At 60.7% G+C, this 56,404-nt stretch carries 54 protein-coding genes, 1 tRNA gene and 3 pseudogenes (1 of these 58 only partly in view); 23 read left to right on the plus strand and 35 right to left on the minus strand.

All coding sequences use genetic code 11. The annotated features are described in order from the left end of the window. The 11 genes and pseudogenes from IEX16_RS16755 to IEX16_RS16805 form a co-directional block, all read right to left on the minus strand. Positions 1 to 1,018 (minus strand): annotated as a pseudogene (locus IEX16_RS16755) (hypothetical protein); the annotation flags it as partial. A gap of 308 nt (positions 1,019 to 1,326) precedes the next feature. Continuing rightward, positions 1,327 to 4,449: a hypothetical protein gene (locus tag IEX16_RS16760; protein ID WP_188709634.1), complete on the minus strand. Its 3,123-nt coding sequence runs from the start codon at positions 4,447 to 4,449 to the stop codon at positions 1,327 to 1,329. After that, complete coding sequence (locus IEX16_RS16765) at positions 4,446 to 6,395, minus strand: glycosyltransferase (RefSeq protein WP_188709635.1); 1,950 nt, start codon at positions 6,393 to 6,395, stop codon at positions 4,446 to 4,448. Before IEX16_RS16765 ends, IEX16_RS16760 begins: the two co-directional genes overlap by 4 nt. Then, positions 6,392 to 7,486 (minus strand): sulfotransferase family 2 domain-containing protein, encoded by a 1,095-nt coding sequence (locus tag IEX16_RS16770; protein ID WP_188709636.1) that lies wholly within the window; start codon positions 7,484 to 7,486, stop codon positions 6,392 to 6,394. Before IEX16_RS16770 ends, IEX16_RS16765 begins: the two co-directional genes overlap by 4 nt. Next, a complete protein-coding gene (locus IEX16_RS16775; protein ID WP_188709637.1) occupies positions 7,473 to 8,405 on the minus strand; it encodes a hypothetical protein in 933 nt (310 codons plus the stop codon). The genes IEX16_RS16770 and IEX16_RS16775 overlap by 14 nt, the downstream gene beginning before the upstream one ends. Positions 8,406 to 8,412: 7 nt before the next feature. Next, positions 8,413 to 9,081, minus strand: coding sequence for a hypothetical protein (locus tag IEX16_RS16780; protein ID WP_188709638.1), 669 nt, complete (start codon positions 9,079 to 9,081; stop codon positions 8,413 to 8,415). An 8-nt stretch (positions 9,082 to 9,089) separates the two neighbouring features. After that, a complete protein-coding gene (locus IEX16_RS16785; RefSeq protein ID WP_188709639.1) occupies positions 9,090 to 10,700 on the minus strand; it encodes a tetratricopeptide repeat protein in 1,611 nt (536 codons plus the stop codon). A gap of 13 nt (positions 10,701 to 10,713) precedes the next feature. Further along, on the minus strand, positions 10,714 to 11,949 hold the full coding sequence (locus tag IEX16_RS16790; RefSeq protein ID WP_188709640.1) for a TolC family protein: 1,236 nt from the start codon (positions 11,947 to 11,949) through the stop codon (positions 10,714 to 10,716). A 3-nt stretch (positions 11,950 to 11,952) separates the two neighbouring features. After that, positions 11,953 to 13,341, minus strand: a complete 1,389-nt coding sequence (locus IEX16_RS16795; protein WP_188709641.1) for an HlyD family type I secretion periplasmic adaptor subunit — start codon at positions 13,339 to 13,341, stop codon at positions 11,953 to 11,955. 3 nt (positions 13,342 to 13,344) lie between these two features. After that, the gene (locus IEX16_RS16800; RefSeq protein WP_188709642.1) at positions 13,345 to 15,189 is read right to left on the minus strand and encodes a type I secretion system permease/ATPase; all 1,845 of its coding nucleotides are present in this window, start codon (positions 15,187 to 15,189) and stop codon (positions 13,345 to 13,347) included. 197 nt (positions 15,190 to 15,386) lie between these two features. Next, positions 15,387 to 17,399 carry a hypothetical protein gene (locus IEX16_RS16805; protein WP_188709643.1) on the minus strand — a complete coding sequence of 671 codons (2,013 nt, stop codon included), beginning with the start codon at positions 17,397 to 17,399 and terminating at the stop codon, positions 15,387 to 15,389. Between the two features lie 228 nt (positions 17,400 to 17,627). Between IEX16_RS16805 and IEX16_RS16810 the strand changes: the two are divergent. Then, positions 17,628 to 17,763 (plus strand): annotated as a pseudogene (locus IEX16_RS16810) (IS481 family transposase); the annotation flags it as partial. Positions 17,764 to 17,855: 92 nt separating this feature from the next. Here the strand turns inward: IEX16_RS16810 and IEX16_RS16815 are convergent. Next, a tRNA-Arg gene (locus IEX16_RS16815) sits at positions 17,856 to 17,931 on the minus strand. 203 nt (positions 17,932 to 18,134) lie between these two features. Between IEX16_RS16815 and IEX16_RS16820 the strand changes: the two genes are divergently transcribed. Beyond that, positions 18,135 to 18,998 (plus strand): c-type cytochrome, encoded by an 864-nt coding sequence (locus IEX16_RS16820; protein WP_188709644.1) that lies wholly within the window; start codon positions 18,135 to 18,137, stop codon positions 18,996 to 18,998. Between the two features lie 113 nt (positions 18,999 to 19,111). On the opposite strand, the gene IEX16_RS16825 is transcribed toward IEX16_RS16820, so the two are convergent. From IEX16_RS16825 to IEX16_RS16840, 4 genes are read right to left on the minus strand one after another with little or no spacing between them, the layout of a single operon-like run. Next, positions 19,112 to 19,663, minus strand: coding sequence for a DUF2946 family protein (locus IEX16_RS16825; protein ID WP_188709645.1), 552 nt, complete (start codon positions 19,661 to 19,663; stop codon positions 19,112 to 19,114). Positions 19,664 to 19,681: 18 nt separating this feature from the next. Then, positions 19,682 to 20,650, minus strand: a complete 969-nt coding sequence (locus IEX16_RS16830; protein ID WP_188709646.1) for a YheT family hydrolase — start codon at positions 20,648 to 20,650, stop codon at positions 19,682 to 19,684. A 17-nt stretch (positions 20,651 to 20,667) separates the two neighbouring features. Continuing rightward, positions 20,668 to 21,114, minus strand: a complete 447-nt coding sequence (locus IEX16_RS16835) for a YybH family protein (protein ID WP_188709647.1) — start codon at positions 21,112 to 21,114, stop codon at positions 20,668 to 20,670. 4 nt (positions 21,115 to 21,118) lie between these two features. Next, positions 21,119 to 21,943 carry a hypothetical protein gene (locus IEX16_RS16840; protein ID WP_229676402.1) on the minus strand — a complete coding sequence of 275 codons (825 nt, stop codon included), beginning with the start codon at positions 21,941 to 21,943 and terminating at the stop codon, positions 21,119 to 21,121. A gap of 42 nt (positions 21,944 to 21,985) precedes the next feature. On the opposite strand from IEX16_RS16840, the gene IEX16_RS16845 reads away from it, so the two are divergent. From IEX16_RS16845 to IEX16_RS16855, 3 genes are read left to right on the plus strand one after another with little or no spacing between them, the layout of a single operon-like run. After that, positions 21,986 to 22,585 (plus strand): LemA family protein, encoded by a 600-nt coding sequence (locus IEX16_RS16845; protein ID WP_188709648.1) that lies wholly within the window; start codon positions 21,986 to 21,988, stop codon positions 22,583 to 22,585. 16 nt (positions 22,586 to 22,601) lie between these two features. After that, a complete protein-coding gene (locus IEX16_RS16850; RefSeq protein WP_188709649.1) occupies positions 22,602 to 23,510 on the plus strand; it encodes a TPM domain-containing protein in 909 nt (302 codons plus the stop codon). A 4-nt stretch (positions 23,511 to 23,514) separates the two neighbouring features. Then, positions 23,515 to 24,033 (plus strand): TPM domain-containing protein, encoded by a 519-nt coding sequence (locus IEX16_RS16855; RefSeq protein WP_188709650.1) that lies wholly within the window; start codon positions 23,515 to 23,517, stop codon positions 24,031 to 24,033. Between the two features lie 80 nt (positions 24,034 to 24,113). Here IEX16_RS16855 and pdeM read toward each other — a convergent pair whose 3' ends face one another. From pdeM to IEX16_RS16910, 11 genes are all read right to left on the minus strand, one after another. After that, positions 24,114 to 24,782 carry a ligase-associated DNA damage response endonuclease PdeM gene (pdeM, locus tag IEX16_RS16860; RefSeq protein WP_188709651.1) on the minus strand — a complete coding sequence of 223 codons (669 nt, stop codon included), beginning with the start codon at positions 24,780 to 24,782 and terminating at the stop codon, positions 24,114 to 24,116. Positions 24,783 to 24,796: 14 nt separating this feature from the next. Next, entirely contained in the window at positions 24,797 to 27,670 is a 2,874-nt protein-coding gene (locus IEX16_RS16865) for a ligase-associated DNA damage response DEXH box helicase (protein WP_229676406.1), read from the minus strand. A gap of 261 nt (positions 27,671 to 27,931) precedes the next feature. After that, a complete protein-coding gene (locus IEX16_RS16870) occupies positions 27,932 to 28,357 on the minus strand; it encodes a F0F1 ATP synthase subunit epsilon (RefSeq protein ID WP_188709653.1) in 426 nt (141 codons plus the stop codon). A 3-nt stretch (positions 28,358 to 28,360) separates the two neighbouring features. Next, positions 28,361 to 29,764 carry a F0F1 ATP synthase subunit beta gene (gene atpD, locus IEX16_RS16875; protein WP_188709654.1) on the minus strand — a complete coding sequence of 468 codons (1,404 nt, stop codon included), beginning with the start codon at positions 29,762 to 29,764 and terminating at the stop codon, positions 28,361 to 28,363. 40 nt (positions 29,765 to 29,804) lie between these two features. Further along, on the minus strand, positions 29,805 to 30,671 hold the full coding sequence (gene atpG, locus IEX16_RS16880; RefSeq protein WP_188709655.1) for a F0F1 ATP synthase subunit gamma: 867 nt from the start codon (positions 30,669 to 30,671) through the stop codon (positions 29,805 to 29,807). Positions 30,672 to 30,724: 53 nt separating this feature from the next. After that, positions 30,725 to 32,278 (minus strand): F0F1 ATP synthase subunit alpha, encoded by a 1,554-nt coding sequence (gene atpA, locus IEX16_RS16885; protein WP_188709656.1) that lies wholly within the window; start codon positions 32,276 to 32,278, stop codon positions 30,725 to 30,727. Between the two features lie 60 nt (positions 32,279 to 32,338). Beyond that, a complete protein-coding gene (locus IEX16_RS16890) occupies positions 32,339 to 32,869 on the minus strand; it encodes a F0F1 ATP synthase subunit delta (RefSeq protein ID WP_188709657.1) in 531 nt (176 codons plus the stop codon). 12 nt (positions 32,870 to 32,881) lie between these two features. Next, positions 32,882 to 33,352 carry a F0F1 ATP synthase subunit B gene (locus tag IEX16_RS16895; protein WP_188709658.1) on the minus strand — a complete coding sequence of 157 codons (471 nt, stop codon included), beginning with the start codon at positions 33,350 to 33,352 and terminating at the stop codon, positions 32,882 to 32,884. Positions 33,353 to 33,388: 36 nt separating this feature from the next. Next, positions 33,389 to 33,652, minus strand: coding sequence for a F0F1 ATP synthase subunit C (gene atpE / locus IEX16_RS16900; protein ID WP_114972255.1), 264 nt, complete (start codon positions 33,650 to 33,652; stop codon positions 33,389 to 33,391). 46 nt (positions 33,653 to 33,698) lie between these two features. After that, on the minus strand, positions 33,699 to 34,586 hold the full coding sequence (gene atpB / locus IEX16_RS16905) for a F0F1 ATP synthase subunit A (protein ID WP_188709659.1): 888 nt from the start codon (positions 34,584 to 34,586) through the stop codon (positions 33,699 to 33,701). 10 nt (positions 34,587 to 34,596) lie between these two features. Then, the gene (locus IEX16_RS16910) at positions 34,597 to 35,097 is read right to left on the minus strand and encodes an ATP synthase subunit I (protein ID WP_229676403.1); all 501 of its coding nucleotides are present in this window, start codon (positions 35,095 to 35,097) and stop codon (positions 34,597 to 34,599) included. 180 nt (positions 35,098 to 35,277) lie between these two features. Between IEX16_RS16910 and IEX16_RS16915 the strand changes: the two genes are divergently transcribed. The 7 genes from IEX16_RS16915 (at position 35,278) to IEX16_RS16945 (ending at position 40,384) form a co-directional block, all read left to right on the plus strand. Further along, the gene (locus IEX16_RS16915; protein ID WP_188709660.1) at positions 35,278 to 35,748 is read left to right on the plus strand and encodes a hypothetical protein; all 471 of its coding nucleotides are present in this window, start codon (positions 35,278 to 35,280) and stop codon (positions 35,746 to 35,748) included. A gap of 111 nt (positions 35,749 to 35,859) precedes the next feature. After that, positions 35,860 to 36,450 carry a DUF2062 domain-containing protein gene (locus tag IEX16_RS16920; protein WP_188709661.1) on the plus strand — a complete coding sequence of 197 codons (591 nt, stop codon included), beginning with the start codon at positions 35,860 to 35,862 and terminating at the stop codon, positions 36,448 to 36,450. A gap of 39 nt (positions 36,451 to 36,489) precedes the next feature. After that, positions 36,490 to 37,404, plus strand: a complete 915-nt coding sequence (locus IEX16_RS16925) for a D-amino acid aminotransferase (protein WP_373288372.1) — start codon at positions 36,490 to 36,492, stop codon at positions 37,402 to 37,404. Next, positions 37,401 to 37,694: a YbeD family protein gene (locus tag IEX16_RS16930; protein ID WP_188709662.1), complete on the plus strand. Its 294-nt coding sequence runs from the start codon at positions 37,401 to 37,403 to the stop codon at positions 37,692 to 37,694. The genes IEX16_RS16925 and IEX16_RS16930 overlap by 4 nt, the downstream gene beginning before the upstream one ends. Before the next feature lie 17 nt (positions 37,695 to 37,711). Then, positions 37,712 to 38,434, plus strand: coding sequence for a lipoyl(octanoyl) transferase LipB (gene lipB, locus IEX16_RS16935; RefSeq protein WP_188709663.1), 723 nt, complete (start codon positions 37,712 to 37,714; stop codon positions 38,432 to 38,434). A gap of 26 nt (positions 38,435 to 38,460) precedes the next feature. Further along, entirely contained in the window at positions 38,461 to 39,489 is a 1,029-nt protein-coding gene (gene lipA / locus IEX16_RS16940) for a lipoyl synthase (RefSeq protein ID WP_188709664.1), read from the plus strand. A 52-nt stretch (positions 39,490 to 39,541) separates the two neighbouring features. Next, entirely contained in the window at positions 39,542 to 40,384 is an 843-nt protein-coding gene (locus tag IEX16_RS16945; protein ID WP_188709665.1) for a DMT family transporter, read from the plus strand. 600 nt (positions 40,385 to 40,984) lie between these two features. On the opposite strand, the gene ptsP is transcribed toward IEX16_RS16945, so the two are convergent. The 5 genes from ptsP to IEX16_RS16970 form a co-directional block, all read right to left on the minus strand. Beyond that, complete coding sequence (gene ptsP / locus IEX16_RS16950) at positions 40,985 to 42,748, minus strand: phosphoenolpyruvate--protein phosphotransferase (protein WP_188709666.1); 1,764 nt, start codon at positions 42,746 to 42,748, stop codon at positions 40,985 to 40,987. Between the two features lie 142 nt (positions 42,749 to 42,890). Then, positions 42,891 to 43,160 carry an HPr family phosphocarrier protein gene (locus tag IEX16_RS16955; RefSeq protein ID WP_188709667.1) on the minus strand — a complete coding sequence of 90 codons (270 nt, stop codon included), beginning with the start codon at positions 43,158 to 43,160 and terminating at the stop codon, positions 42,891 to 42,893. Further along, the gene (locus IEX16_RS16960) at positions 43,129 to 43,572 is read right to left on the minus strand and encodes a PTS sugar transporter subunit IIA (RefSeq protein ID WP_188709668.1); all 444 of its coding nucleotides are present in this window, start codon (positions 43,570 to 43,572) and stop codon (positions 43,129 to 43,131) included. Before IEX16_RS16960 ends, IEX16_RS16955 begins: the two co-directional genes overlap by 32 nt. Next, positions 43,569 to 44,819, minus strand: a complete 1,251-nt coding sequence (locus IEX16_RS16965) for an MFS transporter (RefSeq protein ID WP_188709669.1) — start codon at positions 44,817 to 44,819, stop codon at positions 43,569 to 43,571. The genes IEX16_RS16960 and IEX16_RS16965 overlap by 4 nt, the downstream gene beginning before the upstream one ends. Continuing rightward, positions 44,816 to 45,394 carry a hypothetical protein gene (locus tag IEX16_RS16970; protein WP_188709670.1) on the minus strand — a complete coding sequence of 193 codons (579 nt, stop codon included), beginning with the start codon at positions 45,392 to 45,394 and terminating at the stop codon, positions 44,816 to 44,818. The genes IEX16_RS16965 and IEX16_RS16970 overlap by 4 nt, the downstream gene beginning before the upstream one ends. A 141-nt stretch (positions 45,395 to 45,535) precedes the next feature. On the opposite strand from IEX16_RS16970, the gene IEX16_RS16975 reads away from it, so the two are divergent. The 8 genes from IEX16_RS16975 (at position 45,536) to cynS (ending at position 52,623) form a co-directional block, all read left to right on the plus strand. Continuing rightward, positions 45,536 to 46,786 (plus strand): PAS domain-containing sensor histidine kinase, encoded by a 1,251-nt coding sequence (locus IEX16_RS16975; RefSeq protein WP_188709671.1) that lies wholly within the window; start codon positions 45,536 to 45,538, stop codon positions 46,784 to 46,786. Between the two features lie 10 nt (positions 46,787 to 46,796). Beyond that, complete coding sequence (locus IEX16_RS16980; protein ID WP_188709672.1) at positions 46,797 to 47,456, plus strand: response regulator transcription factor; 660 nt, start codon at positions 46,797 to 46,799, stop codon at positions 47,454 to 47,456. A 129-nt stretch (positions 47,457 to 47,585) separates the two neighbouring features. Further along, entirely contained in the window at positions 47,586 to 48,005 is a 420-nt protein-coding gene (locus IEX16_RS16985) for a CBS domain-containing protein (RefSeq protein ID WP_188709673.1), read from the plus strand. A 393-nt stretch (positions 48,006 to 48,398) separates the two neighbouring features. Continuing rightward, on the plus strand, positions 48,399 to 49,802 hold the full coding sequence (locus tag IEX16_RS16990; protein ID WP_188709674.1) for a CmpA/NrtA family ABC transporter substrate-binding protein: 1,404 nt from the start codon (positions 48,399 to 48,401) through the stop codon (positions 49,800 to 49,802). Between the two features lie 5 nt (positions 49,803 to 49,807). After that, on the plus strand, positions 49,808 to 50,668 hold the full coding sequence (gene ntrB / locus IEX16_RS16995; RefSeq protein ID WP_188709675.1) for a nitrate ABC transporter permease: 861 nt from the start codon (positions 49,808 to 49,810) through the stop codon (positions 50,666 to 50,668). Further along, on the plus strand, positions 50,658 to 51,560 hold the full coding sequence (locus IEX16_RS17000; protein ID WP_188709676.1) for an ABC transporter ATP-binding protein: 903 nt from the start codon (positions 50,658 to 50,660) through the stop codon (positions 51,558 to 51,560). Before ntrB ends, IEX16_RS17000 begins: the two co-directional genes overlap by 11 nt. Continuing rightward, positions 51,557 to 52,000: a nuclear transport factor 2 family protein gene (locus tag IEX16_RS17005; RefSeq protein ID WP_188709677.1), complete on the plus strand. Its 444-nt coding sequence runs from the start codon at positions 51,557 to 51,559 to the stop codon at positions 51,998 to 52,000. Before IEX16_RS17000 ends, IEX16_RS17005 begins: the two co-directional genes overlap by 4 nt. A gap of 179 nt (positions 52,001 to 52,179) precedes the next feature. After that, positions 52,180 to 52,623 (plus strand): cyanase, encoded by a 444-nt coding sequence (gene cynS, locus IEX16_RS17010; RefSeq protein WP_188709678.1) that lies wholly within the window; start codon positions 52,180 to 52,182, stop codon positions 52,621 to 52,623. A 59-nt stretch (positions 52,624 to 52,682) separates the two neighbouring features. Here cynS and IEX16_RS17015 read toward each other — a convergent pair whose 3' ends face one another. Next, entirely contained in the window at positions 52,683 to 52,862 is a 180-nt protein-coding gene (locus IEX16_RS17015; RefSeq protein WP_188709679.1) for a hypothetical protein, read from the minus strand. Positions 52,863 to 53,027: 165 nt separating this feature from the next. Between IEX16_RS17015 and IEX16_RS20120 the strand changes: the two are divergent. After that, positions 53,028 to 53,228, plus strand: a pseudogene (locus IEX16_RS20120) (cyanase); the annotation flags it as partial. A 90-nt stretch (positions 53,229 to 53,318) separates the two neighbouring features. Here the strand turns inward: IEX16_RS20120 and IEX16_RS17025 are convergent. Further along, positions 53,319 to 54,119, minus strand: coding sequence for a hypothetical protein (locus IEX16_RS17025; RefSeq protein ID WP_188709680.1), 801 nt, complete (start codon positions 54,117 to 54,119; stop codon positions 53,319 to 53,321). 135 nt (positions 54,120 to 54,254) lie between these two features. Next, on the minus strand, positions 54,255 to 54,707 hold the full coding sequence (locus tag IEX16_RS17030; protein ID WP_188709681.1) for a hypothetical protein: 453 nt from the start codon (positions 54,705 to 54,707) through the stop codon (positions 54,255 to 54,257). Between the two features lie 274 nt (positions 54,708 to 54,981). Between IEX16_RS17030 and IEX16_RS17035 the strand changes: the two genes are divergently transcribed. Together IEX16_RS17035 and IEX16_RS17040 are read left to right on the plus strand one after the other, a co-directional pair. Beyond that, positions 54,982 to 56,217 (plus strand): CaiB/BaiF CoA transferase family protein, encoded by a 1,236-nt coding sequence (locus IEX16_RS17035; protein WP_188709682.1) that lies wholly within the window; start codon positions 54,982 to 54,984, stop codon positions 56,215 to 56,217. Beyond that, positions 56,217 to 56,404, plus strand: partial view of an alpha/beta fold hydrolase gene (locus IEX16_RS17040; RefSeq protein WP_188709683.1) — the 5' end (the start) only. Its footprint extends 544 nt past the window's final position; only the first 188 of its 732 coding nucleotides appear in the window; its start codon is at positions 56,217 to 56,219; its stop codon lies beyond the right edge, outside the window. Before IEX16_RS17035 ends, IEX16_RS17040 begins: the two co-directional genes overlap by 1 nt.

Consider the following 56,404-nt stretch of genomic DNA (forward strand, 5'->3'; position numbering starts at 1 on the left):
TCGCTTCGGCATCGCGGGCTGCAAGGGCTGCGGCTTTGGCTTTGGCTTCTGCGTCGCGGGCGGCGACTAGTTCGCCCTTTTCTTTGGCCAAGGCATCGCGCTGCGCTAAGGCTTCAGCTTTTGCTTTCGCTTCGGCATCACGACTGGCCAGGGCTGCGGCTTTGGCTTGCGCTTCAGCGTTGCGGGCTTCAGCTAGTTCAGCCTTTCCTTTGGCCAGTGCGTCGCGCTGCGCCAAAGCATCAGTTTTTGCTTTCACTTCGACATCGAGGGCAGCAAGGGCTGCGGCTTTGGCTTGAGCTTCGACGTTGCGGGCTTCAGCCAGTTCAGCCTTTTGTTCGGCTAGGGCGTCGCGCTGCGCCAAAGCATCAGTTTTTGCTTTCGCTTCGGTATCCAGAGCAGTAAGGGCTGCGGCTCTGGCCGCAGATTCCTCTTCGAGCGCTGCAGTCAGCTTGGCATTCTCTCGGGTTAGCACCTTGTGTTGCGCGAGTGCTTGGGCTTTGGCCTTGGCCTTGGCCTTGGCGTCACGATTAGCTGTGAGTTTGCCCTTTTCTTTGGAGAGTGCTTCAATCTCGGTCTTGCGTTGGACAGCAAGCTGGGCTTGCTGGTCTTGCGTTCGGCCCAAGGTGTCGATTTGGCTTTGCAGGGCGGTTTGCCAATCTTTGACAAACAGGGCGTGGCCGATAGCAGGATGGTTGCCTGCCTGCACATGGACGCAGCGAAACTCCAAGGACGTCAAAAATTGTTCAATGGCAGGCAACGCAGCGTCGGGGTTGTCATCGGCATTGGGGTCTAGCCAAACCCGCAGCCAGAGCACGCTCCAGCGCGCAAGCTCAACGCCGGCTCCGCGCAGAATGGGGAGCGCCGGCAGGCACTCAACGATGCCCCAGATGTTGTTGGCCGAAGCGGCGGTTTGACAATCCGCCTGGCTCAGCAGATTGTCAAGGCGAGTACCAGAGCGCTGCGTCTGCGCAACGGTGCGAAGGTTGGGCCAGACGCCGGTAAGGCTTTCAGGGGCCATGAGGCCGTCTTCTTCGGGGTTGCTGGCCTGGTGGTAGGTGACGTGACCGTCTGTATCCGTGAGCAAGGCGCTGCTTGATAGCCAACCGGGGTTGGCAGCGCCGTACTGTGCCACCCAGCTGAGCCGCTCTGCATCGGCGTCGATGATCAGCGCGTTTGGCACTTGCCATTGGCGCCATTGGTGCATGTCGCCCTGGCCACTGCCAGCACCGATGTGAATAATGGCGCCCGGTGGGTTGAGCCTGCGAATCGCTTCGACAGCGCCTTGCGACCCGCCCCGGGATGTGGGCTGTTTCGTGGGTAACAACATCATTTACTCTTTCTCACCGCGCTTACAGCGCGCTTGGTTGCTGGTCGCGCCGTCTTGGCGTGCGGCTTATTGACCGGCAGCTTATTGACAGGCGTTTTTTTAACAGGGGCTTCTATGGCGGCGGCTACGGCGGGCAAAGGTGCCGGCACTGGCGCCTGGTCGGGAGGTGGCGCGATCAGCTTACGGGGGGCAAGCCGCGATGCAACGATGCGTTGCATGTCCTTGAGCATTTTGGTCCAGTCGTCCCAGGGGCGCTGGAGTTGCACGCCCGTGGCTTTAAGCGCGGCCAGCATCGACGGAAGGCGGCTCAGCAGGGCCACAAGGAGCTTGCGATCGTTCTCAGAGACGCGCTGCCACACGCCAACGTCTATGGAGTTGGGCAAGGCAAATCGCAATTCGAGTTTGGGGCCGAAAGCATCATGGGCTTCAGCAAACCAGCCTTCTAATTGCGCGGGGCCTGTTTGCTCTGCAAATTCAAATTTGGGGTGCAGTCCAAATTGCCCGGGGCGCACATTGGCGCAAGAAAGCCGAAACTCGAAGGTGGGCCAGCGCTGATCGCGATAGGCGGCATTGCCCAGGCTCAGCCAAAGCGATTCGTAGTTGGGGTCGACATATTCGCGCTTAAGGCCAATATGGTCGTAGCGCAGGGACGCCTTGGCGTGTTTTTCAATGAGTTCGATGAATCTGCCCAGGCCGGTTTTGAGTTGATCGGCGTTGAACTCGGCAGGGGCTTTGAGGGCGGCCGGGTTTTCTAGAGTACTCAATAGCAGGCGCGCCAGGGTCTTGAGCAGGTCAAAGTCGCTGAGGGCCAGGTCGCGCAGGGCCTCGGCTCTCTCGCGTGCGAATTCGGGGGTGGCGACCGGGATAAAGGTGAGCTCGGTCTGGCTGGCAGGTGCGCCAGGCCAGCGCAACAGCGGGCCGCTTGAGCCGGCCGGCCGGGAGAAGACGAAGCCGACAACGCCCTGGTCAAGAATGGTCTCAAACTCAAACACCGGCAGACTGCGCCCGGTGGTTTCAAGGTTTTTCAGTTTCCACCGGGTCTGCGTGGCGCCCTCGCCTTGAACGCTGAGAAGTTCGAGACCTTCGTAGTCACAGTAGTTGGGGTTGCGCTTGAGCATGCGCTGCCAGCGGGCTTCGGCGGTTTCGAGTTGCTTTTGGCCTTCTTCGTGTTGAAGAACGTAGTTTTCAAGTTCTTGCTGCACCTTATAGAGTTGCAGCAGGAGCAGTTCGCCTTCTTGTGTGGCTTTCTCGAGCTTGGTTAAGCGGTCGGTGGCGAGTTTGGCTTGTTCGTCGCGGGCTTGGGTGAGCGCGGCGAGGTCTTTGCCCTTTGCGGCGAGGTCTGTGGTGCGCGCAGCCAGATCTTTCTCCAGCGCGTCGCGCCGGGCAGTCAGCGCTGATTTTTCTTTCGCTAGTGCGTCTCGCTGCGCCAAAGCTTCAGTTTTTGCTTTCGCTTCAGCATCACGACTGGCAAGGGCTGCGGCTTTGGCTTTCGCTTCAGCGTCACGGGCAGCTATGAGCTCGCCCTTTTCTCTGGCTAGGGCGTCTTTCGCCGCACTCAGGGCAGCGTTGGACTGGGTCAGGGTATCGAGCTGTTTTTGGGCGGCTTCATGCTTCAGAAAAATGGCCTCGAGTTCTTCCTGCACCTGATGGAGTTGCAGCAGGAGCAGTTCGCCTTCTTGCGTGGATTCCTTGAGCTTGGCTTGGCGCTCGCTGGCGAGTTTGGCTTGTTCGTCGCGGGCTTGGGTAAGCACGGCGACGTCTTTCTCCAGCGCGTCGCGTCGGGCAGTCAGCGCTGATTTTTCTTTCGCTAGTGCGTCTCGCTGCGCCAAAGCTTCAGTTTTTGCTTTCGCTTCAGCATCACGACTGGCAAGGGCTGCAGCTTTGGCTTGCGCTTCAGCGTCTCGGGCAGCAGCGAGCTCACCCTTTTCTTTGGCCAGTGCGTCGCGCTGCGCCAACGCTTCAGCTTTTGCTTGCGCTTCGGCATCACGACTGGCAAGGGCTGCGGCTTTGGCTTGCGCTTCAGCGTCTCGGGCGGCGGCGAGTTCGCCCTTTTCTTTGGCCAGTGCGTCTTTCGCTCCGCTCAGGGCGGTGTTAGATTGGGTCAGCATGTCGAGCCGCTTATTGGCGGCTTCATGCTTGAGAAAAACGCCCTCAAGTTCTTCCTGCACTTGATGGAGTTGCAGCAGGAGTAGCTGGCTTTCTTTCGTGGATTCTTGGAGCTTGATTTCGCTATTTTCTAGCTGCTGCAGATGGCTGGCGTGCAGGGCCGCATAACGCGTGTTGACGGTGTCGAGTTCTTCCCGGGCGGCCTGGGCTTGCTGCAATTCGACGGTGCGATCACGCAGGCTGCGGTAGCTGGCGATGATTTCCTCTGGTGGGAGCACCAGGGTGCCGACGTTTGGCGCTGCTTGTGTTTCTGCTTCTTCTTCGCCCAGGCGCGTGAGGGTGGCGGCAAGTTCGTGCTGCAGGCTTGTGGCCTGCGGGTAGTTTTGGCACAGCTGATGCGCCAGGTAGAGCGCGAGTGCGTCTTGTTCGGGGTAGCCTTGGCCAAGTGCAGCGTTTGCAGCGCTGAGCGGCAGCTTCCACTTGGCCGCGCAGTGCTCAATCAATGCCTGCGGGTGCTGGGCGCATTCGCGGGAATCAACCAGCATGCTGCGTTGCGGATGACGATGATGAAAGCGCAACAGTTCTTGATGATGCTGCTGCCAGGTGGTCATCACCGCGTCAACAGATACGGTTTCGGTGTCCGCGGCCATGGCGCTGGCCAGCATTTGCTGTGGAGTTACACAGACCAGTACAAACTTGAGTCGGAGCTCGAATTGGGACCAGAAGTCAAGCAGCCAGGTGCTGCGCGCATCCGCCCAACCCCAAACCTTTGACTTGATGTTGGCGATGAAGATTTCGTTTGCGAGTTGCTCCCAGAGCCGCCCGGGGCTACTGATGGGTTGGCAGCCGGGCGCGTCTTCGGCGGCCATGGACATGACCTGCTCGTGCCATAGGGCCATGTCGATGGGGTCGTCGCGTTTGACGGTTTGGGGGCAGGCTAAGCCGGCTTGCTGCAGGAGATGGGCAACGGGGTGCAGGTCAGTCTGACTGGCGCCGGTTATGCAAATGGTTTTCATGCGAGTCTTTCTGTGTTGTCCATATCGGCGGATTCGCGCCGTTTTCGGGCGCTATCGAGCGCTTTTGCTACTTCACCCGAGACGAAATCTAGCATGAGGCGTTCACAGCCTGATGCTTGTTGGGAGCTTACCGAACTGGCCTGCCGACTTGCGAGGCTGACCATGCGCTGTGCAACCTGTTCGACGTCGGCATCGAACCATCGCTCTTTGCCGCTGGCCCCGGGATGGTCCCCCACTTTGATTCGCACCAGCCGACCTTTGACTGGATAGACGCGGGGGCCATAGGCAAAGTCGCGGGTGCCTGAGTAGTCCGAGACGATGACAGATTTGCCCAGCAGCATGGCTTCAGCCACGCCGCGGCCAAAGCCTTCGGCCCGGTGCAGGGACACATAGCAGTCGCAGGCCGCATAGAGCGCCAGCAGTTCGTGGCGGCTCAGGGACTGGTCGATCAAAATAATGCGTTTGTCCGCGGCAATCTCAGCTTGGAGCTGGCGCCAGTTGGGATCGTCGGGGGAGGTATGCATGACCTTGATGACCAGGCCCACATCTTTACGGTTGCCAGGAAACGCGGCTCGGAATGCACGAAGGCTGGCCCAAGGGTTTTTGCGCTCGGTGGTGGAATCGAAGTCGAACGAAAAGTAGAACAGGTAGGTGTGCTCTGGAAGCGCGAAATGAGGGCGGCCAAAATCGCTTGAAGCGTCTACGTTCAGGGCGTCGAGCGTGACGGCCAGCGGGACTTGGCGCACCGGCACGGGCGCGCTCTTGCGGTAGGCGTCGCTGGTGTATTGGGAGGCAGCCCAGATCTCATCGACCAGGGCGTAGGCATCGGCCCGGGCCTTGGGCCACACAGGCAACTCCCAGGGCCACCAGCCGATGTTGTAGCGGCCGTCGAAAAGGGACCGGCCATGGAGCAAAAACACCCTGACGGTTTCCATGCCGGTGATGCAGAAGAGGTTAATGTCGTAGGGGAGTTCGTCTGACACCCGGCCCTGCGGGGTGGTGTCTTGTTGCGACACGTTGGCGCCCGGAGCGAAATTGAAAATGCTGAACGAAATGCCGGCGTTTTCGAGGCAGGCAGCGGCGTTGCGCAGGTCTTCGCCAAGGGCGTCGCCGATCAGGTTGACGCCGCAGCCCCGCGCAGGCGCAAAGCAATGACTGGGGGCGGCCTTGCGCTGGAGTGATTTTTTTCGGCTCTGAATGTTACGCAAGGTTGCGGTACCCTGCAATGCAAACCATTTGGCGTATTTGGCAACGCCCGCCGTCGAAGTCAATGGAAAAGCCGAGTTCAAGTTGGGCAGGTAGCGCCACAACAACCAGGCGTCGCGTCTGAGCCGGATGCCGGGCAGGTTTTTGAAAAGCCAGGCCAATTGCTGCGGGAGTAAAAAGCTCCCAAAATCTTGTTCATCGAACCAGACAAAATAGAACCAAGCAATGAAGCGCCCGCGCTGGACTCGATCATCGAGCGGAAATATTTTTTGAAGATCAGGCCGGCCAAACCACAGGTGCGCCATCAGTCGGGAGATGGGCAGGGCCGGGTTCTCGGGAAAACGGGGGTCCAGTTCGGCGAAGGTGTAGCGCTGCCACTCGGGGGCGTCCCAGCCTATCTGGAGTTCCTTTCGCCCGCTTTGCAGATACCAGCAGACGAGCTTTGAGCGGCCTTCGGCGGTAGAGATGTCAAAGGCGGCTTGCAGGTCGGGGCGATTTTCGCGGATGGCAAACAGGAGGCGAGAAAGGCCCTCACTTCCATGGTGCTTGTCAGGCACATCCAGGCTCGCATAAGACAGGCCGTTCCAGAGCAACAACATGGCTCGCGTGACCGGATGGGACACACCGGCGCGATGCTGCGGAAGGTCTTCAAAAAGGCTGCTGATGGAACCGGGTGTGCGCCAGCCCCCCTGCCCTGCCTGAGCGGTTGGCGTGACGGCAGATGCTTCGCGTTGGGTCATGGATGACTCGTTGCACTATCGGCATTGGCGATTGGCATGGGGCGCAGGGGAAAGCCATGGGCCAGAATTTCACTTTCAAGCAGTGCATTCAAGGCCGGCAGGGTTGCCTCCGAGATGAAGGCATCGCTAGCAAAGCCCATGCCTGATTTGATGATCTCCCCAAGCTCTCGAACCGGTCGGGCGTGCGCGTCACGCAGATCGACACAGTTTGGGAGTTGGGCCAGTACGGACTGGTTGGAACGGGCGGCGGGCGAATTAAAAAATGCCTTGGCGCGATCAAGCAGCGCGGGTTGGCGTCGCTGATAGACCTCACACAGTTGGGACTCAAGTTGCTCGACACGTACCAACTCGACATCTCCCGCGATCACGGGCTGGGTTTGAAAGTGAATGTCTGAAAAATCGCGATGCAGGGTAAGGTAATCAAGAAAGTCCTGGAACGTCAGCTCGCCCCAGACGTCGGTTTGGTGCCCGAACCGCCAGCGATAAACGTCATGCCCGGTGCATAGCGTCGGCTGATAGAAAAGCGAAGCAACCTTGTCAACGAAGGCGGACACCAGGCGCCGGTAGGGATCGCGCACGACATTGATCTTGAATTGCGGCGGGCGATCTATGGTCAGGGGAAAGACGGTGGGAGCTCTGTGGATTGTTTTGTCAGCGCGCTGTGGATTTATTTCATCCGCATGCAAGGCAAAGAACAGGTGGCGAAGCGATGTACAGGCGCTTTTGGGATTGTAGAAAACGGCGTAGTTGAACGCGGCGGAGTACATCGAATGCTGGGCGTCGCGACCATCGATCTGGGCCGCGGCAAGTCGCTGGCCGGTGCCAGAGCAACGAAGTTCAATGGGGGTGCCGATGGCGAGTGGCTGGAGCCATTGGCACCCGAGCTTCCAAGCCGGGGGCTGACTGCCAGCGGCGGGGTGGGGATACGTTTTTTGCAGTAATTGGCCACCCACCATCACGTCGACCAGCGGCGGATCACCGCTTGTGTTTTGTTGGGTGAACCAGCCCGACAGGCTGGTCTGCGTGCCCTCCAGACTGGTGTACATGACCTGCTGGGCGGGCACTGGCGCGGGAGAGCTAATGACCGACATGCTCTTCTACTTCACTTTGCGAATGAACCATGGGGGGCGCGCCGCACAGTTGCAGACGAGTCGGCATGGCGGTGGCATGCGTTTGCCGAGCCCAGGCCCTGCCGTGTACCAGCGCAACATAGGTGCGGCAGTAATTGAGCCAACACCCGGCAAGCCAGTTGTCCTGGGTGGCGATGGCCTTGTCTTTGATGGCGCTCAGGGTCTTGAGATGCTCATTGGGTGCCGGGGTGTCGGCTTCTCGGGCAAGGTACTTGAAGGCTTTGTATTTGTCGCCATGGAGGATCAGGAACAGGCCAAAGAGCCGCTCAATGATGAACGGCAGGTAGGACGCTTCAGCGTGCATGCTACGAGGATCAGCCAGTGAAGAGAACAGCACAATGCGCGCGGGTGGCAGCAAATTGGCTTGAGCTTGGGCCAATGCATCGCCAACGAAGCGCAAGTAGTTCTGCCAAAAATCAGGGGTGGCGACAAAATAATTGGCGGCAGCAAACAGCCACGATGGCGACAGCTCGTCGAGGCTTGCGGTGGGCAGGCCGGCAGCCTGCAGAAAATCAAAGGAGAGATTGAGAAAGTCAGGGTGTGCGGTTTCACCCTGGCACCAGAGATTGTGAAAGAGCGCCTCTGTTTCGGGAAACGGGTTACAGAAGTAAACGTCGTAGCCGGGGTTGACGCGGATGGTGTTGATGAGTTCCTGACCGCTGAGGCCGGTCTTTTGGCTGAATTTCCAGGACAAGGCGCCCCAGAGATCAACGCCCTCGGCCAGCCCGCTGGCAGCAATTTTGCGAAAGACATTGAACTCAAGCAAGGGGCTTGAGTCGCCCGTGTTGTCGTAGGCAACGAAGGCCGGGTCGAGCTGCGCTACCTGCTCCGGATGGTAATGAATCTGGAATATGCGGATGTGCGGGGCGACGGCGCTCATTAGGGGCTCACGAAAACAAGGCCAGTAGTTTGGGACTCTGTACGCGCCCGCCCAGCTGTGCGGCAGCGCGCTGCCGATAAAGCGCGCGGTCGCCGGGATCGACAGCGGCGTGTTCTTTGTCCCAGTCAACCTCCATCAGCACGGCGTTCGGGTCGTAACAATATTGGTCGTCGCCAAGGGCGAGCACGGTGAGCTCGACATCGGCATAGTGGCGCTGGTAGGCTGGGTGGAACAGGTCGCCGCCGTAGTTGGCGTCGGCCCAGTCTCTTGTGGCGAGCCCAAAACCGGCCAGGGCGCCCATCCACTTGCCGTCGTTGAATCCATGCAAACCTTTGCCGGACTTGCGCAGGGCGTCAAGGGCAAGCTTGAGCCAATGGCGGCCAGCGAATGCGTCTTGGGCAACATAGGCTACGGAGGCGCTTTGGGTGCGGCGATAAGTTTGATTGATGATCGAAATGAACCCTTGGCGATCACAGTCTTGAATGGCGAGCAACAAGCCGCCGACGCCGGCGCGCGCGGCAAGTTGCCGGGCGCTGCGCTCGGCTGCCGCTCGGTCGATGTAGGGCATGATCACCAGCGTTTCGACCGGTGGCAGGAGCAACTCGACGGCACCGGCGTCTTGAGCGCGTAGCTCCATAAACCGGGTGGTGAGTGTTTTTGGCTGGGGTGCAGGCACGGGGCTCATCAGTGGGTTGCAATCATGCGCAGTAGTTCATCGGCCAGTCGGTCATGGCGCAGACGGGGCGAATCGGCGGCGAGCAAGGGGGTGCGAACAAGAGATTGAGCTTTGATAGGACGCCACCCGTCAAGCAGGTAATGCTGCGGCGCCATACCGGCGTAGCGACAATGGGCCAATGTGTGGCGTTCGCAAAAAAGCGTTCCTGCGCGGGTGCGGCAGGGAACGCCCAGCATCAGTGCTTCGATAGTGGTAAGTCCGCCGGTGTAGGGAAAGGTGTCAATGACGGTGTGAAGTCGAGCCACCTCGTTCAGGTAGGCCACATGCCCCTCGGGCACGATGAACTCCAGCGGCGCCAGGTGGCCCAGCGCAGTTTGAATGCGTTTTTGAAGTTCAACATGGCGAAAGCGGTGTTCGATAAAACGCAGCTTGAAGTCGATGCCTTCGTCGCGCCAGGCGATGCACTGTTTTGCCAGATAATGCAAAAACGCGCGAGAAATCTTGGCCGGGTTGGCGATCACGCCCAGAGCCACGCCTGGATCGGCGGCTTTCGCACAAGGGAAATAAGGCGGGGGGGTGTAGGTGACATAGCCTGAAGCCAGCAAGTGCAAGGGTTCAGCATAGAGCGGCTGCAACTCCAGCGGGGTTTGCTCTATGTCGCTCAAAAATCCGTCAAAGGCGGCCAGCCCGGTTGACGCGGCCTGCCCGCCAACCCATTTGTACATTCGCTTGGCAGGCTTGGTGGCGAGAGCCTGCAGGGCTTGGGTGTCCATCCAGCCGCCCATGTCAATCAGGGTGTCGAGTTGGTGACGGCGAATTTCTTGCTCCAGCCCCGTAGGCTCGAGCGCCGCCACGTCAATCCAGTCGTGCGCAATGGAGCGGAACTGGGCTGTGGCCCAGTCTTCTTTGGTATTGCGGTGAAAGAACACTAGGTCGACGTGTGCGCTCAGCAGGCGCAAGGCTCCTATACCAAAAAAGTACACGGGGGTGGCGCGCAATTGAGGCGAGATGACGCCAACGCGCGGTCGCGTTGCGGAGGGCACCGATTTTTTGACAGGCTTGGGGTTGGAAAGCGCGCCCAGATGATCGTCTGAATAGCTTTGAAGACGGGCGGCGATCTGTTCAGGCGATATCGACCCCGGATCGTAGAGCGCGGCCAGACACGCCAGCAAGCGCGCCTCGGGCGGGGTGTTGGAATCGGACCCCGACGGAACAAGTTCGCCAGCGCGGGCGGCATCACCGAGTTCATGTAGCGCAAACGAGGCGCGTTCGGTCTGCAGGGAAGGAATATCCTGCCGGGGCTCACTGGCGAGCGCGGCCATGGCTTCGTCCAGGCGTTTTAGCTTGCGCAGCACTTTGACGCGAATAAGCCGGGCTTGCCACAGTTGCGGATCAAGTCGAAGCGCTTGGGTGGCATACGGCAAAGCCTCGTCGTAGCGGGCGAGCGCAAACAGACAAAGGCTGGCGTTGTGATGCAGCGAAGGCATTTGCGGCGCGTGAGTGATGGCATCCGAATAGCCATCGAGCGCAGCCGACCACTGTTGCCGGGCTCGCAAGACATCGGCGACGGCAAGCTGGCTGCGAAACTTGGCGATGCGAGGGTCGGGCGCGGATGCCAAAGACTGCTCCGGATTAAAAAAGCAGGTTTTCGAGCAACATCAGAATTTCAGTGGCCGGCGTGGCGCCGACCTGGGAATGAAGGCTAACGAGGTTGCTTGCCATGCTGAGCACGGAGGTTACATACTGGTCCTGAACTTCAAACAGGATCTGGATGCTGTTGAGCACGTCGAGCTGGCTGCGCACCCCGCCTTTGTAGCTTTGCTTGTTGCCCTCGACACTCAATTGGGCGGCCTCGATGGCGTCAAGCCGAATGTCGGACTCGACTTGGCCCGACTCCACAAGTGCATAAAGACGCTCAACTTCGAGCATTGCGTTTTGCTCAACGGCACGAGCGTCTGCGACCGATTTTCGGGCGGTGGCCTTGGAGGCATCGATGGCCAGGATGGAGCTGGACTGAAGCGGGAAGTCAACCGAGACACCGACATAGTTTGCGGAGCCCCCGCTGCTGATGGTGGTCTGCTTGGCGATAAAATTGACCTGCGGCAGGAATGCACCGCGCTTACGCCAGACGTCAAGGTCGGCCAGGCGCTCATCTTGCCGCGCTGCGATCAATGCCGGGTTGTGTTGAAGGAGGGAGCCCTTGAGTTGGCTGATGTTGGGCAACACCAATGAACGTCTCTTGTGCGCGAGGACGAATGCATCGGGCTGGGCCGGTTGGCCTGTCATCGCCAAAAACTGGCGCTCGGCCGCTGCCCGACGCGCCTTCAAGCCTTGCTCCTCGGCGCGGGCCTGCTGGAGCCGCACCAAGGTGTCACGCTGATCGGTGACGGTACCGGTGCCCAGTTCAAACGCGCGCTTCGCAGCAACGGTCTGCAGTTCGAGCGCTTCTTTCTTGCGCAGATTGAGGCCCAGGCTTTCGCGGGTGCGAATCAGTTCGGTGACGGTTGCAAAATAGCGCACGGCCAGTTGATCCATGCGTTGCTGCAGGGTGGCCTCTGCCTTGAGGTCGAGCGAACTCGCACCAAGCAAGGTAGTTAGTCGTTCGGCACTGACGAGCGGCTGGGCAATTTGGATTGTGCGCTGCGATCCGCCGGTTTCCGTGCGGTCGCCAAACTTCAGACCAAGTTCGGGCCAATAGGCTCGGCCCGCCTGCTTGGCGGTAATCTGGTTGGCTTCGAGTTCGGCGCGCGCACCTTGAAATGCGGGGTCAGTCTGCAGCGCATTCTGGAATCCGTCGGTTAGCTCACCCGCTGTGACAAGGGATGCCAACAACAGGCCAACAAGTGGCAGGCAACGTTGAAATCGCACCTCTTAATCCTTGAATGCGCGCGACAGTCGGTCGCTGATGGGTTTGACCAGGAGGCTGACGAAGTTGCGCTCCCCGGTCTTGAATACCACTTCAACCGGCATACCGGGCTGGATCACCTGGCCACCCAGTAGCTTGACACCGGCCTCGTCAGTTTCGATCTGCGCCAGATAGAAGTCGGTGCCTTGGCCAGCAATTGCCGTGGTGGAGGTCGAAGTGGAGGTCTGCTTGTCGGCGCCGACCAGGGTCACCTTGCCTGGAATGACTGGTGTGGTAATCATGCTGAAGGCTGAAAACCGCAAATCCACCGACATACCGGCCAGAATTTTGTCAATATGCTGTGGTGGCACCTGGGCGTCGACAACGAGTCGACCGCCAACCGGCACGATCTCCATAAGCATAGCGCCTGCACCGATCACTCCACCTAATGTGTTGGCTTTCAATCCCACAACGGCGCCGTCGACAGGGGCGCGAATGTTGATCAGGCTACGATTGAACTTCAAAGCTTCAACGCGTGACTCCAGGGCCTGGCGTTGCCGCTGGAACTCTGATGTCTGGGTGTCGAGGTCTTTGCGATAGGCCGAGACCAGTTGAATCAGCTGCAGGCGCGCGCCCGCGATAGCAGTTTGCGCGCGCGATTGTTCCGCCAGCAAAGTGGCTATTCCGGCAACCATGTCGCTGCGAAGCCGTTCTGTCTGCGATGCCTGCACCCTGGGAACAAAGCCCGCAGTCGCGAGTTCGGCCGCATTGCGGGCTTCTTCAGTGACAGTTTTAATTTGGAACCTGCGCTCCACCATCACCTCGTTGAGGCCTTTCAACTGGGCTTCCAGACCCGACAATTGCTCATGCAGAATGCTCTGCTGGCCCTTCAGTTCGGTGGTGCGTGATTTAAAAATTTCGCCTTGCAGGCGCTTGGCTTCATCGAGTCGCTGGTCACCCTCATAGGACTTCATCTTGGGAGTCCATGTAATCTGGGGCTGACTCATGCGCTCGGACATCAAGCGCGACAAAGTCGCCATGGCATTGATGTATTCAAGCTCGACGGCGTTGAGTTCCGAATCAATAGTGAGTGAGTTCAAGATGACCAAGGGGTCGCCTTTTTTGACCTTGTCGCCCTCCTTCACCAGTATTTCTTTGACGACACCGCCCGAGGGATGCTGAACCGCCTTGCGGTTGCCCTGGACAACGACGGTGCCGGGCAGGACGACGCCAGCGTCCAATGGCGCCCATACGGCCCATGCCAAAAACAGCACGAACATGAACACCACGACACGCGCGGTTTTCCTTTTGATCGATGCCTCTTCAAGTTGAATGGGCGTCAAGCCATCGCGTGCAAGCAGTTTTGGATCATAAGGATCGAGTGTCCGGATCCACCTGGAAATGCGATTGATCATGGTTCAGGTCGCAATTTCGTTTGCCTTGGGACCTGTCGTCTCGGCCAAGTTCCTGGGTTTATCGACCACGGTGCTGGCGCCAGGTTCTGGCAGCTTGGTTACGGGCTTGGAACTAGCCAATTGGGCATTAAAACTTTGAATGGATCCGAACCATCGCAGACGACCCTCGGCAAGAATCAACACCTTGTCCGCCCGGCTGATCAACTGGTGCCGGTGGGTGGTAAATACGACGGTTGCGCCGCTGGCCTTTATCTCCAGCATGGCCTTCAACAGGGCTTCTTGGCCGCTGTCATCGAGGCTTGCATTGGGCTCGTCCATCACCACGTAACGGGGGTTGCCGTAAATTGCGCGGGCCAAAGCGAGGCGCTGCTTCTGCCCGCCGGTTAGCGGGTGGCCGTTTTCTCCAAGGCGTGTTTCGTAGCCACGGGGAAAACTAAGAATCATGTGGTGCAGACGAACCCGGCGCGTAGCTTCCACTACCTTGTCCGAATCAACCGTCCCCATCCGGGCGATGTTTTCGGCCACAGTGCCTTCAAAAAACTCTATTTCCTGCGGCATGTATCCAATGTATTGACCGAGGTCGTCACGAATCCATTCGCCCACATGGACACCATCGAGTCGTACCATGCCAGACTCTGGCTGCCATATGCCTACCAAGGACTTTACCAGCGAAGTTTTGCCGGCGGCGCTAGGCCCGATGATTGCAAGAATTTCGCCAGGATTGACCTCAAACCCGACATCCTTAAGTACCGGATTTTTGGCACCCGGCGGCTTCATGGTGAGCCCCTGCACGCGCAGATATCCGACCGGCGGGGGTAATTTCATGCGGGTGCCGTGCCACTGCTCTTCTTGCAGCAGCAAGTTGAGTCGATCGTACGCGGTGCGCGTATCGGAAATTGCTTTCCATTCGCCGAGGACTGTGCGGATGGGTCCCAAGGCCTTGCCCATCAACATGGTGGCAGCGATCACCATGCCGCCAGTAATGTGCCCGGAAATGGCAAGCCATATTGCCAAGGCCATCTGCGCCGATGGAAGCATCTTGGTGAAGAAGCTGGTCATACCGCCAATAACCCCGGAGGCCTCGGACGAATCGACGTGCAAAGCCATGAATTTCTGGTGTTGCTCGTGCCAATGGCGGCGAATGTTGTGGTGCATGCCCAGCGCAAATGCAACCTCTGAATTGCGCAAACTCTGGCTTGCAAGCCGACTGGCATCGGCCGATGCATCGCTGGCAGCCTTGAGCACGGGTGAGGAAAGGCGCTTTGAGAGGTACGCCAAGACCAACAGCAAAATCATTGAAAAGACCATGAAAATGGCCAGGTAAATATGAAATAGCGAGGCCACAACCGCAAAGATGATTCCGAATGGTGCGCTCATCAAGGCCAGGATAGGGCCACCGGTGAGAAACTGGCGGACCTGCAACAAGTCACCCAGGGCCTGGTTGACATTGACCTTCTTGCGCCCCACATAGCGGCGAAACGAGGCGTCAAACACCGAGGCGGCAAGCTCCCAGTCAATCCGCATGGAAATGCGCACCATCATGCGTTTGCGAATCCAGTCCAACGCTGACCACAGCACGTAGACGCCAGCGACCAACAGCAAAAGGGAAACCAGCGTGATCTCAGACCGACTGCTCATCACCCGGTCAAACAACTGCAGCATGAAAATGATGGGCGCCAGCGACAACACTTCGATGCCGACAGTGAGAATCATGACGAAATAAAACGACCGACGGCACTGGCGCAACAAGTCACCCAAGGGACCGGTCAGAGCCAATAAGGGCTCTACAGACACAGCCGCTCGAGTGTCGGCAGGGTCATCGTCCTGTTTTAATTTCTCTGGAATCAAACTGACACCTCAAAAGCGCTAGCGTGGCCGACAGAAAAGAACCAGATCGGAGCAAAAGGAACGCAAGGCCGGTTTGCTGCACCTCTTAACTCAGACAAATGCAAAGTCAGGTGCCGCGGTCGGAAGTGTAATTGGATCTCAAATTTCAAAAGACAACGGACGCCAAGGTAGGCGTCCACGTCTTATCAACAGGAATTTCAGGTACCGAGAGAAAAGCCATCCAAGAGATTGAAGACGTCAACGTTGTTACTTGAGTCGATTCCGATGATACCCAAACTGTCAAAGGCTGGCATATCATCGTTATAGATGGTTCCGTCAACGAAAACTGGCAGATTACCCGTGGCCAGATCGCCCCCACCCACGTCGATACTGGAAAGGAAAGCCATGTCTGAACCGACGTTGGTGAAATTTCCTTCAGTGAGACGCAAATATGGAGCAAAACTGTCAGTTCCGTCGCTAATTCCATCGACACCCAGCGCCTGCAAACCTGCAATCGTCAATGGATTATCGGCAGTGCCCAGCAGCGTGCCGTCAACTTGAAGAATAAGGTCGAGACCGAAGGCACCAAATGGATCGGCAACACCCTGATCCAGAAGCAACTGCGCATTTGTCTCATCAAGAATGAAGCTCACTGCCTGACCGGCAGTGTTGTAGCCGATTTGTGCGTTGTACTGATCGGCCAGCGCCAGAACATCGGCTGCCGTGCTACCCAGATTAGTTGACGTGGCATCCGCAGCAGCATTTGCTTCATCTTGAAGTGCATTAAAAGCGTTCAGATCTGCAGTACTAACATCACCGTCAGCAAATGCCTCCAAAGAGCTACCGAGCTCCTGCGCATAATCATCCATCACTGCCGCCAACTGCTCGTCCGTCAGCTCTTCACCCCTCAAGACGGAGGCATCATAAAGCGCCACAGCCTTGTCGACGGCCGCACCAAAAATAGACTCCAGCTCTGTGGCATCCAGACTACCCCCATCACCCAGGAGAGCATTCAAATCTCCGCCAGCAGCGTCGAGCTTTTCCAGAATCGAGCCCAACGCTGTCATCGCAGCCTCAGCCGCATCGGCATCGCCGCCAACCTTGTCCGAGACCAGCGTCCACAATTTCAACGCAACTGCTTCAACCCCATCAGCAGAATCAAAGTCGCTGCCGGCAAGACTGTCCAGTGATCTTCCACCCAGCATTTCCGTCAACACTTTGTCGCTTATGCCGGCCGCCTTCATCGTCGTGAAGACGTTGATCTTGGTTTCGACACCCGTATCTTTGGACGCCACAGCTGACAAGGAGCCGTTAAAGGCCAAGCCACTAACCGTATCCGTACCACCGGTGACGACCAGCTTCAGCTCTTTACCCAGATTATTCAGGCCGGTCTCGACCTGGGCTTTCTGTGCGGCATTCAAGTTAATCGAGTACTTACCGCTGGCGCCAGTCAGGGCCGAGGCATCACCTGCCGACAATTTGCCGTCGCCGTCGAAATCGTAGAAGGCTGTTGCGTTCGACAACAATCCCTTGGCCGCAAGACCGACTACCGCAGCGGCTGGTGCTACTACTGGCGCTACTACTGGCGCTACTACTGCTGCCACTGCTGCCACTGCTGCCACTGCTGCACCGCCACCGCCACCCATTCCGGCAACTGCCGCCACCCCAAGGGCTCCGAATCCGAGCATACCTGCCGAGAATCCACCCACAGAAGCTGCCGCTCCAGCGGCACCTTCGGCGGCTGCTCCCGCTCCTGCAGCCGAAGCCCCTGAGGCGGCATTGCCACCAGCGCTCGCTGCATTCGCCGAAGATGCAGGTGACGCTTGCGCGTATTGCACAGGCATATCCGAATAAACACCCAAAGCACTGCTAGCGTCCGCCAGAACAATAGGCTTTTCTTCAGCCAAAGCGACAGCGTTCTCGCCGCTTTCAGCACTATCCGCAGTTACTTCGCCACCTTCTGAAGATTCGCGCTCAGCGACTTCAGCGGCATCTTCCTGAACTTGGTCTTTTTCACCTTTTGAAGACTCAACCTGAACTGACTTCGCGTTAACAGATTCAGTGGCTTTGCTGTCTCGCACGGCTGTTTGCGCAGCCGATGCAACCGCATCGTTACCCAACGTCAGCCCAACAGCAGCAAGAGCTGCAAGCGCGATGGTTTTATCCGCCGGGCTTGCAGTTGCCTTAATTTTTCTCTTTAAGCTTTTTGCCACTATTTTAGGCTTTGACATTTGATATTCCCGCTTGCGGTTATTTAACCAGATGGATAACTTTAATCGTACATTGCTTGAAACAAATTGACAATCTATGTTACAAAAATTAGAGTCTCTCAGTACTTGAGGGCTTTAAGGAAAACCAATGAGCTGCTTTGGATGCACTGGCACCCAGTCCGGCATTATCTGAAAGCAGAAAACGTGCCAGCTTATCGCACCCCTCCACCTTATCCTTGGGATCAGACTCACAGCACCGAGCGCACAGCCTGGTTGCCCGCGTTCTTAACCTACTACAACGCCCGCAGACTCCACTCGGCTTTTGGGCCCCAAGCCTCCTGCTTCACGACTTGGCGGGAACAACCTATTGCAACTTAACAGCTAGCGCATGCTTGGCCCATCAAGCCGGGTGAAAAGGCCAGTTAAAAATCACTGCCTGCGCGTGCTTCGCGGAGCGGCTCACGTAAGTTATTGATTTGGTGCGGCTGGCGGGGATCGAACCCACGACCCTTGGCTTCGGAGGCCAATACTCTATCCACTGAGCTACAGCCGCAACGCTGAAATGACGGCCCTGATCGACTTTGCAGTGCGCAGGGAGTTCGCACGACCCGGCCGGTCCGACCTGATCCTGTGGAAGTAATGGATTCTACCAGCCAGGGCAGCGTCTCCCGATCAGCAGGGACGCCGCAGCTATAATCGAAGGTTGTCGAATATGAGTTGCTTTAGTCACCCGATTTCTGCCTTTTTGAGGAAGCCATGAGCGCAAACGATCACACGACGGCCCACGAAGAAGACCACTCTGGCCCCATCAAAACACCCCAGCAGCTATTGGCTGCGATATTCTTCTCTTTTGTCATCCCGATTTTCGGCATCATCGCGCTGGTCTATTACGTGACATCAGACAACCGGCCCGCCGCTGGCGCCGTCAATCTTGAAAAAGCCGTAGCGCAGCGCATCCAGAAAATCGGCATGGTGGAGATTCGCGACGCGAACCGCCCGCTCAAAGCCGGCGCAGAAGTTTATGCCGCTCAATGCGCAGCCTGCCATACCACCGGCGTTGCCGGCGCGCCCAAGTTCGGCGATGCCGGCGCCTGGGGACCGCGCATCAAGACGGGCTTTGAAGCGCTGCTCAATTCAGCGCTCAAGGGCAAGGGCGCCATGGGCCCGCAAGGTGGCGGTGATTTTGAAGATGCTGAAATTGGTCGCGCCGTAGCCCACATGGGCAATGCCGCAGGCGCGAAGTTTGCCGAGCCGCAGCGCGCTGCTGCGGTGGCGACCGCCCCTCAAGGCGCAGCGCCCGCCGCTGCACCTTCCGCGGACGTGGTGGCCGCCCTGGCAGCCGCTAACAAAATCGCAGCAGCGCCTGTCGCCGCAGCGGCAACCGGCGCCGTGCCTGCCCTGTACACCCAAGCCTGCGCAGCCTGCCACGTTGCCGGCGTGGCCAATGCGCCCAAGCTTGGCGACAAAGCCGCCTGGGCGCCCCGCGTGGCGATGGGCGTCGATGCCCTGACCGCCAGCGTCATCAAGGGCAAGGGCGCGATGCCGCCACGCGGCGGCTCCACCGGATCAGACGCCGACATTAAGGCCGTTGTGCAGTACATGGTGAGCAGCGTCAAATAAGGCGTACAGCCCCGTAAAAAAGCCGGTCACTGACCGGCTTTTTTAGTTTCATTGATTAAAAGGGCTTTTTGCCCATATCCGTTGTGCTTGAACAGCTACTGATTTGATAGCAATCAGGGCCTCACCGGTTGGCTGGCTGCGGGGCTGCGCACATAGGCAAAACGCTGCGGCAGCTCCCGCGTGAGAACTTCCTGCGGCACCCACAGTCCCTGCTCGATGGCGTCAGCCGCATGCAGCATGTCTTGTGTATGCACCAGGCCAAAACCAAGCTGGGTGTCCAGGTAGACACGGCCATGTTCGTCGAGAATGCAGCGCTGCACACGCGCGGCCTTGCCGGTGTGCGCCGTCACGGCAAAGTCCGGCCCGCCAGCGATGCGCCAAACCAGCGGCGTGGCCTCCAGTTCCACATACACACGCTGCGGACCGTTCTGGAAAAACCACTGGCCGGCCTTGTCGCTCTCGTAGTTGCGGGCGATGAAGTCGATCAGCTTGTCATGTTTCAGCAGCGAACCCTTGCTCGCTGCCGAGCCGCCAGCAAAAGTTCCTGCGCCCTGCGTCTGGTCATCACGCATGTACCAGTTGCCGCGCGCGTCCAGGCCCAGCCAGCCGTAGCAGTTGGGCACGTTGGGCCATTTGGCGATGGCCTGGCGAACGATGTCATCCATGGCTTGATTCTGCTCCGCTCAGAGCTGCGCCGCAAAAAACCCGCAGACGGCCTCGGGCATGGCCCGCACATGACCGGGAAACGGCGCCGACGGAAAACCGACATGCCCGCCTTCGCGCGGCTGCCAGAGCGTGACGGTGGCACTGACATCAGCGGCCCGCGGCAAACTGGCCGCCGGTACAAAGGGATCGTTGAGCGCATTGACGGCCAGCGCAGCCACTGCGATACGCCGCATGTGCGGCTTGGCCGAGGCGCGCTGCCAGTAGTCTTCGGTGTTTTTGAAGCCGTGCAGCGGCGCCGTCACCACGTTGTCGAACGCGTACAGGTCGCGCGCCGCCAACAGCGCTTCGGCACTGAAGAGGCCGGGGTGCTGCTCCAGCTTTTTCAACGCCTTGGGCACCATGGAGTTCAGGAACATGCGTGTGTAGACCAGGCGGTTGAAACCCTGGCCGATGGCCCGGCCGCTGGCCGCCAGATCCAGCGGCGAGCAGACCGACGCCACCGCGCTGACCACGCCACTGGCGGCGGCGCCCAACTCACTTGCCCAGCGCATCAGGGCATTGCCGCCCAGCGAAATACCCACCGCCACCACCGGGCCCGCATGGGCGGCTTTAAAACGCCGCAGTATCCAGTCGATCTCTTCGAAGTCGCCCGAATGGTAGGCCCGCGGCGCATGATTGAGTTCGCCCGAGCAGCCACGAAAATGCGGCACGGCGCAGGCCCAGCCGCGTACACGCGCGACATCGGCAAAGGCCTCGGCGTAGTGGCTGGCCGACGAGCCTTCCAGGCCGTGAAAAACCACCAGCAGCGGTGCATCTGCCTCGCTGATGTGCTGCGCAAAATCGACATCGACAAAATCGTTATCGGGCGTGACCCAGCGCTCGCGCCGGAAGTTGGGCGCTTCGGCCAGGTAGCGCTGCGAACGCAGGGCCGCATAAATGGTTTGCAGGTTGCCGCCGGGCAACCACCACGGGGCTTGGTAAATCATGGGCACAGGCAGCAAGCTCAATGCAGCACTTGCGGGCTGTTGGAGACTTCCTGCATTTCGCGCGGCGTGCCGGGGCTGGCGTGGTGGGCGACCATGCGCCAGCCCTGCGCGGTCTTGTTGTACACGTTGGTGGCAATCACGTAGGCGTGGCTCAGCCCTTCTTCGGTCATGACCTCGATACGCTCAAGCACGCTGTGCACGCTGGCACTCATGGCTTCAACTTTGTGGACTTTTTCGGGATGCGCGCGGATGGTGCCGTTGGCAAACATGGCGTCGAAAGCCGCGCGTATGGGGCCCGGCCCGAGCAAGCGCGGACCACCCGGATGGACGCAGACAATGTCGTCCTCATCGGCCCAGCAGGCCATGAGTTTTTCGATGTCACCGCTTTGCAGGGCCTCATAAAAGGCCGCTTCGATGTCGTCGGCGTTGCCGTTGCTGGCCGGAGAAACTTTGGGTTTTCGCATGGATTCATTCGCTGGAATACGCGCCCAGCTCTTTTTTGGATGCGCCCGTATTAAGCCACGCCCGGATGACGGCCTGCATGTCGGTGGCCTGCCCGGCCTGCCACAGCAGCTCCGGCCCCACCACAGGGGTGCCCTCCGGCAACACGCGCAGGACGGCGTCCACAAACTCGGCCAGCTTGGTGGGCCGCGCCGGCAGCGCCGATGCCGGAATCATGTATTTCATGACGGACAACATCCAGGCCGCGAGTTTTTCGGGCGCAGACCGTCCCGTTGGTGCGCTCTGCTTTTGCGCCGAACGCACCAGCAGCACCCGCTCAAAGCCCAGCGAGGCGACACCCTGCTCGTCCATGCTGGCCAGGCCATGCATGAGCGCTTGCGGCAGGCTGCCCTGCGCGTGTGGCAGGACCAGCACCAGTGTGCGCACACCACAGCGCCTGAACCACTGCGCCAACGCCGGCAATTGTGCTGGTGCGGGCGTCCACAGCGCGCGCTCGCGGTCGTGGTACAGCCGGAGCGGCTCGAACATCACCACGCCGGTGTGCGCCGGTGCCGGGCACAGTGGCCAGGCGGTGATGTCGTCGTCACCGGCCAGCACGATGGCGACCTGCGCCAGCGCGGTTGTGATCGGTTCCCGCGCCAGCACCTGGGCCTGCGCAAAACGTCCGCTGCCGGCGAGCCAGCGCAACACCTCGCTGCCAAGTGCACCGGTCGCGCCGGTCACCAGCAAGCCGGGCTGGGCGCCGCCCCCGGCCGTTGACGGCCGCAAGGTCGACTGCAAGGCCTGAAGGAGGCTGGCCAACATTGGAAAATGGATGACGTTCAGCGCCATATGACTATGGTAGTGTTACAGCTTGCTTTTTGGAGGCTTCCTATGAAATTGCGTTTCCTGAACTGGCTCTTTGGCGCCACACTCGCCGTGCTGCTGACCGGCTGCGGCTACAACGATTTCCAGAGCCTGGACGAGCAGACCAAATCGGCCTGGTCCGAGGTTCTCAACCAGTACCAGCGGCGTGCCGACCTGGTGCCAAACATTGTCGCCACCGTTAAGGGCGAAGCCGCCTTCGAGCAGGACACCCTGACCCGCGTGGTCGAGGCACGGGCCAAAGCGACCTCCATGCAGGTCACGCCGGAGACGCTGAACAACCCGGAAGCCTTCGCAAAATTTCAGGCGGCGCAAGGTGAGCTGAGTTCGGCCCTGTCGCGCCTGATGGTGGTGACCGAAAATTACCCCAACCTCAAGGCCAACCAGGGCTTCCAGGATCTGCGCGTGCAGCTGGAGGGTACAGAAAACCGCATTACCGTGGCGCGCAATCGCTACATCCTGGCGGTGCAGGCCTACAACGTGCTCGCGCGCAGCTTCCCCAGCAACCTGACGGCCATGGTCTTCGGCTACAGCGTCAAGCCGACTTTTAGTGTGCAGAACGAGGCGCAGATCAGCACGCCGCCGGCGGTTAACTTCGAGAAGAAATAAGCGGGCGCCAGTTTTGATGCATCAAGCGTCCATCGCCCGCGCGCTGGCGGCCCTGGGACTGTTGCTGGGTCTGTGGGTTGGCGCTGTGTCTGCCCAGGCCCTGCAGGCGATCCCCGCGCTGACGGCGCGTGTGATCGACACCACCAGCACGCTGGACGCCACGCAGAAGCAGGCGCTGGAAGCCAAGCTGGCAGCTTTTGAAAAAGCCCGAGGCTCACAAATCGTGGTGCTGATGGTGCCGACCACCCAGCCCGAGGACATCTTTGACTACACCCAGCGCGTCGGCGACCTCTGGAAGATAGGCCGCAAGGACATCGGCGACGGTGTGCTGCTGGTGGTCGCCAAGAATGACCGCAAGGTGCGTATCGCCACGGCCAAGACGCTGGAGGGTGCGGTCCCGGATCTGGCGGCGCAGCAGATCATCGCCCGCGCGCTGACACCGCGGTTTCGTGAGAACGACTTTGCCGGGGGCATCAACGCCGCAGCCGACCAGATCATGGCGCGTATCAGTGGCGAGAACCTGGCTTTGCCGGAGGCTGAAGGCACACCGAGCGGCGGCGACGCTGGCTTTCAGTGGACCGATCTGGCCGTCTTCCTGTTTTTCGCCGTTCCCATCGGCGGGCGCGTGCTGTCGGGCATGCTGGGCCGCAAGTTCGGTGCGCTGGCCACTGGTGGTGCCGTCGGCGTGGTCGCCTGGATTTTCACGGCCAGCCTGCTGATCGGAGGTCTGGCGGCGCTCGTCGGGTTGGTTTTCGCATTGATCACCGGCCTGGCATCCACGGGCCGCGGCGGCAGCTCCGGCTGGGGCAGCGGTGGCGGCTGGGGCGGCGGCTCCTCCGGTGGCAGTTGGGGCGGTGGGGGGGGCGGTTTCAGCAGCGGCGGTGGTGGCAATTTTGGCGGCGGCGGCGCGTCAGGCGGATGGTGACGGCATGAAGCTCTGGACCTCTTTCCTGCGCACCCTGAACCATCTTTGGCTGGATGCCGACGACACGCGCCGCGCCATCGCGCCAGACATGCTGGAGCGCCTGCAGCGGCGGGTGGCCGCCAGTGAGCAACGCCACACTGGCGAAATCCGCATCTGCGTAGAAGCCGGCCTGCCACTGAGCTACCTGTGGCGCGGCGCTCCTGCGCGCGAACGAGCCGTGACGATGTTCGGCAAGCTGCGTGTCTGGGACACCGAACACAACAACGGCGTGCTGATCTATCTGCTGTTGGCTGACCATGCGATCGAGATCGTGGCTGACCGGGGGCTGGCCCGGCATGTGGACGCGACCCAATGGCAGGCCATGGTGGTGCGCATGGCCGAAGCCTTCAAGGAAAAGCGCTACGAGGACGGGCTGACCCAGGCGCTGGAAGAAACCTCGGCGCTGCTGATGGCGCACTTCGCCGTGGCTGACGCAGCCAGGGCCAACCTCAACGAGCTGCCGGATTCACCTGTGTTGCAATAACGCAGTGCACAGATTGCTATCTATTTTATAGCTATCGAACCTTTCCCGACATGGGCTAGAGGCCAATTTGTCTTATAGATTCAGGTTTCTGGCAACTGCCAGACCGCCTGGCCTCCTACCGGGAAAAGGCGCCGACCTGGCTGCGGTAACACGTTCCAGCCACCGGTAAATTCACCAAAAGCCGGCAGGATCGCAAGCCCTGGCTCCAGGCAGAAACACGGCAGGCGCAGACGGTCGTGGGCACGCCCACGCAGCGAGAGCGCGGGGTGCAGGTGACCGGCAATCACGCCATGGCTGGCATGTTTCTGCGGATGGTGGCAGGCGGCGAAGGGACCGATCAGCCAGGGCTCATCGACCACACGAATGCCGAGCGAGGCCGGCGGATCGCCGGCCCGGCTGTCGTGGTTGCCGCGCACCAGCGTGCAATCCAGATCGGGATTCAAGGCGCGCCACTGCGTCAGGGCATCCAGCACCGATGCCGTGCGGCTCTGGACCGCATGCAAAAAATCCCCGAGAAACACCAGTTGTGCCGGCTGGTAATGCAGCACCAGTGCGCTGATGCGTGCCAGGTTTTCACGCGTGGTGCCGCCGGGCACCGGCTGGCCGAGTGCCCGGTAGGTGGCGGCCTTGCCAAGATGCAAATCGGCGATCCAGAGCACACGCTGCGCCGGCCACCACAGGGCGCGCTCGGGCAAGAGCCAGACGGTTTCGCCGGCGTAACTCACTGCAAGTGGCGGGGCGGAAAGCATGGGCACTGCGTCCATCACAACGGGGGCAGCGGCCGCGAAGGTTTGCGCCGCGATGGGCGTTTGCCAGTGGAAGATTTTGAAGCGCCTGCAGCACCTTCCTGGCCGAACACCAGCGTTTCGCGCACCTGGGCCGCGTCCTGCGAAGGGGTACTCGCCACACCTGGCGCCGGCCCCGCAGCTTTCTCCAGTTGCTGCACGATCCGGGCAATCCGGTCCGCCACACTTTCGTTGGACAACTGCTCGCGGAAACGCTCGACCATCAACGGGAAGGCAAACGGTGTTGGCCGAGGCAGCTCTTTGAGCACCAGGCGCTGCGTGTTCATGCGCGCCAGGCTGGCACGCAGGCGGCCGATATCCAGTTCCTGCGCGAGCAACTCCTGCTCGGCCTGCAGCAACAGTTTGTTGGCCGGATCGTACTTCCGGAAAACTTCCCAGAACAGCGACGATGAGGCCTGCAACTGCTTGTTGCTGCGATTTTCGCCCGGATAGCCCTGGAAAATCAGGCCGGACACGCGGGCGATTTCGCGAAAGCGGCGTTGCGCCAGTTCGCTGGCATTCAAACTTTGCAGCACCTCATGCAGCAAGGCTGCGCGCCGACCCTCTTCCACGTCGCCATGCGTCATCGCGTCCTGCGCTTGGGCATCGTGGCCCACCTGCAACACCTGTGGCAACAGAGTCGGCCAATCCACCGCCTGCGCGCACAGCAACTCAAAACCATAGTCGTTGACCGCTATCGAAAACGTGCGCGGTGCGTGTTGCGCGACCCGCCAGGCGATCAGACTGGCCAGGCCGAGGTGCACATGGCGTCCGGCGAACGGGTAAAGAAACAGGTGCCAGCCCTCGCGTGTCTTGAGTACCTCGGCCAGCAGGGTCTGCGGCGTCGGCAAGGCCGACCACTGCTGCTGGATTTCCAGCAGCGGCCGCACACGCTTCAATTCCGGTGTCTCGTAGCGGCCCTCGTCGGCCATCGCCAGCTGCTGCACCACCGCATCGGCCAGGGTGGTGGACAGCGGCATGCGCCCACCGTTCCAGCGCGGCACGGCGTGGCGCTTGCTGGTGGCCCGGCGCACCCAAGCCGTCATCTCACGGATGCGCACCATCTCCAGCAGACGGCCGCCGAACAGGAAACAGTCCCCCGGCTTCAGGCGTGCTGCAAAATTTTCTTCCACGCTGCCGATCCGGGCGCCACCGAGGTATTGCACCGTCATGCTGGCATCACTGACGATGGTGCCGATGTTCATGCGGTGGCGCCGGGCCAGGCGGGTGTCTGGCACGCGCCAGATGCCTTCTTCATCCGGAACCGTGCGCTGATAGTCCGGATAGGCCGCCAGCGAGGGACCCCCCTGGCGCACAAAGGCCAGACACCAGTTCCAGGTCTCGATGGAGAGTTCGGCGTAGGCCGCGGTGCCGCGCACCTCCCAGTACAGGGCTTCCGGGATAAATCCACCACCAAGTGCAACCGTCACCAGATGCTGCACCAGCACGTCGAGCGGCTGCTCGGGTGAGACACGCGCTTCGATATGCCCAGCCGCAATCGCAGCTCGGGCGGCGGAGCCCTCCACCATCTCGATGCTGTGTGTCGGCACGAGTGTGATGCGCGACGGCCGGCCCGGCGCGTGGCCGGAGCGCCCTGCACGCTGCAGCAAGCGCGCCACACCTTTGGGCGAGCCGATCTGCAACACGCGCTCCACCGGCAAAAAATCGACGCCGAGGTCCAGGCTGGAGGTACACACCACGGCCCGCAAGCTGCCGCTTTTCAAACCCAGCTCGACCCATTCGCGTACCCCGCGGTCCAGCGAGCCGTGGTGCAGGGCAATCAGTCCGGCCCACTCGGGTTTGGCTTGCAGCAGGGCCTGGTACCATATCTCCGACTGGGACCGCGTGTTGGTGAACACCAGCGTCGTGCTGCTGCGCGCAATTTCGGCGATCACCTGCGGCAACATGCTCAGGCCGAGATGACCGCCCCAGGGAAACCGATCCGTTGTGGCAGGCAGCAGTGAGTCGATGACCAGCTTCTTGGGCACCCGACCCTGGACCAGCGTACCGCCGTGCCGCCCGAGCAATGTGTGCATGGCCTCCTGCAGATTTCCGAGCGTCGCTGACATGCCCCAAATCACGAGGCCAGTTTGTGTCACACGCGGCGCAGTCAGTTTCCCAGTCGAGCCGGGGCCGCGGGACTGGCTTTGCCAGACCGCAGGCGCAGCGGCCCCCTCGGGGCTGTTGCTTGCGGCTCCAAAGCTGCTTGAGCAGCTTTGGACAGGCGACAGAAGCGAAGCCTCCGGCGAGCGGCGGCCTGCAAGGTGCAGCGAACCACACGCAGTGGGGAGCGTGGGGGCCCACATCTTCAGTCTGGCCAGCGCGAGCTGCACCTGCACGCCGCGCTTGTTGCCCAGCAGCTCATGCCATTCATCCACCACCACCATCTTCACGCTGGACAACACCTCTTTGGCATCCGCACGCGAGAGCAATACCGACAGACTTTCCGGCGTGGTGACCAGCACCGAGGGCAGGCGCCGCGCCTGGGCGCTGCGTTCGCTGCTGGCGGTATCGCCGGTGCGGGCGCCCACCGTCCAGGCTGCGGCGCCGGGGTATGCCGCTTCAAGTGCCTGCAATGGCTCCTGCAGGGCACGCACGGTGTCAGCTGCGAGTGCACGCATGGGCGTGAGCCACAAAACCGTCAGCGGCGGTGCAGCGGAAGAGGCTTTTTCCGCACGCTGTGGCGCAAAGGCCTGCAAGGCAGCGAGCCAGACGGCAAACGTCTTGCCGGAGCCGGTGGTGGCATGTAACAGGCCGGACTCGCCGTTTTGCACCGCAGCCCAAACCTCGCGCTGAAACGCAAAAGGCTTCCAGCCGCGCGCGGCAAACCAGCCCAGCAAGGTTTTTTTGATACCGGCGGCGCTCGCGCCTTTTGCCGGGACAGGCCGGACGGGCGGCTTGCCGGTCACGGGCTGCCCAAGGCGGTATGACCGGAACGGCGATTCATGAACACATCCTAGCGCGGCAGCTTTAGCCCTGCACCGCGCCAGCCTGCTTTGAGCGTGTCAGCAGGAACCGACAGGCAGGAAGTGCGCAGCCAAGCACTGCGCCGCAGTATGAAAAAAGCCCCTGGCTTGCGACAGGGGCTTGGTCGGAGCAGCGTGCTGCGGCCTTTATTTTTTCTGGCGGAACTTGCGCAGGGCGGCAATCTGCGCCGCCATCACCAGCAGTTCGGATTGCGCCATCGCAATGTCGATATCGGTCTTGGCATTCTTCAGGGCCTCTTCGGCTGCCGCTTTGGCCACGCCAGCTTTGGCTTCGTCCAGGTCCTTGCCGCGGATGGCGGTGTCGCTGAGCACAGTCACGCAATGCGGTTGCACTTCAAGCAGGCCGCCGGCGACGAAAACAAACTCTTCCGTGCCGTCGGCCTTTTCAATACGCACCGCGCCCGGCTTGATGCGGGTGATCAACGGTGTGTGGCGTGGGTAAATGCCCAGTTCGCCCGCCTCGCCCGGCAAAGCCACAAACCTGGCTTCGCCGGAGAAGATGGACTCCTCGGCACTGACCACATCGACACGGATGGTGTGTGGGGTGTCCATGACTTAGACCTTCTTGGCCTTCTCGAAAGCTTCGTCGATGGTGCCGACCATGTAGAAGGCCTGCTCTGGCAGGTGGTCACACTCGCCAGCCACAATCATCTTGAAGCCACGAATGGTTTCAGCCAGGCTCACGTACTTGCCGGGCGAACCGGTGAACACCTCGGCAACGTGGAAAGGCTGACTCAGGAAACGCTGGATCTTGCGGGCGCGGGCCACGGCAAGCTTGTCTTCAGGGGCCAACTCGTCCATGCCCAGAATCGCGATGATGTCGCGCAGTTCCTTGTAGCGCTGGAGCGTGCCCTGCACGGCGCGAGCCGTGTTGTAGTGGTCTTCACCGACCACGGCTGGCGACAACTGGCGGCTGGTCGAGTCGAGTGGATCGACCGCCGGGTAGATACCCAGCGAAGCAATGTCACGCGACAGCACCACAGTGGAGTCCAAGTGGGCGAAAGTGGTGGCAGGCGACGGATCGGTCAAGTCATCGGCAGGCACGTAAACGGCCTGGATGGACGTGATGGAACCCACCTTGGTGGAGGTAATACGCTCTTGCAGGCGGCCCATTTCCTCGGCCAGCGTCGGCTGGTAACCCACGGCGGAAGGCATACGGCCCAGCAGCGCGGACACTTCGGTACCGGCCAGCGTGTAGCGGTAGATGTTGTCCACGAAGAACAACACGTCACGGCCTTCGTCACGGAAGGACTCGGCAATCGTCAGGCCGGTCAGCGCGACGCGCAGACGGTTGCCTGGCGGCTCGTTCATCTGGCCGTAAACCATGGCCACTTTGGACTCGCCGAGGTTCTCGAGGTTCACGACGCCGGAATCGGCCATCTCGTGATAGAAGTCATTTCCCTCGCGGGTACGTTCACCCACACCGGCAAACACGGACAAACCTGAGTGAGCCTTGGCGATGTTGTTAATCAACTCCATCATGTTCACGGTCTTGCCGACGCCGGCACCGCCGAACAAGCCCACCTTGCCGCCCTTGGCGAACGGGCACACCAGGTCAATCACCTTGATGCCGGTTTCCAGCAGCTCTTGCGAAGGCGAGAGTTCGTCATAAGCCGGGGCTTTGCGGTGAATCGGAGCGGTCAGGGTCTGGTCAACAGGCCCGCGCTCGTCGATAGGCGCGCCCAACACGTCCATGATGCGACCCAGTGTGGCTTTGCCCACAGGAACCGTGATGTTGGCGCCAGTGTTGTAGACCATGTTGCCGCGTCGCAGGCCGTCAGAGGTGCCCAGCGCAATGGTACGCACGATGCCGTCGCCGAGCTGCTGCTGCACTTCAAGGGTCAGCGCGGAGCCTTCCATCTTGAGCGCGTCGTAAATCTTGGGCATCTGGTCGCGTGCGAATTCAACGTCAACCACCGCGCCGATACACTGAACAATCTTGCCTTGAGCTTGAGCCATGACTGGATCCTTTTCCGTTCTTTAAATCTTGAATCGCGGTTTAAACCGCTGCGGCACCTGCGACGATTTCCGAAAGTTCTTTCGTAATCGCCGCCTGACGCGTTTTGTTGTAAACCAGCTTGAGTTCGCCAATCACGCTGCCGGCGTTGTCGGTGGCGGCCTTCATGGCGACCATCCGCGCAGACTGCTCGGAAGCCATGTTCTCCGCTACTGCCTGATAAACCAGCGCCTCGACATAACGAACCAGCAGATCGTCAATCACGGTCTGTGCATCCGGCTCGTAGATGTAATCCCAGCCGTGCTGGTCCTTGTCGGCCTGCAAACGATCAGCCGTCAAGGGCAGCAACTGCTCAACCACCGCCTCTTGCCGCATGGTGTTGATAAACCGCGTGTAGCACAGGTACACCGCGTTGATCCTGCCTTCGCTGTAAGCATCGAGCAGTACCTTGACCGGTCCAATCAGTTTGTCCAGGTGCGGCTTGTCGCCCAAATGGGTCGCATGCGAAATCACCTTGGCGCCAACCCGGTTGAGAAAACCCAGACCCTTGTTGCCGATGGCCACCGCCTGCACACCCTGGCCTGCCGCCTGCAGCTCCTTGAGCTTGACAGTGACAGCGCGCAGCAGATTGGTGTTCAAGCCACCGCACAGGCCCTTGTCCGTCGTCACCACGATGAAGCCGCCAGCTTTGGCATCGTTGGCCTGCATGAAGGCGTGGGTGTATTCCGGGTTGGCTTGAGCCAGGTTGGCCGTGATGTTGCGAATCTTGTCGCTGTAAGGTCGGGCAGCGCGCATCCGTTCCTGCGCTTTGCGCATTTTGGAGGCCGCCACCATTTCCATGGCTTTGGTGATCTTGCGGGTGTTTTCCACCGACTTGATCTTGCCGCGTATCTCTTTTCCTGCCGCCATATTGCTTCCTAAATGGTTTCTAAGCGCTGGGCTTTGATGTCTTCAGGTATGTATCAGGCAAAGGACTTTTTGAACGCAGTCACAGCAGTGGTCATTTCCGCTTCCGCGTCCTTGTCCATGGCCTTGGCAGATTCGAGCTTGGCCATCAGCGCTGCGTGTTTGTCCTTGAGGTAGCTGTGCAGGCCGGCTTCAAAGGCCAGAACCTTCTTGACATCCACGTCGTCCATGAAGCCCTTGTTCACGGCGAACAGCGTGGCGGCCATGTTGGAGATGGACAGCGGCGAGTACTGGGACTGCTTGAGCAGTTCGGTTACGCGGGCACCGCGGTCCAGCTGCTTGCGGGTGGCTTCGTCCAGGTCGGAAGCAAACTGCGCGAAGGCAGCCAGCTCACGGTACTGGGCCAGGTCGGTACGGATACCACCGGACAGATTTTTGATCAGTTTGGTCTGGGCCGCACCACCGACCCGCGACACCGAAATACCGGCGTTGATGGCGGGGCGGATACCGGCATTGAACAGGCTGGTCTCCAGGAAAATCTGGCCGTCGGTGATCGAGATCACGTTGGTTGGCACGAAGGCCGAGACGTCACCGGCTTGCGTTTCAATAATCGGCAGCGCCGTCAGTGAACCGGTTTTGCCTTTGACTTCGCCTTTGGTGAAGTCTTCAACGTACTTTTCGTTCACGCGGGCCGCGCGCTCGAGCAGACGGCTGTGCAGATAAAACACGTCGCCGGGATAAGCTTCACGGCCTGGCGGACGGCGCAGCAGCAGCGAAACCTGACGGTAGGCCACAGCTTGCTTGGACAGATCGTCATACACAATCAGGGCATCTTGACCGCGGTCGCGGAAATACTCCCCCATGGTGCAACCAGAGTAAGCGCTGACATACTGCATGGCAGCCGATTCGGACGCCGATGCGGCGACAACGATGGTGTAGTCCATCGCACCGGCTTGCTCAAGCGAACGCACCACGTTTTTGATCGACGAAGCCTTCTGGCCGATGGCAACATAAACGCAAAATACGCCCGTGCCCTTCTGGTTGATGATGGCGTCAATCGCAACAGCCGTTTTACCGGTCTGGCGGTCACCGATGATCAGCTCGCGCTGGCCACGGCCAATCGGGACCATGGAGTCGATGGATTTCAGGCCGGTTTGCAAAGGTTGATCAACCGATTTACGGGCGATCACACCAGGTGCCACCTTCTCAATCACGTCGGTCATCTTGGCATTGACCGGGCCTTTGCCGTCAATCGGCTGACCCAGCGCATTGACCACACGGCCCAGCAGCTCGGGACCAACCGGCACTTCCAGAATGCGACCCGTGCACTTGACGGTGTCGCCCTCGGCGATGTGCTCGTACTCACCCAGAATCACAGAGCCGACCGAGTCGCGCTCCAGATTCAGGGCCAGGCCGTAGGTGGGTGTGCCGTCAGCAGTGGGCGGGAATTCGAGCATCTCGCCCTGCATCACATCGGACAGGCCGTGGATACGCACGATGCCGTCGGACACGGAGACAACCGTGCCCTGGTTACGGACATCGCTGCTGGCGCTCAAGCCCTCAATACGGCTCTTGATCAGTTCAGAAATTTCTGCGGGATTGAGTTGCATGACTCTTTCCTTCTTTCTATGTTGTTGGCTAATTCCGGGACACTGCGCTTGCGCACAACATCAAGAAATCAGCGCCACTTTCATTTGCTCTAAACGGGCTTTGACCGAGGTATCCAGCACCTCGTCACCCACCACGACACGTACGCCGCCTATCAGTTCGGGTTCCAGCTCCACCTTGAGGTTGAGCTTGCGGCCAAAACGCTTTTCCAGCGTTGCCGCCAGATCGGTCAGCGCGGCCCCCTCCAGCGCAAACGCGCTGTACACGATGGCATCCGACGATCCGCTTTGCGCATTTTTCAAAACCCGGAACTGACTGGCAATTTCGGGCAGGACGCCGAGACGCCCGTTATCTATCACCGCGCGCAGAAAGTTTTTTGCAGCCTCTGGCAGCTTGGCCTTGACCACGCCGGAAACCACGTCAAACGTCTGTTCCGCAGTGACTCTGGGGTTGCCAGCAAACTGCTGCAGCTGCGCATTGGCTGCGATGACGGCCAGTTCATCCAGCCAGGTGGCTGCGGCGCCCAGGTCAGACCCGGATGCCTTAAACAGCGCTTCAGCGTAAGGGCGGGCGATGGTGGCTAGTTCTGCCATGTTGACCCCCTCTTACAGCTCTGTCTTCAGGCGACCCAGCAAGTCAGCATGCACACCGGCATTGACTTCCTTGCGCAGAATCTGCTCGGCACCCTTAACCGCCAGCGCAGCGACCTGCTCGCGCAGCGTTTCCCTGGCCTTGACGGATTGCTGCTCGGCTTCGACTTGGGCAGCGGCAATGATTTTCTTGCCCTCTTCCGCAGCCTTGGCTTTGGCCTCTTCGATCATGACTTGGCCGCGACGCTCTGCATCTGCCAAGCGAACTGCAGACTCGTTGCGCGACTTGGCCAGCTCTTCTTCCACGCGCTTGTTGGCAACGGAGAGTTCGGACTTGGCCTTTTCGGCAGAAGCGAGGCCTTCAGCAATCTTTTGGGCCCGCTCGTCCAGCGCTTTCGCGATCGGCGGCCACACGAATTTCATCGTGAACAGCACCAGCAATGCAAAGACGATGGCTTGCGCCACCAGTGTTCCATTAATGTTCACAGTAAATCTCCCTCAACGAGGTGTTGCAGGCAGGACTTACTTGACCAGGCGTGCGATTTGAGCCAGGAACGGGTTGGCAGTTGCGAACCACAGGGCAATACCGGTACCGATAATGAACGCGGCGTCGATCAGACCAGCCAGCACGAACATTTTGGTTTGCAGTTCGCCCATCAGTTCTGGCTGACGTGCAGCTGCTTCAAGGTACTTGCTGCCCATGATGCCGATACCGATACAAGCACCGAGAGCGCCCAGACCGATGATCAAACCAGCAGCCAGAGCAGCAAAACTAATAACTTCCATGATTCACTCCTAAATTAACGAAAAAACACCAAAACGAAAACGAAAATCAATGCGCGTCGTGCGCTTGCCCGATGTAGACCAGCGTCAACATCATGAACACAAAAGCCTGCAGCAAAATGATGATGATGTGGAACACCGCCCAGGCCCAACCAGCCACCACATGCAGCAGCATCAACATCAAACTTGTTGAAGGATCGGTCGAAAAGGCCCACGCACCACCCAGCAGGGCAATCAGCATGAACACCAGCTCACCCGCATACATGTTGCCAAACAGCCGCATGCCGTGCGATACCGTTTTGGCAACAAAAGAGATCAATTGCTCGGCGATGTTGATGATGCCCAGAATGACTGCGAAGACCGGGTTCTTGCTGGTACCGAAAGGCGCGGACACCAACTCATGCGCCCAGCCGCCCATGCCCTTGATCTTGATGTTGTAGAAAATGCAGATAAACAAGACCGAAACCGACAGGCCCATGGTCACAGACAGGTCGGCAGTAGGCACAACACGCAGATAAGCGTGGCTCGGGTCGTAGCCCGCAGCACCATAGGCCAGGGCCCACAATTCAGGCAGCAGATCCAGCGGAAGCAGGTCCATCGCGTTCATCAGGAAAATCCAGACAAACACCACCAGCGCCAGTGGCGTCACGAGCTTGCGGCTGTTGGCGTTGTGCACAATCGCCTTGGCCTGGCCGTCCACCATTTCAAGCAGAATTTCGACAGCCGCCTGAAAGCGCCCAGGTACACCAGACGTCACGCCGCGTGCCGCCTTCCACAAAAAGAAGCAACCGACCACGCCCAGCAGGATGGAGAAAAACAGGGAATCAATGTTGAAGACGGAGAAATCAACGATTTCCGTCTGCGGCTTGTTTTGCCAGTGCGTCAGGTGGTGAACAATATATTCACTGGCTGTCGGAGCGTTTGCTTCTGCGGACATTGTTGACTCTTTAAGCTATTTTTCGTTCAGGGCGCATTAACAGCGCCACCCAATAAACCTTCAAGGTCACGATCAGGCCAATCAGCATTGCCAACCAGTCCAGATCAGGGACCAAGCGCGGGGCCGCAAACAGCATCCCGACACTGGAGGCAATCTTTATTGCCTCCCACACAAAAAAACCAAATCCAGCAGTCATTGCATTGATTGACGAGAACTGGCTCATCAAACCACGCGCAAACAAGGCGCCGGGTATCGCCACTGCCAGCGCGCCATAAAACGCCGACCAGGCCGCGATGCTTCGTCCTGTCAAAGCCCACGCGATTAACGCCACCGCCACACCAACCCCAAACTGCCCCCCGACGATCCACCAAGGCGATAAGGATGGACTAAGCTCGCGCAGCTTTTTCGCCTCTTCGCGCGTCAGCGGCTTGAAATCTTCATCGGCAGCCTGCGCCGCCCCAGCTGGCATCTTCAATGCGGAATGAACCGTCGAACCCAGCATTTTGATCATCCCAAATTACGAGCAGATTACAAGGCGGTACTTTGCAAAGCCTCTGATTATACGTAGAAACCCGACGCTGTCGAACAGACACTGAAAGTCCGGCGCGGCCCGGGTAGATTGGTCGCATTCGTTAAGGCCATGGATAGCGAGCCACAATCAGGACTTTATTCCAACCATCTGGGACAAGCCATGTACGACGCAGTCAAACTCATTCACCTTGTCGCGGCCATTGTCTGGATCGGTGGCATGACATTCATGCTTATTGCGCTTCGGCCGGCTGCATTCGCCATGCTGGAGGCGCAGCCCCGGGCACGGCTGATGGGCCAAGTCTGGCAACGTTTTTTTCTGCTGGTATTGATTTCCATTGTGGCGCTGTTCACGACGGGCACCAACCTCTATACCACCGCCTTCAGGGCTGTTAAAGCAGCCACTGGCGCGGGCGGCGTGCCGCTGGGCTGGAACCTGATGCTGGGTATCGGCATCGTGATGATTTTGATCTTTGGCCACATCTACTTCGCCGGATTTCGGAAATTCAAGCGGGCGGTGGCCGCCGCCGAGTGGTCGCTGGCCGCCAAGGCAGCAGAACAAATCCATCTGATGACGGTGATTAACTTTGTACTGGGCTGGCTGGCCATTGCCGCAGTCCGGCTAATTCGTTAATTCCAGGTTGTCTTTTTGCAGCATGCCCGACGCAAAAACCCAAGGAACCATGATTTTTCTCATGATGAAAATTGATACACTCCGTCGCCTGCCAGCTCAGGTGGCAACACCATGAGCGCGCGCAAGCAGCATTCCGACCGTCCCGAGCAAAAGCGCCCCAAAGCAAGCTGGGCCGACCGCTTCACGCAAGGCGTCAGCCCTCAAACACTGGCGGCTCATCCCTGGCTCAAGCCGGTCGCGCATCGCCTGCAGGAGCCCGGCCTCTGGCATTTGCAACATGAAGCGGTAGCCCGAGGAGTTGCTATTGGCCTGTTCTGGGCGTTTGCGCTGCCGGTCGCACAAATCCTCGTGGCAGCAACCCATTGCATCTGGTGGCGCGGCAACATTCCGGTGGCCGCAGGCATGACCCTGGTCACCAACCCGTTCACCATTGGCTTCTGGCTCTGGCTGGCTTATAAACTGGGCAGCCTGATTCTGGGTGTGGCGCCGCACGAAGCGGCCGACGGCAGCGCCGCGCTCCAAGAAGTTGCGATCGGCAGCGGATTCGATCCACTTGCGTGGCTGGAACAGTTTGGTTGGCGCGCCGTACTTGGCATGGCCATTTTTTCGGTCGTCGGCTCAGTAAGTGGTTACATTCTCGTCAAACTGATCTGGCGCTGGCGCGTGTGGTCCAAGCGACGCAGCCGGCGTCGCGGAAAATAGGCCTGCACGACAATAGCGTTTATTCCTTCGACTTCCATGATGATGAGTACTTTGAACCCAACCTCCAGCGCACAACTGCCCGACACGCCCTGCTACCTCAACGGTGAAATCACCGCGCTCAAGGACGCCAAAATCAGCGTGATGGACCGCGGCTTCATCTTCGGCGACGGTGTGTATGAAGTGGTACCGGTGTATGGTGGCAAACCTTTCCGCTTTGCCCAGCACATGGCACGTCTCGACCGCAGCCTGGCCGAGCTGCGCATCGCCAACCCACTGTCCCACGACAGATGGCGCGAGATCGTCACGCAACTGGTGGACGGCTACGCGCTGTCACAACACACGTCCCACGAAAAAATCGACCAGCTGATCTACATCCAGATCACGCGCGGCGTGGCGCTGCGCGACCATGTGATGCCGCCGGACATCACGCCCACCGTATTCGTCATGACCAGCACCATGAAGCCGCCCACAGCCGGGCAGCGCGCGCAGGGCGTAGCCTGCGTCAGCGCCGACGATTTCCGCTGGAGCAAGGCCCACATCAAGACCACTAGCCTGCTGGGCGCCGTGTTCGCGCGGCAGATCAGCGCCGATGCTGATGCCGTGGAAACCGTGATGTTTCGCGATGGTTTTCTCAGCGAAGCGGCTGCCTGCAACGTCTGGGCCGTGCGCGGCGGCAAGGTGCTCGGCCCGCCCAAGGACAACCTGGTGCTCGAAGGCATCCGTTACGGCCTGATTGAAGACATCTGCCGCAACGCCGGCATCGGTTTTGAGCTGCGGCGGATCACGCGCGAGGAAGTCTTTGCCGCCGACGAGTTGCTGCTGTCCTCAGCAACCAAGGAAGTGCTGGCCATCACCACGCTGGACGGCCAAGCCGTCGGCAGCGGCAAGCCCGGTCCGGTCTATGCAAAGTTGCATGCGGCCTACCAGCGTGCCAAACAGGAGCCCACCACGTGAGCCTGCCGACCCCACCGCCCGAGATTCCGCGCCAGGAGTCGCTGATCGAGTACCCCTCGCAGTTTCCGATCAAGGTCATGGGCGTGAAGGTCGATGGCCTGGTGCACGCGATCAGCATGATCGCGCAACAGTTTGACCCGGCGTTTGACGCGAGCACCATTGAGCTGCGCGAAAGCAAGGGCGGCAAGTACCTGGGCGTCACCGTCACCATCACCGCCACCAGCCGCGAGCAGCTTGACGAGCTTTATCGCACGCTGAGCACGCATCCCATGGTTAAAGTGGTGCTCTAAGCACTGAAGCGCCACCCATGCAGGCTGATGTGGAGGTCCGGCAACTCGGGCAGGTTAATTACTTGCCCACTTGGCAGGCGATGCAAGCCTTCACAGCCTCACGCGGTCGTGACCCCCGAACTTCAAGCCAAATCGGTCTCCAACCCATGTCGGATGGCCCTGATCAGCTATGGATTTGTGAGCATTTTCCGGTTTACACCCAGGGCCTGGCGGGCAAAAGTGAGCATGTGCTGGCGCTAGGCGACATACCGTTGGTGGCCACCGATCGGGGTGGCCAGGTCACCTACCATGGCCCCGGCCAAGTGGTGGCTTACCCGCTGATCGACCTCAAACGTGCCGGTTATTACGTCAAGGAATATGTCTACCGGATTGAAGAGGCCGTAATCCGCACGTTGGCGCATTTCGGCGTGACCGGTCACCGCGTGGCAGGGTCGCCCGGTATTTATGTGCGCCTGGACGAGCCCGGTTCGCACGCCGCACTGACGGGTCCGCGCGACCCGGTGGACCCATTCCGGGGTCTCGGCAAAATCGCCGCACTCGGCATCAAGGTCAGCCGCCAGTACAGCTACCACGGCGTGGCGCTCAACGTGGCGATGGACCTCGAACCCTTTTCCCATATCAACCCCTGCGGCTATGTCGGGCTGCAAACCACAGACCTTTCTACAATCGGGGTATCGGCAAGCTGGCAGGAGGCGGCAGAAATCCTGAGCCAAAAGCTCGTGAACTCTCTGGCGCCCTGAAGCCACTCCTCCCAAGGCAAACACCCATGAGCACCCAAGACGCTGTCAATCCTGTTGTTCGCGACATCCAGAGCCAGCAGGACTACAACCCGCTGGCCAAACAAAAAGCGGCGGCCAAGCTGTCGCGCATCCCGGTCAAGGTGGTGCAAGGCGAGGTGCTGAAAAAACCCGAGTGGATCCGTGTCAAGGCCGGCAGCCCCACGACCCGCTTTTACGAGATCAAGCAGATCCTGCGCGAGAACAAACTCAATACCGTGTGTGAAGAGGCAAGCTGCCCAAACATCGGCGAATGTTTCGGCAAAGGCACGGCGACCTTCATGATCATGGGCGACAAGTGCACCCGCCGTTGTCCGTTTTGCGACGTCGGCCACGGCCGGCCCGACCCGCTGGATGTGGACGAGCCCTTGAACCTGGCCAAAACCATTGCCGCACTCAAGCTCAAATACGTGGTCATCACCAGCGTGGATCGCGACGACCTGCGCGACGGCGGCAGCGGTCATTTTGTCGAATGCATCCGCAAAATCCGCGAACTCTCGCCCGCCACCACGATTGAAATCCTGGTGCCTGATTTCCGCGGCCGCGACGACCGCGCGCTGGAGATTCTGAAAGCCGCGCCCCCCGATGTGATGAACCACAACCTGGAAACCACGGCGCGCCTCTACAAGGAAGCACGTCCCGGTTCCGACTACCAGTTCAGTCTGAACCTGCTGAAAAAATTCAAGGCCCTGCACCCCGGCGTGCCGACCAAAAGCGGCATCATGGTTGGCCTGGGCGAGACCGATGAAGAAATCTTGCAGGTCATGCGCGACATGCGCGCGCACAACATCGACATGCTGACCATCGGCCAATACCTCTCGCCGTCGACCAGCCACCTGCCGGTGCGACGTTATGTGCACCCCGACACTTTCAAGATGTTCGAGTTAGAGGCCTACAAGATGGGCTTCACCCACGCAGCGGTCGGCGCCATGGTGCGCAGCAGTTACCACGCCGACCAGCAAGCCCACGCCGCGGGGGTAGCGGACAAGGCCGACGCCGCGGCGCTGAGCGCGCCCTGAGCCCCAACAGCGACCGGCATCCGGCGCCACGCCGGCGTTTATGCTTGCCGCCATGTCCGCCAACCTCTACGCCCTCGGCGCCATCGCTTTGTGGGCCACCCTGGCGTCGCTCGGTGTCGCGCTCAAACACGTCCCGCCCTTCCTGCTGACCGGCATCGCGCTGCTGGTCGGCAGCCTGCTGGGCTTGCCCTTCGTGCTGAAGGACCGCAGGCAATGGGCGATTCCCGCCTCGACGCTGATGCTAGGCGTCTACGGCCTGTTCGGCTTTCACTTCCTCCTGTTCATCGCGCTGCGCCACGCGCCGGCGGTCGAGGCCAACCTGGTCAACTACCTGTGGCCGCTGTTCATGGTGGTGCTGGCACCGCTGTTCCTTAAAGGCATGCAACTGCGCGGCGTGCATGTCGCTGCGGCCCTGCTGGGTTTTGCCGGTGCGGCGATCGCCATTCTGGGCGCGCGCGATGCCGCGGACGCGGGCACGGGCTGGTCCTGGGGCTACCTGCCGGCGCTCGCCTCTGCCTTCATCTGGGCCAGTTATTCGCTGCTGACGCAACGTGTGGCGCCTTTTCCGACCGCAGCCATCGGCCTGTTCGGCCTGGTCTCGGGTCTGTTGTCGCTGGGGTGCCACTGGCTGCTGGAGCCGGCGACGGTCCTGTCCAGCCGGGACGGGGTGCTGCTCGCAGTGATGGGCCTGGGCCCGCTGGGCGCGGCGTTTTTTCTCTGGGACAAGGCGCTCAAACTCGGCGATGCGCGGCAGATCGGCATCCTGAGCTACCTCACCCCACTGTGCTCCACCGCCCTGCTGATGCTGGTCAGCGGGCGGGCGCTGAGCTGGAGCATTGCGCTCGCCGCCGTGATGATTATTGGGGCGGCGGTGCTGGGGACACGTGGGAAATAGTTTCGCCCGTCCTTAGTCGTCACGCTGCATCCCCGGCCGGACTGCTTCGGCAGGTCCTAACTCCCCACTCCCAACCCCCCGCCCTTCCCTCGCCCCGCTGGGCGAGAGAAGGGAGCCTCATTTGGCCGCGTGCGCTGCGCTCGCGTGCAAACATGACCGTTCGTTGGGAGTCCCGTGCAGGAAGCGCTGTGCGCTTCCTGCACTCCGGATTTTGTCCCCGGTGTTCGATCTTCCCCACCCTTCTGTATGCGCCGAGGAGCGCAGGCAAAAGCGGATCAGGGCTCGCGATTGTCTGAGCCGAAGGCGAGTTCGAGCGAGACCCCGCTTTTACCGAGCACCGCAGATTGCCCCGAAGCGCAGCGCAGCGCAGGGGACCCGGACCATCGGGTCCCTTCTCTTTTGCTTACTTTTCTTTTGGCGACGTGTATGGACCGGAGACATAGGAGACACATGTGCGGGGACATGGTTGACGGCAATCCGCTATGAATTCAATAGCTGTTCACGCAAACTACATATGGGCCACAAGCCAATTTTACTAATCACCCAAGATGATTACAGCACTGCACACCCACCTGCTGCTATTCGCTGGCAGCAGGAGAGTTACAGCAGTGCCGCCGGCTCTTCACTGGCCAACACCTGCGCGGCCCACGGTGTGAGTTTGCCGGCATCGGCACGCAGCACCTGCTGTTTGACCGCCAGAATTTGCGAGGGGTGCATGGAGAAGCTGCGCAGGCCCAGGCCCAGCAGCAGCCGCGTCATGGTGACGTCGCCGGCCATCTCACCGCAGACGCTGACGCCCTTGCCTTGCGCGTTGCATTCGGCAATCGTGTCGGCGATCAAGCGCAGCACCGCCGGGTGGCAGGGGTCGTACAGGTGGGCCACCGCTTCGTCGGCGCGGTCGATCGCCAGCGTGTACTGGATCAGGTCATTGGTGCCTATTGACAAAAAATCGAAGTACTTGAGAAACAGCTTGAGCGTCAACGCAGCCGCCGGAATTTCGATCATCGCACCCAGTTGCACCGGCCCATAGGCGATGCCCTTGTTGTCGAGGGTGGCCCGCGCAAAGTCAAGCAGCGACAGGGTCTGGCGGATCTCGCTGCCGTGGGCCAACATGGGCACCAGCAGATTGACGGGGCCATGCGCGGCGGCGCGCAGGATGGCGCGCAACTGCGTCAGAAACATCGGCGGGTCGGCCAAACTCCAGCGGATCGCCCGCAGGCCAAGCGCCGGGTTCAACTGCCCGTCCTGCGTCTTGCCGACCAGCCTGTCGAGCGGCTTGTCGGAGCCGATGTCCACCGTGCGTATCGTCACCGGCAGGCCGTTCATGCCTTCAACCGCCTTGCGGTAGGCCAGGTACTGCTCCTGCTCGTCGGGCAATCTGCCGGTACGGCCCATGAACAAAAACTCGCTGCGAAACAGGCCGACGCCGGCCGCGCCAACCTTGACGGCGCCCACCGTGTCTTCGGGCATTTCGATGTTGGCCAGCAGTTCAACCTTGTGTCCGTCCAGCGTCAGCGCTGCGGTGTGGATCAGCCGGTTCAGGCGCTGGCGCTCCAGCTCGCCCTGGCGCTGCTTGAAACCGTACTCGGCCAGGATGATGGGCGAAGGGTCAACAATCAGCACGCCGGCATCGCCGTCGATGATGACCCAGTCGTCCTGCTCGATCAACTGGCTGGCGCTGCGCGCGCCGACCACCGCCGGAATGTCCAGGCTGCGCGCCACGATCGCGGTGTGAGATGTCTTGCCGCCCACGTCGGTGGCAAAACCGACAAACAGGCTTTGCTTGAACTGCAGCATGTCGGCCGGGGAGATGTCGTGCGCCACCAGCACCAGCGGCACATCCATGGTGTCGTCGAGCAGCAGGTCCTGAGCGCGCGGCTGGCGGCTGGCGGCGGCTGGCGCGGCTGGCAGCACCGGCGACGCCACGCCTTTCATGTAACCCAGAATACGCTCGACCACCTGCTCCAGATCCGCCTTGCGCTCGCGCAGGTACTCGTCTTCCATGTCGTCGAACTGCCGCGCGATGATTTCATACTGCGTGGTCAGCGCCCACTCGGCGTTGTAGAGCCGGTCGTTGATCCAGTGCTTGACGCCGCTGATGAGTTGCTCGTCCTGCAGCAGCATCAAATGCACGTCCAGCAGCGCCGACAACTCATGCGGCGCGTCCTTGGGCAGGTCGCGCTGCACCCGCGTGATTTCTTCGGAAACCGCATCGCGCGCCACCCGCAGGCGCTGGATTTCTTCAGCCGTCCTGGCCGCGTCGATGAAGTAGTGCGCGACATCGGCCCGGCTCGACGCCACCAGCACGGCACGGCCTATCGCAATCCCTCGCGAGACGGCTAACCCGTGAACAGAGAATGTCACGCAAGCCCCTTCAGCAGTTGCCGCGATGCGAAGCGAGCCGTCCAAGACCAGTCCGAGCCGCGGAACCGGCTTTGCCGGGCCGCAGGCGGGGCGGCCCCCTCGGGGGGCAGCGCAGTACGCGAAGCGACAAGCGTGGGGGCCATTACTCCCCTTCGCCGAACTTGTCGTGAATGAGGGCAAGAATCGCGTCCATCGCCTTCTGCTCGTCTGCCCCGTCGGTTTCGATCTCGACGCTGCTACCCAGGCCGGCGGCCAGCATCATGACGCCCATGATGCTTTTGGCGTTGACGCGGCGCTCGCCCTTGCCCATCCAGACCTCGCAGGCGAAACTGCCCGCGAGTTTGGTGAGTTTGGCCGAAGCGCGGGCGTGCAGGCCCAATTTATTGCTGATGGTCGTACTGTTCTTTATCATGATTTCTGCGAGCTTGATTCTGCGGTGCGGTGATCGCGACTTGCATCACACCCTGAGTTCCACCCAACACCGCGCGCGCCACCAGCGCATCCAGCGGCTCGTGCCGGTAAGACACGGTGCGCAGCAACATCGGCAGGTTGACGCCGGTGATCAGCTTGGAGCGCACGCCGTCCACCAGCTTTTGCGCCACGTTGCAGGGTGTGGCGCCAAACACGTCGGCCAGCACCAGTGCGTGCGAGGTGCCAAGCTGGCGAAACACGGTGCGCGCCTGCGCCAGGGTCTCTTCCGGCGGCATGTTGGGCTGCACGTCCAGCGCCACCACACCGGCCGGGTTGTCCGGGAAAACATGCAGCACGCATTGCCGCAGGGCGGAGGCAAGGGGCGCGTGGGCGATGATGAGAATGCCGTTCATTGCGGGGAATTATCAGCGTTCACGCTGAGGAAATAGGCGTATGAGGCTATACAACAACACAAAAACACCCCGAAGGCCGCCTGAAAGCTCGCCACTTCGGCCAGCCCCGCGGCCTGGAAGGCATCGATCAGCAGCCCAATGCCCCACTGCACCACAAACACCCCCGAGAAAATCACCAGGTTGTAGGCCGACAGCGCGCGCCCCGCCAGCGAGGCATGAAACGCCATGCCGACCGCCGGCTGCGCCAGGCTCATGGCGCTGCAGCTCATGCAAAACAGGGCCCAGCCGAGCCAGCCTGTCGCCGCGCCTGCAAAGATATTGACCGCCAGCACCGCAATGCTCAGCGGCACGCCCCAGGCCACCAGGCGCGTGGCATGCCAGCCGTGCCGCACCAGCCAGGGGTTGACCATGCCCCAGGTCCAGAAGGTCACCAGCATGGTGGCGTTGATATAGAACAGGCCGGTGGCTGACTCCAGCGGCGTGTAGCCCGCCACCCGCAGCATCCAGGGCCCGGCCCACAAGGTCTGCACAGCCACCAGCCCGCCGTAGTTGAAGAAGGCCAGCGGCGTCATCTTCTGGAAATAGCGGTTGCGCAGCACGTCGGCGTAGCGGCCAGGGGGTCGAACGCCTTCGGCCGGCGCCGGAACCACCACATTCCAGGGCGGCACCACCCAGGCGATACACACCATCGACAGAACGATCAGGCCCGCCAAAATCCAGAACAGCGCGCGCCAGCCGGTCAGCGGCATCAGCCACTGCACCGGCAAGGTGGACGCCAACATGCCAAGCGAGGCCGTCATCAGCATCCAGGAGTTGGCACGCAGCAGCGCGGCAGGCTCCAGCCAGCGGCGGTAGCCGGTTAACGGCGCCATGAGGCAGGCGCTGACGCCCATGCCCACCACCACGCGGGACGCCAGCAGCCAGGTGAAACTGGTCGCCAGCGAAAACGCCAGGCTACCGATCACCGACAGGCCCAGAAACCAAAGGATCACGCGTTTAGGCCCATGCCGGTCCAGCCAGGCGCCCAGCGGCAACTGCATCGCCGCGAAGCCGAGAAAATACCCGCCCGCCAGCAGACCCAGGTCGCGTGCCTGCAGCGAAAACTCCTGCGTCAACACCGGCGACAGCGTGGCCGTGATGGCCCGCACCAGGGCTGAACAGAAGTAAGCCGCTGCAAACGCCAGGAAAACAATGACGGCGGTTTTGGGGGGAAGGTAGCCGGCGCTGTCGGCTTGCGCCGTCGTCATGACGCCGGCTCAAACTTGAGGCTGGAGAAAAAAGTCTCGGCCACCTCGGCACTCATCACATCGGCATACAGCACCACCTGGAATAGCTGTGAACCGCGCGAGAAATAAGCCGCCTGCCCGGTCACGGCCCTGCCGTCGGCGCGCTTTCCGCTGGACTTCACCAGCAGCGCCGGCGCGCCGCTGGCCATGCCCGCCGGCCGGAAAGAAGAAACCTGCGTGGTGCCGGCGCCCAGGCCGACGGGCCCGGCCTTCATGTTGGCAAGCGTCAGCGCCTGCCATTGGGCCAGCACCGCCTCGGCTTTGGATGCGTCGCCTATGTCGGCCACCGCCACCGCAAAGGTTGCATCGCCGGCATCACAGCCCAGCATCCGCAGGGGCACCGGCTGCCCGCCCAGCGGTACGGATTTTTCGGCCTTGTCGGGCTTGCAGGGCAGCAGCAGGCTCAAGGCGGTGTTGTCCGGCCGGACTTCTCGCCAGTTGAAGGTCGGGTTGCAGGCGGCCAGCGCCAAAAAAGCCGCCGCAAGCAAAGCCAGTCGCGGCGCGGTCACGGGTAAAAACAACTGATAAGCATGCATGGCACTTTACAGGGATTTGTGCGCCAGACTGGGGCCACGCAACCGGTAAAAGCCGGCACTCACTGGACGCGCACCGCTTTGGCGCACGTTCGACGCCGACTGTTGCACCAATGTGGGCACGCTGCTTGCTTGGAGGGTTGCATGTTTTCTGCCCTGCGCCAACACCCAGCCCCACCGGCTTCGCCGACGGCTGGTTACCTGCCGGGCGCTGACCAGCCTATTTGGCGCGACAAACTCTCTCAACTGCTGGAGTCGACTGGCGAAGGCATTTTCGGCATCGACATGGCCGGCTGCTGCACCTTCATCAACCGCGCCGGTGCCGAACTGCTTGGTTTTGCGCCGTCCGAGGTGTTGGGCAAAAACATGCACGAGCTGGCCCACCACAGCCATGCCGACGGCGCACATTACCCTGAACATCTGTGCCCCATCTTCAACGCCTTCCGCATGGCGCTGCCCTGCCGCATCGACACCGAGCTGTTCTGGCGCCGCGACGGCAGCGCGTTTGCGGTTGAATACTCGTCCTACCCCATCGTCGATGGCGGTGTGGTGCAGGGCGCGGTGGTCACCTTTGTCGATATCTCGGCGCGCAAGCGGGCCGAGGAAGCCCTGCGCCAGGCCAACGACGTGCTGGAGCAGCGCGTCAGTGAGCGCACCCAGGCGCTGGCAGGCGCGCTGCAGCAACTGCGCGAACTGTCGGCCTACACCCACACGGTGCGCGAGGAAGAGCGCACCCGCATCGCACGCGAGGTGCACGACGAGCTTGGCAGCCTGCTGGTGGCGCTGAAGATGGACGTCGGCTGGCTGGACAAACGCCTCGATGACCTTGGATCGTCGATTTACGTCTCCGAGCAGCAGCAACGCGAGCCGGTGCAAGCCCAGGCCATGCGCGGCGTGATGCGCGGCAAATGCCAGAACATGGGCCGGTTGATCGAGGCGGCGGTCGACAACGTGGGACGCATCATCACCGACCTGCGCCCCAGCATCCTGGACCACCAGGGACTGTGGGCCGCACTGGACTGGCAGGCGCATGAGTTTGTGCAGTCGGCCGAACTGACGCTGGACTGGCAAATGGACGTGGAGCAGGCCGAGCCCTTGCCTGAGCCCTCGGCGATGGCGATCTTCCGTATCTTCCAGGAGATGCTCAGCAATGTCGGCCGCCACGCCCAGGCCAGCCACCTCGCCATCACCATCCTGGCGACGGCCGGCGAGATCAGCCTCAGCGTGCAGGACAACGGCAAAGGCGCGGCGGCCTCGGCCTTTGAGGCGGGCGATGCCTACGGCGTGATGGGCATGCGCGAACGCGCGCGGCACCTCGGCGGCAGCCTGGAAATTACAAGTCAAATCGGCCTCGGGGCCACGTCCCACCTGCGCATCCAGCTCCCGAAACCATAGCAAATACCTCATGGCTCTACTCAACATCCTGATCGGCGACGACCACCGCATCGTGCGCGAGGGCCTCAAGCAGGTGCTGGCCGATGCGCCCGACATCTCGGTTGTCGCCGAAGCCGAGACCGGCCCCGACATCCTGGCCAGGGTCGAGGCACTCGGCGGTTCTGCAGGGCTGGCCGCGGTGCTGCTCGACATTGCGCTGCCAGGCCGCGACGGCATGGACGTGTTGCAGGCCCTCAAAAAAGCCTGGCCGCAACTGCCGGTGCTGATGCTCAGCACCTACCCGGAAAAACAGTACGCGGTGCGCTGCATCAAGTTGGGCGCAGCCGGCTACCTCAATAAAAGTGCCCATCCCGATGACATGATTGCCGCAGTGCGCAAGGTCGCGAGCGGCGGCCTCTATGTCTCCGCCGCCACCGCCGAAGCGCTGGCCAGTGCGGTGGGCGGCAGCGGCGGACGCAGCGGCGCCGAAGCCCTGTCGCACCGCGAGCACCAGGTCTTTCGGCTGCTCACAGCCGGAAAATCCGTCGGCGAGATCGGCACGCAACTGGGCCTGGCGTCCAACACCGTCAGCACCTACCGCCTGCGCATCCTCGAAAAAACCGCCACCAAAAACGATGTGGAACTTGCGCTGTACGCTGAGCGCCATGCCAAGGCGCCGGCCGGCGCCTGACGCGTCATTGCGCGCGGCCTTGTCCTACGGCCGCTTGGGTGCCCGCTGATTAACAAGTGCCCTGCGCCGCTCCATGCTGGTCGCAGCCCGCGCCGCCGGCGTAGCCCCAGCAACCCAAGGAGATTTTTCATGACCACTGTCACCGACGTGATGACCCGCGATGTGCGGACCCTGCCCCCCACCAGCACCATTACCGATGCCGCCAAAGCCATGGACGAGCTCAACGTGGGCGTGATTCCCGTGTGCGAGGGCGACACGCTGCTGGGCATGGTGACCGACCGCGACATCGTGGTCCGTGCCGTGGCGCAGGGCTTGGGCGGTGACACGCCGCTGTCCAGGGTGATGAGCACCGACGTTCGCACCGCACGCGAAAGCGACGACCTCGAAACGGTCCTGGGTGAGATGGCCGCCAGCCAGATCCGCCGCCTGCCAGTGGTGAATGCATCGGATGCGCTGGTCGGCATCATTTCGATTGGCGACATCGCCGTCAAAGGGCAGGACGAGGAAGACGTGGGCCAGTCCCTCGGCGAAATTTCCACGCCTGCCTGAGCGGCCAGCACTTACTTCGGCGGCAAAAGAGTTGTCATTGCGGGCTTGACCCGCAATCCATGCTCCGCGGGCCGTGCAGTGGGACCATGCAGCATGGATCCCGGATCGAGTCCGGGATGACAAGCATGTTTATCGCGCGCTGATTTGGTGCAGCGGAAGGGAAACACACCGGGTGTCCTGTCTTCCGTGAAGCTGTTCAAGCTTTACAAACAGGCCCAAATCGCCTCGCTGCGCCCGCAAAACCGTCACCTCGCGCCGTTCACGCCATTTTTGTAGTGCACGCCCTACACCGCGTCAGTCCATCGGCAGCGAAATTCGGCGCTGGCCGCGCTTCCGGTCAAAGTGGCCCACTGTTTGCAAGACAGCCGCATCTTCAACTGAAAGGTGCGTGCCATGTCAGACCGCTTCTCCCCCTACGACGCCGACCGGCCCCTGATGCTCAAGTGCAGCTGCGGCGGTGACCACGCCCCAGCCGACCACCACCCGGAGATGAACGCCGACGGCGCAGCGGCCGAGCTGCGCCGGCGCAGCCTGACGAGTGAGTTCGAGGCCTACTCGAATGAATTCATTGAAGCCACCCTGGTCAAGGCCTTGTTCCCCAAGGACGAAGTACGCCGCCGCTTCCTGCGCGCCGTCGGCAAGGGCACGGCCATGGCCGCGATTGCCAGCGTGTTGCCCGTGGGCACCATGCAGGCCATGGCGCAGGACAAGGGCCAGCTGGAAAAAACCAATTTGAAGATCGGCTTCGTACCGATCACCTGCGCCACGCCACTGATCATGGCGCACCCGCTGGGCTTTTACAGCAAGGAAGGCCTCAACGTTGAAGTCGTCAAGACGGCAGGCTGGGCGCTGATACGCGACAAGATGATCAACAAGGAATACGACGCCACGCATTTCCTCAGCCCCATGCCGCTGGCAATTTCCATGGGTGTGGGCTCGAACCCGGTGCCCATGAACGTGGCCACCATACAGAACACCAACGGCCAGGCCATCACGCTGGCCAACAAACACAAGGACAAGCGCGACCCCAAGATGTGGAAGGGCTTCAAGTTTGCGGTGCCCTTTGAGTTCAGCATGCACAACTTTCTGCTGCGTTATTACGTGGCCGAAGCCGGGCTCAACCCCGACACTGACATCCAGATCCGCGTGGTGCCGCCGCCTGAGATGGTGGCCAATCTGCGCGCCGGCAACATTGACGGCTACCTGGGCCCCGACCCTTTCAACCAGCGTGCGGTGTATGAAGAGATCGGCTTTTTGCACCTGCTGACCAAAGACCTGTGGAACGGCCATCCCTGCTGCGCCTTTGGCACATCGACAGAGTTCATCCAGAAGAACCCCAACACCTTTGCCGCGCTGTACCGCTCGGTACTCACCGCCGCTGCCATGGCGCGCGACCCGAAAAACCGCGAGCTGATTGCCAAGGTGATTGCACCGCAGGCCTACCTGAACCAGCCCGAAACCGTGCTGTCGCAGGTGCTGACCGGCCGCTTTGCCGACGGCCTGGGCAACATCAAGACGGTGCCGGACCGTGCCGACTTCGACCCGATTCCGTGGCAGTCGATGGCGGTGTGGATGCTGACCCAGATGAAACGCTGGGGCTACGTCAAGGGCGACATCAATTACAAACAGATCGCTGAAAAAGTCTTTCTGCTGACCGATGCCAAAAAACGCATGGCCGACCTCGGGCAAAAAGCACCCGAGGGCGCGTACCCCAAGTTTTCGGTCATGGGCAAACCTTTTGATGCTGCCAAACCGGAGGAATATCTCAAGTCCTTTGCCATCAACAAGATGGGCTGAGCTCGATGTTCAAGTCATTGAACTTCAAGGCCACGCTGGTTTCGGTCTTGCTGCTGCTGGTTTTTCTGGCGGCGTGGCAACTGGCCACCCTGCCGGCGCCGGGCGCAGTCACCGGCACCGCGGCGTCGGCCGAGCAGGCCGAGTACATGAAAATGCTGGGCAAAGACCCGGGCACGGCCAAAAGCGGCGGTTTTCCCACGCCGCTGCAGATGGGCCAGACCGCCTGGAAACACCTGGCCGACCCGTTCTACGACAACGGGCCCAACGACAAGGGTTTTGCCATTCAGCTTGGCTATTCGCTGGCGCGAGTCGGTCTGGGTTTTCTGCTGGCCTGCCTGGTGGCGATCCCGCTGGGTTTTGTCATTGGCATGTCGCCGCTGCTGCGCCGCGCGTTGGACCCATTTATCCAGGTGCTCAAACCCATCTCGCCGCTGGCCTGGATGCCGCTGGCGCTGTACACCATCAAGGACTCATCGACGTCGGGCATTTTTGTGATTTTTATCTGCTCGGTCTGGCCCATGCTGATCAACACCGCTTTTGGTGTGTCGGCGGTCAAGCGAGAATGGCTCAACGTCGCCAAGACGCTGGAAGTCAAACCGCTGCGCAAGGCCTTCCTCGTCATCCTGCCGGCCGCTGCGCCCACCATTTTGACCGGCATGCGCATCTCCATGGGTATCGCCTGGCTGGTCATCGTTGCCGCCGAGATGCTCGTCGGCGGCACCGGCATTGGCTACTTTGTCTGGAACGAATGGAACAACCTGTCGCTGACCAACGTGATATTTGCCATCGTGGTCATTGGCGTCATGGGCATGCTGCTGGACCTGATGTTTGCGCAGCTGCAGAAGTGGGTGACCTATGCTGAATAACCCCGCACCCGAAGCCACAGGCCGCCCCTTCCTGCAGATCGAAGGCCTGGCCAAGTCTTACCCCGGCACCACCGAGCCGGTGTTTGACGAGGTCAACTTCAGCATCGCGCGCGGTGAGTTTGTCTGCATCATCGGCCACTCGGGCTGCGGCAAGACGACGATTCTCAACGTGCTTGCGGGGCTAGAGACGGCCAGCGCAGGCCATGTCTTCATGGACGGCCGCGAGGTCGCCGGCCCCAGCCTGGAGCGCGGCGTCGTCTTCCAGGGCCATGCGCTGATGCCCTGGCTCACGGTGCGCAAAAACATTGCTTTTGCCGTGCGCTCCAAATGGCCGGACTGGACCGCCGCGCAGGTGGACGTTCATGTCAAAAAGTATGTGGATCTGGTCGGCCTCTCGGGCGCCATCGACAAAAAGCCCTCGGCCCTGTCGGGGGGCATGAAGCAGCGTGTGGGCATTGCACGCGCGTTTGCGATCGAGCCCAAGATGCTGCTGCTCGATGAGCCTTTTGGTGCCCTTGACGCACTGACACGCGGCACCATTCAGGACGAGCTGCTGGCCATCGTGCGCGAGACGCACCAGACAGTGTTCATGATCACGCACGACGTGGACGAAGCCGTGCTGCTGGCCGACAAGATTTTGCTGATGAGCAACGGCCCACAAGCCCGTGTGGCCGAGATTGTGCGCAACACCATGCCCCGCGACCGCCAGCGCGCGACCGTGCACCACGACCCGCAGTACTACCCGTTGCGCAACCACCTGGTGGACTTTCTGGTGGCCCGTTCCAAAGATTTGTCGCATGGCAAGGCGCCGGCGTACCCGCCGACGGTGGAGCCGGGCCGCGGCGCCCTCGCCGATGCCCCGCCCACCGTCACTCTGAAAGCCGTTGCATGAGTACAGAACAAGCCCGCCCGCCGCTGCCGCCTTTCACGCTGGAAAGCGCGAAAGAAAAAGTGCAGAAAGCCGAAGACGCCTGGAACAGCTGCGACCCCGACCGCGTGGCGCTGGCCTATACCGAAGACTCGGTCTGGCGCAACCGCGCCGACTTCTTCTCGGGCCGGCCCATGATCCGCGAGTTTTTGAAACGCAAGTGGGCCAAAGAGCTGGACTACCGGCTCAAGAAAGAACTGTGGGCTTTCACCGGCAACCGCATCTCGGTGCGTTTTGAATACGAATGGCACGACGACGCGGGCTTCTGGTTCCGCTCCCACGGCAATGAGCAGTGGCAGTTTGACGAGCTGGGCCTGATGCAGCGCCGCGAGGCCAGCATCAACGACGTGCCGATCAAAGAGGTCGACCGCAAATTCCACTGGTCACGTCCCGTGGCTGTTTGACGATGAAGCCCTCCCCGCTCGTGCTTCCGCTTCCTCTCCCCCCCGTTCGCCCTGAGCCTGTCGAAGGGTTCAACGTGCGCCGCCTACATCCCACCGTTCGGGCTGAGCCTGTCGAAGCCAACCCCGAGCAAAGACAAACTTCAACAACACCTCTTTAACCACAACACGGAGAACACACCATGAACCGCAACGACGTCACCGAGAAGATCATCACCGTCAAAGTCAGCAAAGGCATCACCTGGGAGTCTGTCGCCAAAAAAGTCGGCCACAGCAAAGAGTGGGTCACCGCCGGCTGCCTGGGCCAGATGACGTTTGATGACAAGGCAGCCAAGATCATTGGCAAGATTTTTGGCCTGAACGCCGAAGAGCAAAAGTGGCTGCAGGTTGTGCCTTACAAAGGCTCACTGCCCACCCCCGTACCCACCGACCCGCTGATCTACCGCTGGTACGAAATCGTCAGTGTGTACGGCACAACCATCAAGGAGCTGATCCACGAAGAGTTCGGCGACGGCATCATGAGCGCGATTGATTTTTCGATGGATATCGTGCGCACGCCCGACCCCAAAGGTGACCGCGTGAATGTGGTGTTGTCGGGCAAGTTTTTGCCGTACAAGACTTATTGATTGCCATGAACCGGGGTGCCGCCAGGCACCCTGGCGTCGCGCGCCGGAGGCCTGGAGCCCTAGAGCCCTTTCACCCGGCAAGCAATCAGCAGCAGGCCGAAGCCAATGATCCACGACCACGTCGCAATCGGTGCACCTAGGCGGACCACGCCGAAGTGCGCGAGCAGCGCGACCACAAACAGCACCAGGGAGATCACCCATACGACAAAGGTCGGGGCTTTGCCGGAGAAATTACGCATGATTGATTCCTTGTGGTTGCGAGATGAAGCAGCTTGAGTTTAGGGCTCACCAACTCACGGTTAACGACAAAGCGATTGGGGCTGACGTCGTTGCGGGAGGGTTTGGGCCTCGTTCCGCGACAAAGCGCCTTGCCTTGAAGGTGGTTCTGTGCATCGGCCGCCTGTCCATCCCGTACCGACGCACTTCCGCTGATCAACCGCACTTACAAAATCGTCAGCGCGATCAAAGAGCTGATCCACGAAGAGTACAGCGACGGCATCATGAGCGCGATCGGTTTCAGCGTGGACACCGTGCGGCAACGGAATCCCAAGGGTGATCGCGTCCATGTGGTGCGTTCAGGCAAATTTTTGCCGTGCACGACCTAGTGACGGCTCTGATTGTGCGGACTAGCGTTTGAATTAAGCGGCCCGCCGTCAGCGGCCGCCTGGAAGTAGGGTTGTGCGACTTTCTTGTTCCTACGGCGCGGAGCCCTCTGGGGGGTGGGCGGGAGGGTCCGTCGGGATTTCAATCTGCGGGTTCGCTCGATCCTCATACTCTGAACTGTGCCAATGGCCATGAAGCTCAATCTCTAGCCAGTCCGCGATTTTTAGGCAATGCTCGTATGACTCAAGAAAGTACTGGATGTCGGCGGGTAGCGCCATCCCAGATCGAGCCCGAACGTGAGAGCCAGCCTTTCGAACGTAGATGTCGTTCGCGATTCCTCGGTTGTGAACGAAGATATCCCTAGTTGCTTTAATCTCCATGTAGCAGTGAAACGAAGGGCATTCCAGAAGATTAACGGATACCAATTGCTGCATGGAGTCGGCGAATTCTACCGGGGAGCGATAGGCGAGTTCGTTAAGAAGAGCATCCGTGGCTCGAACGTGCACTTCCTCGAGCGTCGTCGACTCAAGAACTGCTTGAATCGACAGTGTTCGCTTTCCTCCGAGCTTTTGTGGATAGCGAGTGACCACGGCACGCACTACGTCACCAACCAGGGTTTCAATCAGAGTGACCAGTTGAACTAGGGCATTGACGCTTAGCTGGTGAAACGCCAAAAACTGATACTTTGAGAGGAGTTGATCCTTCTTGTACGTGCGGGTGCTTGGGATCGGAGTTCTATCGAAGTTGTAACCAACGGGGAACGTAACCTCAATCTCCTCTTGCTTCATGTCCTGCATGCTGCGAGCCGCAATATCGAATGCTCCGTACGTCAGCTGTGCCAGTTCCCCTTGGTCGAACATGGCATGCCTAGCATCTCGAACCAGTTGGTTCAATAGGTTTCCAAGATTGACACTGCTCATAGGCTCACTTGCATAACGTTTGAAATCATCGGCCGCCGTGGGCAGTCCGCTGGAATGAACATTTTCGAAGCGAAGGACCGCCGCCGGGCGTCCGTGTAGAACGACCTGTTAGGCATCTGTCGCCCGAACGCTCGCGGATGGCGCGCGTACAGCAATACGAAACGCCAGCGATGACAGGATAAGGGCGAGCAGGATGCCAACGGCGGCAACGGCAAGGATGGTTGGCCAGTGAAAGGTGTACCTTTGAGGATTGCGAATGATATTCGCCAGAGCGCCCAGCCCAAGACCTCCGAGGCCACCGCCAATCATCAGCATCCAAAGGCCAATGCTTCCATACAGAGCGCCACAAACCCATCCGATTGCACCGAACAGGATGAAAAAAGCCATTCCAGCCATAGCACCAAACGATCCGCCGGCCAGAAATTCCCAGGAGAGCTGTAACCACGACTTACGCTCAACTCCGAGAGAAAGCGCGATCTGGATCGTGGCGTACATCACCGCCGAAAAAATCGCGACCTGAAGGAGCCTCGGGGCGACGGCGGGAAATTTCATGGCGTTCATACTGATGCCTAACGTAATGTATGCAACAAACCCCGCGGTACAACTTGGACAGATGATCCCTTAAAAGGGCCGCCAGCATTGGCTTTGTGGGAAATTGGGTCAAATTTATACAGGTACAAATGAAGTCACCAAACCCGGCAGTCACTGCCAACGAATTCTAGGTCTCTATCGCATTCCGTCCGTCCCCCAATCGCAGGAGGTGTGGCTTTTTAGCGCCACCAACTGCACTTATCCCGTGGCACCTGCCTCGCCCACACCAAGGCAAAATGCCCCCATGAACTCCCTAGACGGCATCCGCATCCTCGACCTCTCCCGCGTGCTTGCGGGCCCCTGGTGTACCCAGACCCTGGCCGACCTGGGGGCTGACGTGATCAAGATCGAGCGGCCCGGCACGGGTGACGACACGCGCACCTGGGGGCCGCCGTTTTTGCAGGACAGTTCGGGCGTCGACACGGCCGAGGCGGCTTATTACCTCGGCACGAACCGCAACAAGCGTTCGCTGACCTGTGACATTGCCAAACCCGAAGGGCAGGCGCTGATCCGTGCGCTGGTGGCGCATTGCGATGTGTTTGTTGAGAACTTCAAGGTCGGCGACATGGCGCGGTACGGGCTGGACTACGCCTCGCTCAAGGTACTGAACCCCAAACTGGTCTATTGCTCGGTCACCGGTTTTGGCCAGACCGGGCCCTATGCCGAGCGTGCGGGGTACGACTACGCGATCCAGGGCATGGGCGGGTTGATGAGTGTGACGGGTGAGCGTGACGACATTGGCGGTGGGCCGCAAAAAGTGGGCGTGGCGGTGGCTGATTTGATGACGGGCATGTACGCCACCGTCGGCATTCTGGCCGCGTTGCGCCATGCCGAAAAAACCGGCGAAGGCCAGCAGGTGGACATGGCGCTGCTGGACACACAGGTCGCCATGCTGGCGAATCTGGGCGCCAACTATTTGGTCAGCGGCAAGGTGCCGGGGCGCGCGGGCAATGCGCACCAGAACATCGTGCCTTACCAGGTGTTTGAAGTGGCGCCTGCTGCCGATGGCAACAAGGACCATTTGATACTCGCCGTCGGCAATGACAGTCAATATGCCAAGTTCTGCGCGGTGGCCGGGCGGCCCGAACTCGCGAGTGACCCTAAGTACACCAGGAACCGCGACCGGGTGCGCAACCGCGCGGTGCTGGTGCCGCTGCTCGAAGCCATCATGCTGACACGCAGCAAGGCCGACTGGCTGGCGGCGCTGGAGGCGGCCAAGGTACCCTGCGGCGCGATCAACCACCTGGGCGAGGTGTTTGCCGACCCGCAGGTGAATCAGCGCGGCATGGTCACGCACTGGAACCACCCGGTAAAAAACGATTTGCGGCTGGTGTCCAGCCCGATCAAACTGAGCGCCACACCGGTGCGCACCGACCTGCCGCCGCCGCTGCTGGGCCAACACACCGACGAGGTGCTGCGCGATGTGTTGAACTACTCCGACGCACAACTGTCTGACCTGAAACACAAAGAGGTGATCTGATGGCTAATTTTGTTCTGGTGCATGGCGCCTGGCACGGCGGCTGGTGCTGGCAGCGCGTGACTTCACTCTTGCAGCAGCAGGGCCACCGCGTACACGCCGTCACGCTGACCGGCCTGGGCGAACGCGCGCACCTGCTCTCGCCCGCGATCACGCTGGACACCCACATCGACGACGTGATCAGCGCCAT

It is taken from the genome of Polaromonas eurypsychrophila (assembly GCF_014641715.1).
In the GTDB taxonomy this organism is placed as follows: Bacteria; Pseudomonadota; Gammaproteobacteria; order Burkholderiales; family Burkholderiaceae_C; genus Polaromonas; species Polaromonas eurypsychrophila.

Coding starts and splice junctions, on each gene's coding strand:
- IEX16_RS16760 (WP_188709634.1), bottom strand. CDS start 4,449: ATGAAAACCATTTGCATAACCGGCGCCAGTCAGACTGACCTGCACCCC.
- IEX16_RS16765 (WP_188709635.1), bottom strand. CDS start 6,395: ATGACCCAACGCGAAGCATCTGCCGTCACGCCAACCGCTCAGGCAGGG.
- IEX16_RS16770 (WP_188709636.1), bottom strand. CDS start 7,486: ATGTCGGTCATTAGCTCTCCCGCGCCAGTGCCCGCCCAGCAGGTCATG.
- IEX16_RS16775 (WP_188709637.1), bottom strand. CDS start 8,405: ATGAGCGCCGTCGCCCCGCACATCCGCATATTCCAGATTCATTACCAT.
- IEX16_RS16795 (WP_188709641.1), bottom strand. CDS start 13,341: ATGATCAATCGCATTTCCAGGTGGATCCGGACACTCGATCCTTATGAT.
- IEX16_RS16805 (WP_188709643.1), bottom strand. CDS start 17,399: ATGTCAAAGCCTAAAATAGTGGCAAAAAGCTTAAAGAGAAAAATTAAG.
- IEX16_RS16820 (WP_188709644.1), top strand. CDS start 18,135: ATGAGCGCAAACGATCACACGACGGCCCACGAAGAAGACCACTCTGGC.
- IEX16_RS16825 (WP_188709645.1), bottom strand. CDS start 19,663: ATGGATGACATCGTTCGCCAGGCCATCGCCAAATGGCCCAACGTGCCC.
- IEX16_RS16830 (WP_188709646.1), bottom strand. CDS start 20,650: ATGATTTACCAAGCCCCGTGGTGGTTGCCCGGCGGCAACCTGCAAACC.
- IEX16_RS16835 (WP_188709647.1), bottom strand. CDS start 21,114: ATGCGAAAACCCAAAGTTTCTCCGGCCAGCAACGGCAACGCCGACGAC.
- IEX16_RS16840 (WP_229676402.1), bottom strand. CDS start 21,943: ATGGCGCTGAACGTCATCCATTTTCCAATGTTGGCCAGCCTCCTTCAG.
- IEX16_RS16845 (WP_188709648.1), top strand. CDS start 21,986: ATGAAATTGCGTTTCCTGAACTGGCTCTTTGGCGCCACACTCGCCGTG.
- IEX16_RS16850 (WP_188709649.1), top strand. CDS start 22,602: ATGCATCAAGCGTCCATCGCCCGCGCGCTGGCGGCCCTGGGACTGTTG.
- IEX16_RS16855 (WP_188709650.1), top strand. CDS start 23,515: ATGAAGCTCTGGACCTCTTTCCTGCGCACCCTGAACCATCTTTGGCTG.
- pdeM (WP_188709651.1), bottom strand. CDS start 24,782: ATGCTTTCCGCCCCGCCACTTGCAGTGAGTTACGCCGGCGAAACCGTC.
- IEX16_RS16870 (WP_188709653.1), bottom strand. CDS start 28,357: ATGGACACCCCACACACCATCCGTGTCGATGTGGTCAGTGCCGAGGAG.
- atpD (WP_188709654.1), bottom strand. CDS start 29,764: ATGGCTCAAGCTCAAGGCAAGATTGTTCAGTGTATCGGCGCGGTGGTT.
- atpG (WP_188709655.1), bottom strand. CDS start 30,671: ATGGCGGCAGGAAAAGAGATACGCGGCAAGATCAAGTCGGTGGAAAAC.
- atpA (WP_188709656.1), bottom strand. CDS start 32,278: ATGCAACTCAATCCCGCAGAAATTTCTGAACTGATCAAGAGCCGTATT.
- IEX16_RS16890 (WP_188709657.1), bottom strand. CDS start 32,869: ATGGCAGAACTAGCCACCATCGCCCGCCCTTACGCTGAAGCGCTGTTT.
- atpE (WP_114972255.1), bottom strand. CDS start 33,652: ATGGAAGTTATTAGTTTTGCTGCTCTGGCTGCTGGTTTGATCATCGGT.
- atpB (WP_188709659.1), bottom strand. CDS start 34,586: ATGTCCGCAGAAGCAAACGCTCCGACAGCCAGTGAATATATTGTTCAC.
- IEX16_RS16910 (WP_229676403.1), bottom strand. CDS start 35,097: ATGATCAAAATGCTGGGTTCGACGGTTCATTCCGCATTGAAGATGCCA.
- IEX16_RS16915 (WP_188709660.1), top strand. CDS start 35,278: ATGTACGACGCAGTCAAACTCATTCACCTTGTCGCGGCCATTGTCTGG.
- IEX16_RS16920 (WP_188709661.1), top strand. CDS start 35,860: ATGAGCGCGCGCAAGCAGCATTCCGACCGTCCCGAGCAAAAGCGCCCC.
- IEX16_RS16925 (WP_373288372.1), top strand. CDS start 36,490: ATGATGAGTACTTTGAACCCAACCTCCAGCGCACAACTGCCCGACACG.
- lipB (WP_188709663.1), top strand. CDS start 37,712: ATGCAGGCTGATGTGGAGGTCCGGCAACTCGGGCAGGTTAATTACTTG.
- lipA (WP_188709664.1), top strand. CDS start 38,461: ATGAGCACCCAAGACGCTGTCAATCCTGTTGTTCGCGACATCCAGAGC.
- IEX16_RS16945 (WP_188709665.1), top strand. CDS start 39,542: ATGTCCGCCAACCTCTACGCCCTCGGCGCCATCGCTTTGTGGGCCACC.
- IEX16_RS16955 (WP_188709667.1), bottom strand. CDS start 43,160: ATGATAAAGAACAGTACGACCATCAGCAATAAATTGGGCCTGCACGCC.
- IEX16_RS16960 (WP_188709668.1), bottom strand. CDS start 43,572: ATGAACGGCATTCTCATCATCGCCCACGCGCCCCTTGCCTCCGCCCTG.
- IEX16_RS16965 (WP_188709669.1), bottom strand. CDS start 44,819: ATGACGACGGCGCAAGCCGACAGCGCCGGCTACCTTCCCCCCAAAACC.
- IEX16_RS16970 (WP_188709670.1), bottom strand. CDS start 45,394: ATGCATGCTTATCAGTTGTTTTTACCCGTGACCGCGCCGCGACTGGCT.
- IEX16_RS16975 (WP_188709671.1), top strand. CDS start 45,536: ATGTTTTCTGCCCTGCGCCAACACCCAGCCCCACCGGCTTCGCCGACG.
- IEX16_RS16980 (WP_188709672.1), top strand. CDS start 46,797: ATGGCTCTACTCAACATCCTGATCGGCGACGACCACCGCATCGTGCGC.
- IEX16_RS16985 (WP_188709673.1), top strand. CDS start 47,586: ATGACCACTGTCACCGACGTGATGACCCGCGATGTGCGGACCCTGCCC.
- IEX16_RS16990 (WP_188709674.1), top strand. CDS start 48,399: ATGTCAGACCGCTTCTCCCCCTACGACGCCGACCGGCCCCTGATGCTC.
- ntrB (WP_188709675.1), top strand. CDS start 49,808: ATGTTCAAGTCATTGAACTTCAAGGCCACGCTGGTTTCGGTCTTGCTG.
- IEX16_RS17000 (WP_188709676.1), top strand. CDS start 50,658: ATGCTGAATAACCCCGCACCCGAAGCCACAGGCCGCCCCTTCCTGCAG.
- IEX16_RS17005 (WP_188709677.1), top strand. CDS start 51,557: ATGAGTACAGAACAAGCCCGCCCGCCGCTGCCGCCTTTCACGCTGGAA.
- cynS (WP_188709678.1), top strand. CDS start 52,180: ATGAACCGCAACGACGTCACCGAGAAGATCATCACCGTCAAAGTCAGC.
- IEX16_RS17015 (WP_188709679.1), bottom strand. CDS start 52,862: ATGCGTAATTTCTCCGGCAAAGCCCCGACCTTTGTCGTATGGGTGATC.
- IEX16_RS17030 (WP_188709681.1), bottom strand. CDS start 54,707: ATGAACGCCATGAAATTTCCCGCCGTCGCCCCGAGGCTCCTTCAGGTC.
- IEX16_RS17035 (WP_188709682.1), top strand. CDS start 54,982: ATGAACTCCCTAGACGGCATCCGCATCCTCGACCTCTCCCGCGTGCTT.